Here is a 45,623-nt window from a genome sequence, read left to right as displayed (position 1 = left end):
AGGAACATTGTTTTGTCTTTGGGGCGGTGGCTTCAGCCTCCCTTGTAGATGCAGTTAATAAAACAAAGCACTTCGCTCTTTACCTTGTTGCATTTTACTTAGATGAAGTTTGTTTTGGTTTTTGATTTGATGCAAGCAGGGAGACTAAAGTCACCGCCCCGAAGCAAACGTCAGTACTACTAGTAAGGTGCAGTCAATAAAACAAAGCACTTCGTTCTTTACCTTGTTGCATTTTACTTAGATGACGTTTGTTTTGGTTTTTGGGATTGACGCAGGCAGGGAGACTAAAGTCACCGCCCCGAAGCGAACGTCAATACTACCAGTAAAGGGTCCGAAATATTTGGAGAGTGTTCTATAAACCTAGAATACTTAAAATCACTTCTGCCAGAAATGCTACTCTAGGGTGGTGGGCGAATTAAGCGTCAGCTCAGTATCATGAGCCGAGAAGCTCTGCGACTCCTTTTCAGGAACATTGTTTTGTCTTTGGGATTGACGCAGGCAGGAAGACTAAAGTCACCGCCCCGAAGCGAATGTCAATGCTACTCTAGGGTGGTGGGTGAATTAAGCGCCAGCTTAGTATCATGAGCCGAGAAGCTCTGCGACTCACTTTTAGAGACTGAGTAATTTGGGTTCGTGAATGCCATCTTGAAAATGTGTTAAAGCCAGTAAACGCATTTTCATTTGTAATGAAGTTTGCTTACGGGCAAGCAGTTTAAAATCTGTCTTTTTTATATGCTCCACTTTAAGTCGCTTTAATCGTAATAGATAAATCAATTGGATCATATTTTTACTTAGATTGGTATCAAATAAAGCCAATTAATATTTTGTAACGGATACAAAAAAGGGGCCTAAGGCCCCTTCTAAACATCATATTAATGGATTAACTTACCATTAACCAATATGTGTTAATCCACCCATGTAAGGCTGTAGAACCTCAGGAATTTCAATGCGGCCATCTGCACATTGATAGTTTTCTAAAATCGCCACCAAAGTACGACCAACAGCTAAGCCAGAACCATTTAATGTGTGTAATAGTTCAGGTTTTTTAGCACCATTACGACGGAAACGAGCTTGTAAACGACGCGCTTGGAAATCACCAACATTTGAACAAGATGAGATTTCACGGTACGTATTCTGTGCTGGTAACCATACTTCTAAGTCATATGTTTTAGTTGCGCTAAAGCCCATGTCACCAGTACATAAAACTACTTTACGGTAAGGTAGTTCTAAGTTTTTAAGTACTTGCTCTGCATGACCTGTTAATTCTTCTAATGCTTCGAAGCTTTTCTCAGGATCTACAAGCTGTACCATTTCTACTTTATCAAATTGATGTTGACGAATTAGACCACGTGTATCACGACCATATGAACCAGCTTCACTGCGGAAACAAGGTGTATGCGCAGTCATTTTGATCGGTAGATCTGTCTCATCATAAATAACATCACGACTCATATTTGTTAATGGTACTTCAGCTGTCGGGATTAAAGACATACCAATGCCTTCTTCCGTTGCTGGGTTTGTGTTGAAAAGATCATCACCAAATTTAGGCAGCTGACCCGTTCCATACAAACTATCTGCATTCACTAAATACGGTACATATAACTCAGTGTAACCATGCTCATTAGTATGCAAGTTCAGCATGTATTGTGCTAAAGAACGGTGCAGTTTTGCAATTTGACCTTGCATTACAATAAAACGAGATCCTGAAATTTTCACTGCAGATTTAAAGTCTAACCCACCTAATGCTTCACCTAATTCAACGTGATCTTTTACCTCGAAGTCGTATTGTTTAGGTGTACCCCAAGTTAATACTTCTACGTTTTCACTTTCATCTTTACCAATAGGCGCAGATTCATGCGGTAGATTAGGCACAGCATCAGCAATTTTTTTGATTTGTTCACTAACAACAGCAAATTCTTCTTTTGCTTTTTCTAACTCTTCACCTAATACATTCATTGCTTCACGTAACGGCTTAATATCTTCGCCACGTTTCGCTGCTAGCCCAATATCTTTAGAACGTGTGTTACGCTCTGATTGAAGATTTTCTGTCGTAATTTGTAGTGATTTCCTTTTTTCTTCTAGTGAAGTTAACAAATTAACATCTAAATCAAAACCACGTTTTTTTAATAATTCCGCTGTATTTTCAATATCATTACGTAAAAACTTTGCGTCTAACATCTTATTCCCTAACCTTTCAAAACTAATAAAGTACCTAGATACGTTGCAATCAAACATACCACTACATTCAATGTTACATTAAGCATTGCTTTAAATATCTCACCTTGCTGCAGTAATAATAAACTGTCCATTGAGAACGATGAAAATGTGGTTAATGCACCTAAAAACCCGACACCAATTAATGGCCACCAAGGTGTTGAAGAGATTGATTCTTGTTGAACCAACTGAAAGATATAACCCATAATTAACGAACCAATTACGTTGACGGTAAGTGTAGCAAAAGGAAAACCTTTTCCAAAGAGATTGACTATCCCAATACCAATTAAATAACGGAAAGTTGCCCCGAACGCACCTCCACAGGCAACAAAGGCAATATTCATAACTAAATTGTTCATATTTTTCTCTATTTCAACATAATAGCTGTTGGTTTGTTGGTAGCTAACTAGAAGCTAATAACGCTTTATATCGCTTTCTTGATCTTTGGATTTCAAATAACGTAGCTTCTCGGCTATTTTAGTTTCTAATCCACGCTCAACAGGATGATAAAATTCGACACCTTGTAATGCTTCAGGTAAATAAACTTCACCTGCCGCATAAGCGCCAATTTCATCGTGAGCATAACGATACTCTTGGCCATAGTTTAAGGATTTCATTAACTCTGTAGGTGCATTACGTAAATGAGGTGGCACTTCTAAATCAGGGTAAGCTTCTACAGCTTGTTTAGCTTTTGCGAAGGCAGTATAGACTGCATTACTTTTGGCTGCACAGGCACAATAGACAGCAGCTTGTGCAATCGCTCTTTCACCTTCTTTAGGGCCAATTCGCGTAAAGCAGTCCCAGGCAGACATCGCCACTTGCATTGCACGAGGGTCTGCATTGCCAATATCTTCAGAAGCAATCGCTAACAAACGACGAGCCACATACAGTGGATCGCAACCACCTGCTAGCATTCGTGCAAACCAATATAAGGCCGCATCAGGATCAGATCCTCTCACTGATTTATGGAAAGCAGAAATTAAATCATAGAAAAGATCACCTTGTTTATCAAAGCTAACGCCTTCTCTACCTGCTATTTCCATTAATAATGAAGTATCAATGCGTAATGTGCCCTGCTGTGGCTCTGCCATATCGGTCAGCAGCTCTAAATAATTCAGTGCTTTTCTTGCATCACCTTGTACTAATTGAGCCAGTTTATCCAATACACCTTGATCAAATTCGACCTTAAAATCAGCAAAGCCCTTGCTTGACTGACATGCTTGATCAATGACCTGTATAATTTCATCTTCTGTTAATTTTTTTAATAAATAAACACGTGCTCGCGATAACAATGCGTTATTTAATTCAAATGAAGGGTTTTCTGTTGTCGCACCAATGAATAAAAAGGTGCCATCTTCAATATAAGGTAAAAAAGCATCTTGCTGGCTTTTGTTAAAGCGATGTACTTCGTCTACAAATAATAAAGTACGTCGGCCACCGGCTTGATTTTGTTTAGCAATATCAATGGCAGAACGAATCTCTTTAATACCAGAGGTCACTGCGGATAAACGTTCGACATGCGCATCACAATATTCTGCGATTAACTCGGCTAATGTGGTTTTGCCTGTTCCAGGAGGTCCCCATAGAATCATTGAATGAGCAAAACCAGCTTCTAGGGCTTTTCGTAACGGCTTATCTTTAGAGATTAAGTGTGATTGGCCAATATATTGGTCAAAATTACGCGGCCGCATACGCGCGGCCAACGGTTGGAATTGATTATCGACTGAGAATAGATCTTGCATTAGCGTTGATCGTCTATCTCAACACCTGACGGAATTTTAAAATTATAAAAATCGTCATTTAATGGTTTTGCGTTAATGTTATTGGTTAACGTAAACACACTTTTTTGACCTAACTCTTCAATCACTGAAAAGCCGGCGATCTTATCGTCTTTATCAAAACGGAAAACAAATTTATTTCGACTATTACTGTCATTGCTACTGATAACAAACTCTTCACCTGTTTTTTTCACCGTAAAATTAGCCCAGTCAGCAGCATCTGCTCCTGATAATAGTGCGAACGGTGTACCTGCAATCGCATCAGCGAAGTTCATAATCGTCACTTGTTCAATGAAAGGACTATACAGCCAAACATCAATGCCATTAGAAACAATTAATTCTTGCTCAGGAGAAGTTACTTCCCAGTAAAAGTTACCAGGTCGAGAAATAACCAGTTTACCTAAGCTTTCTTGAATAAGGTTACCTTCAGGACTAATAACCTGCTGCGAAAAATCTGCATCTAATGCATTAAACTTCGCCAGTTTTTGTTGTAATAACTCACTGTCTGTTTGTGCTGAAACAAAAGTTACCATTGTAAAAAATAGGCATATAACAGCGATAATATTCTTTTTCATTTTTAATCCTTAATAGGCGGTGGTGCTAGTACATCTCGGTTACTGTTTGCACCAGAAGGTGCACTAATCACACCTTGAGCTTGTAATTGATCAACTAAACGCGCTGAGCGATTATAACCAATACGGAATTTACGTTGAATACTTGAAATAGAGACTTTTCTTGTTTCAGTAATAAACGCGACCACTTCATCAAATAAAGCGTCAATTTCTTCTTCTCCTTCGCTTTGTTCACCTGGTAACAGCATGTCTAAATCTGCATCACCAGCAAGGATCTCTTGCACATAATTAGGCTGACCGCGTTTTTTCCAGTCTGCAACAACTTTATGTACTTCATGGTCATCAACAAAAGCACCGTGTACACGCGTTGGCATACCTGAACCAGGTGGCATATACAACATATCACCATGGCCTAATAATGTTTCTGCGCCTTGTTGACCTAGAATAGTACGTGAGTCAATTTTACTCGATACTTGGAAAGCAATACGTGTTGGAATATTCGCTTTAATCAAACCGGTAATAACATCAACAGATGGACGCTGTGTCGCTAAAATGAGGTGAATACCAGCAGCACGTGCTTTTTGAGCAATACGCGTGATTAACTCTTCACATTTTTTACCTACGATCATCATCATATCGGCAAACTCATCGACTACCACTACAATTACAGGTAGTTTTTCTAGCTCTGGTGCGCTCTCTGCCATGCTATCGCCTGGTTTCCATAGTGGATCTAATAATGGTTCACCTGCTGCTTGCGCTTTTTTAACTGCGGCATTATAGCCTGCTAAGTTTCTGACACCAATTTCAGCTAATAGTTTGTAACGACGTTCCATTTCACCAACACACCAGCGTAGTGCGTTTGCAGCATCTTTCATATCTGTAACCACTTCTGTTAAGAGATGTGGGATGCCTTCATAAACATTTAACTCTAGCATTTTAGGATCGATCAAGATCATGCGTAAATCTTCAGGAGATGATTTGTATAATAGACTCACTAACATACAGTTCACACCAACAGATTTACCTGAGCCCGTCGTACCAGCCACTAATAAGTGCGGCATTTTCGCTAAATCAACAACCACAGGTAAGCCAGAAATATCTGCACCTAAGACCATGGTTAAAGAAGATTTACTTTCTTCAAACTTTTTACAATCTAATACTTCAGAAATATAAACAATCTCTCGATGACGATTTGGCAGCTCTAGTGCAATCACAGATTTACCTGGTATTTGATCGACTACACGAACACTCATTGCAGATAATGCGCGCGCTAAATCTTTCTCTAAACTACTTACAGTGCTCACTTTCATACCTGGTGCTAATGCTAATTCAAACCGTGTGATCACCGGTCCCGGTAGCACATTCACTACTTCTGCTTTAATTTTAAACTCAAGTAATTTAGTCTCAACTAATCGTGCTGCACTATTAAGTTCATCCTGTGACACTGGATTGGTCTTTTTATCAGGTCTGTCCAATAGCTCAATGCTAGGCAATGGCGCGATTGTTGTATCTGCAACAAAACGTTCTACCGGTCTTGCGTGTTCTGGTAAATGAGAAAAGTCTGTTTTAGGTTTTACTTTCGCAACTTCAGGTTCCTCTTCTTGATCAATCACGATCTCTTCAGTCTTATCGTCATCTCCCCAATCGATACGGTCTAAATGAAGTGCAGGTGTCTGCTCATCTTCTGCCTCATCGATTTCAAAGCGAGGTTCATGATCAGGTTCATTATCATCAGAAAAGTCGATTGCTTCTTCTACTTCCTCTACCTCTTCAACCGCTTGCTTACTTTTCTTTTGTGCTTTCTTGGTTTGCTTTTCCAGTCTTTTTTCTAGCTTATCTTGTAACTTTTGCTGTTTTTCTTGGTAACGTGATTCGCTATTTTCAGAACGGTTTTCAAGCATCTCTTTTATTAAAGTCGGTAGATTTCTTATCCAGGCTAAGCCTTTTAAAGTGTGCTCCCCTAGCCCGTCAATTAAACGGATCCATGAAAAACCAAATAACAAGGTTGTACCACAGACTAAAAAAGTTAATAGGATTAGGTTGACCGCCAGTAAGCTAAAAAAGCCTAACATACTTTGTGATAACACTTCGCCTACTAAGCCACCGGAAGTATATTCCATGTAATCATTGATATTTAATGCGGCTAATGCGCTTAAACTAAAGAAGGTAAAAATAAAGCCCACAATACGTAAACTTAGGTTTAAAAAATCTACTTCAAGTTTCAGTTTTGGCTTCCACAAAAGCATCCAGGCCAATGACACAATCATCACTGGAATAAGGTAAGCTAAAAAACCAAAGGTAAAAAATAATATATCGGCTATCCAGGCCCCCACTTTTCCGCCCGAGTTCTCTATTTCAGCAACCCAGTGTAATTGTGACCAACTTGGATCATTAGGAGAAAAGGTAAATAATGACAAAGTAATGAAGATAGCGATAAACGCACTGATAATGATCCCTACTTCGAATAACTTTTGCACCGCGGAAAGGTGGTTTAATAATTTGCTATTTGACAAGAAAATAACCCTAACAATAAAAAATGCTCAATGGCATATAAATAAAAAAATACAATAACTTAATCTAAAAAATCATCAGGTAGTTGATCGCGTAGGCGTAGCCAAATTTTACCACTGGTAAACGCTGAATCCCTTACTATCTGCATAATTTGTTGTCCATCGCCGAGCTCAAATACCCTTTTTATATCGGCATAGAATGACAATGCAATTAATTTTGCTTCGTTGTTTGAAAAATAAAAAGTACCTACTTTACGATATAAATCCTGTAGGCCATTTAAAATTAATACATAAATCATATTATTTGATGACACAGCAACATGATGGTAGAAACGATAATCAAATTCAGTGAATACTTCACTGCTCGCATCAACTGTTGGAATATCTTCTAAGAATTCAATGATACTTTTACTATTATGCTTTGCGGCCATGCGAAGAATAATAGTACTAATGTTTGTTCTAACTGACATTAGTTGGTCAATAAAATCGCCACGATGTTCCTTATCTAAACGAGTTATTGTACTTAAAATGTTTAATCCTGACGTTTCCCAGAAATCATTTACTTTTGTTGCTTTACCATGACGAATAGTGATCCACCCTTCCTTCGAAAGACGCTGTAAAACTTCCCTCAAAGTAGTTCGTGTTACACCTATTTTATCGGCTAAAAGCCTTTCCGCTGGTAATTCAGAATGGATTGGTATTGTGCCATTCCAAATTGACTCTATCAGGTATTGTTCTGCTACATCAGCAGGTCCTTTAACTTTCATTATCATGTTTTTCATCATCCGATATCAGTTACTTACATCTTAACATAATCATTCACGCTAAAGGTGACTGTTTAGAAAAACAGTACCAAAAAATAAAGTGAAAATAAAATTTCTTATATTGTTCGCTTAAGATTTAATAAATCTCTGTTTATATTGCAGTTTTAATGGGTACAATAGCCGCAAGTTAATCTAAATACTTTATTAGGAGCTCCCATTGACTGCAAATGTTTTTTGTTCTGATTTTAAAAATCTATCGCGACAGCGTTGGCCTTGGCTATTATTAGCATTAAGCGCTTTCGTATTAGAGCTGAGCGCCCTCTTTTTTCAACACGTTATGCTATTAGAACCTTGTGTAATGTGTATCTACGAGCGTTTAACTTTATTAGCAATACTTGCTGCGGGTTTAATCGGTGCAACTGCTCCAAATAATCTGTTTATCCGCTTAACGGCTTTTGCGGTATGGGCAACAGGTTCAATTTGGGGGCTATTGCTTGCAATGGAGCACACTGACTACCAAATGAATCCTTCACCTTTTGCAACTTGCGACTTTTTCCCAAACTTTCCAGAATGGTTACCATTACATGAAATAGCACCTTGGTTATTTAACCCTACTGGAACTTGCTCTGATATTGTGTGGACATTCTTAGGATATTCAATGCCACAATGGTTAATTGTTAGTTATGCTATTTATACCGCTCTATTTGTTGTTGTTTTCATTGCAGCAATCTTGCCTTCAAAAGCAAAATAAGGCTGTTAACCGCAAAATACGAGCTGAATAATAGCTATTCAGCTCGCTCTTTACACTACTTCAATAATGAGTGATCTGCTGGTAACTTTTTAATAATCCATGTCACCAGTTTATGACGAATATTAGCCGTATTCTCATCTGCCTCAGCTAATGGGTTAATTAGCTTATCTTGCACTAATAAACGATAAATACATTCCTGTTTATCTTTTGCTGATGTAGTGCTATCAATACCAACATAACCTCGTTGCACTGCATAAGCTGCACCTAATTTAATGGCATGTTGTAATAGCTGAGATTCGTTCTTAATTTTCTTCATTTTTAGTCCCTTTACTTTTTAGCATTTTATAGCTGCATGACACTTATTCCTATCCAGTACCACACATCACATTCATCAATATCGGTTATTGTTAAGTCTGACTTAAGCTATTAGCTCACATTAACTTTTACCTAATAATTTTAAAACTGCTTGCTCATCTAAAATTTCAATCCCTAATTCAGTGGCTTTTGCTAATTTAGAGCCCGCGGCTTCACCTGCGACTAATGTATTAGTTTTTTTAGATACACTACCCGCTACCTTTGCCCCTAGTGCTTGCAAAGCAGCCTTAATATCATTACGAGAAATCGCATTAAAACTGCCGGTAATAACAAACGTCTTATCTAACAATAACAATTCACTTTCATCCACTTCTTGAATTTCAGGCCAGTGTATACCTGCACCAATAAGTTGATCAATCACTTCTAAATTATGCTCTTGACGCAGGAAGTAGTAGAGATGCTTTGCCACTATCTCACCCACATCACTAACACTTTTTAACGATTCAATACTTGCTTTTTTCAAAGCAGGTAGGGTTTTGTAGTGATTAGCTAAATTAGCTGCCGTTGCTTCCCCTACTTCACGTATACCAAGTGAATATAAAAAACGCGCTAAGGTGGTTTTTTTGCTAAGTTGTAAGTTATTAACTAATTTTTTAGCTGATGTTTCACCCATTCTTGGCAAGCTTGATAATTGCGCAACAGTTAATGAGAATAACTGCGAAGGATCTTTGATCATTTTATGATCCACCAGTAAGTCAACAAGCTTATCGCCTAAACCATCTACATCGAGTGCTTTACGTGACGCAAAGTGCTTAATCGCTTGCTTACGTTGCGCTTCACAAAATAACCCACCAGTACATCGCGTCACCGCTTCGCCTTCAATACGCTCCACATCACTATCACAGACAGGACACGTTTCAGGAAATACAATTTCTCGAGTTTGTTGCGATTCTCTTTGCTCAATAACCACTCTAGCGACTTGCGGGATAACATCACCCGCTCGACGCACCACTACAACATCACCGATTAAAATACCTAGTCTTTCTATCTCGTCTTTATTATGCAAGGTCGCATTAGACACGGTCACGCCACCAACAAAGACCGGTTTTAGTTTTGCAACAGGGGTTATCGCACCAGTTCTGCCCACTTGAAACTCAACATTTTCAACAACGGTTACGGCTTCTTCAGCTGGAAACTTATAAGCTGTAGCCCAGCGTGGAGCACGTGCAACAAAGCCCATTTCTTGCTGTAATTTAATATCATCAACCTTATAAACTACTCCATCAATTTCATAGGCTAGCGAAGGTCTCTTTTCAGAAATATTCTGATAAAAATCATGGCATGCATCTTCACCAACAACTCGTTTAACTTCACTTGAAACAGGTAGCCCCCACGATTTTAATTGCTCAATTCGTTGATATTGGCTATTTGCTAGCTCACCTTCAAAAACACCAACAGAATAACAATAAAACGCTAAAGGTCTTGATGCTGCAATTTTAGAATCTAGTTGACGTAAACTACCTGCAGCCGCATTTCTAGGGTTTACAAATGGTTTCTCACCTGCGGCGACTAAGCCTTCATTTAATTTATTAAAGCCGGCTTTAAGCATAAATACTTCACCGCGTACTTCTAATAGTGATGGGATATTATCACCACGTAATCGAAGCGGTAAGTTGGCAATTGTTTTAACGTTTTCCGTTACATTCTCACCAGTTAAGCCATCACCTCGCGTTGCAGCTTGGACCAGTAAGCCATTTTCATAAATAATACTTGCAGCTAACCCATCGAGCTTAGGTTCAATACAAAAGGCCGTCTCATCTAAGGTTGATTTATCCATTACACGCTTCATAAAATCATTGAGCGATGTTTCATCAAAAACATTATCTAAACTCAACATCGGTATTTTATGCGTCACCTGTTCAAATTTAGATAAAGGTGTGCCACCTACTTTTTGAGTTGGTGAATTAGCAGAAAGTAATTCAGGGTAATCCGTCTCAAGTTGTTTTAAAGTGTGAAAGAGACGATCGTATTCTGCGTCAGGAACGGTAGGAGCATCTTGAACATAGTATTGATAATTATACTCTTCTAGTAAGGAGCTTATTTCTTGGATTTGTTGTTTTGCACTACTAACTTTATCATTCATTGTTCTTGGCTCTTATTTATTTTACTAACAAAAAAACCTCGAAAACGAGGTTTTTAATAAATCATGTTAACCCAGCTCGGGACAAACTATTACGTTGTGATTTTTCAATATAATATCACTATCATCAATCACAATTGAAGTTAGTTATATTTTTTTAAACGATCCTGGTATTCATGAAATTGCTCAGAGGTAAACATTTCACGTTTTTCATTCAATACATCACAATCAAACTCTTCAGCGACCTGCTCTACTGCTCTTAACATCAACTCAAATGCTTCATTAACACTAATTTTAGGGTTAGGGGCAGTAAAGAAGAAAGAGATACCCGGCGAGTTAAATTGCTCAATCGTATCTAAATCAAATGTACCTGGTGCCATCATATTAGCAATACTAAACAGTACTTCACCGGTACCATCAGAGTTTTCATGGCGATGGAAGATATTCATATCGCCGTAGCGAAAGCCTGAGGTTAAGAAAAACTGTAATAACTCATGCCCACCTAATCGGTTATCCCCTTTAGCAGCGACGTTAAAAATAAATAATTCAACTTGATCCGTCTCTTCTGGCTCAGCAGCGGGCTCTTCAGTTATTTCTGGTTGATTTGATTTTTCTATCGCTTCCGCCATATGAAAATCTTTAACTGGAATTTCAGTGATCACGTCAGCGTCAACAGGCTTTAACGATTCACCTTCTTTAACTTCAGAAACTGATGTTGTATTTTCTACACCATTCTCTACATCGTGCTCTACCGGTTCATACTCATCAAAAGTAAAGTTAAAGTTATCGTAGTCATCTTTTTCACGCGACTCAGAAAAAGCAATATCATTTAAATCAGTTTCTAGCTGAGAATCGTCACTTTCCTGTTCAAGATCATCATCAATGTGCTGTTCATCATATTGTTCTTGTTCAAGTTCTTTTTGTGCTAATTGTTCTTTACGATTAGTTAAAAAACCATGAATTAATACACCGGCAATAGCTAAAATGCCAATGGCGATCAGAATAGATTGGAAGTGCTGCATGATTGTATCTCTTAATCCATTATAAATAAGGTTATGACCTACTAAATTACCTTGTATCAAGCTCTCCGTCTATCATTTGCAATGATTTTTTTATAAAACGGGTACTTAAGTTATTTTTACTATCAATTATGGGGCTCTTTGTATATTTTTAAAGCTAAATAGTAAGTAAAAATTATAACTTAAAAAACTGAAAAAAAAGATATTCGTCGCAATGCCAACGTTGCCAAATAATTGGCTGGCTTATCATAATACCAAGGTAAAATTTAAGTGAAGATTTTTGGGAAACCTAAGTTGGATGGCAGTCATCGAATACAAGCGGCAGTGACACCATAAAACTCGTGGTTTATCCACCTTGATACCTTCTGCTTTAGTTTAAATTTTTCTTGATGAGTTTTAGCCTTTGAGTATCATGCACCTATATATTATTAATAAGGCTCTATCATGAACAGTAACAATGTTGTCAATCAACCGCTTTCGGGAATAAATTATTTAATAAAAGGCGCAAAATTATTACGTCACCCTAAATTACGCACCTTTGTATTGGTGCCATTGATCATTAATATTCTTATTTTTGCTTCTGCATTCTGGTTTTTATTTTCTAGTATTACAGACTGGATTGAGAGCTACATGCAAATGCTCCCTGAGCTACTGAGTTGGTTATCTTATATATTGTGGCCAATTATTGTTTTTTCTATTCTTTTTGTTTTTTCATTCTTATTTTCCACGGTTGCTAACTTAATTGCTGCACCTTTTAATGGCTTATTAGCAGAGAAAACTGAAATCCTACTTACTAAACAGACGGTTAATGATGATGGTTGGCAAGACTTATTCAAAGATTTACCGCGTATTTTAAAACGTGAGTGTCAAAAATGGTTGTATTTCCTACCGCGAATCCTAGGTTGCCTTATTTTATTTTGGGTACCTGTGATAGGCCAAACTATCGCCCCTATTGTCTGGTTTATTTTTGCAGGATGGATGATGGCGATTCAATATGCAGATTACCCTTTTGATAATCACAAAGTATCATTTGCCATGATGCGTAAAACGCTGGGTAAAAAAATGACTAAGAATATCACCTTTGGGATGATTGTTAGCTTCTGTACGACGATTCCAGTGCTTAACTTTATTATTATGCCTATTGCTGTATGTGGTGCGACTGCTGCTTGGGTCGATTTATATAAAGAGCAAGCATTAAGCGAATCAGTCACTGTTTCGCCTCAACGTTAAGCTTCTATTTCATCTTAAGCTCGTTTTAGCAAGCAGCTTAATTAGTCCAGTTGCTTACTAATACCAATCACACTAATTAACTGATCTATTTTACTTGTTAAAATAACTTATTTCTTCGTTGTAATTTTCGCAAATAGAACAACTATTTAACTCAAATTACGCCTTGAACTCAGTCATTTTTTCTGCGCAAAATTTAGATCACTTATTTAATATAATTGGTATAAACACAACCAACCGCTTGATTCTTTTTCATACTTTACAAGCAATAAAAAAAGCCTACCTCATAAAATGAGATAGGCTTTTGTAATTTCAAATTGCAATAGTGTTAAACCACTACCACTCAATCAAATTTATGCAGCGAAGTTTTTCGCAACAAATTCCCAGTTAACTAGTGCCCAGAAACCGTTTAGGTAGTTAGGACGAACGTTACGGTAATCGATGTAGTAAGCATGTTCCCATAGGTCAACTGTTAGAAGTGGAGTAGTACCTTCTTCAGTAAGTGGTGTTCCTGCATTTGAAGTGTTAACGATTTCTAGAGAACCGTCAGCTTTTTTAACTAACCAAGTCCATGAAGAACCGAAGTTGTTAACAGCTTTGTCGTTTAATTGTGCTTGGAATTCAGCAAAAGAACCGAATGCAGCATCAATTGCAGCAGCTAGTTCACCAGTAGGCTCGCCACCAGCATTTGGTGCTAGACAGTTCCAGTAAAAAGTGTGGTTCCAGATTTGAGCTGCATTGTTAAAAACACCACCTTCAGAAGTTTTAACGATCTCTTCTAAAGATTTTTCAGCAAGATCAGTACCTTCAACTAAGCCGTTTAACTTAGCTACGTAAGTAGCGTGGTGTTTACCGTGGTGGAATTCTAACGTTTCAGCTGAGATATGTGGTTCTAATGCGTCTTTTGCGTAAGGTAATGCTGGTAATTCAAAAGCCATTGTTAATTCTCCTAATAAAGGCTGGGGGGTTTATTTATTTTACAAGTATCTATTTATACTTACTTTGAGCATAAAAATCCACTACAAAAATTGAGCTAGATCAATTTATATCTGTGATAGAATGCTTGTAAACACATAGATAGATTGCACAACAACAAGTGTTATAATGTGCAATTATTTAACAATATTGTAACGCCAGAGGAAACGTAATGGAAACATTAGATAAAATTAAAGAACAACTAAGCGAAAATACTATTCTATTATACATGAAGGGTTCGCCTAAATTGCCTAGCTGTGGATTTTCTTCGCAAGCATCTCAAGCATTAATGCAATGTGGACAGCCTTTTGCTTACGTAGATATTCTACAAAACCCAGACATTCGTGCTGAACTGCCTAAATATGCAAACTGGCCTACTTTCCCACAATTATGGGTAGAGGGTGAATTAGTTGGTGGTTGTGACATCATTTTGGAAATGTTCCAACAAGGTGAATTACAACCATTGATTACAGCTGCTGCAGAAAAAGCTAACGCTGCTGCTGAATAATGACCTAACAGTATTTAAAAAAGGCTATTTCGATAGCCTTTTTTTATTCTCGCCAATAACCTCTACTTCCAGCCACCTAGCGCTTTGTAACGATTAACCATGTAATAAAACAGTTCTGCCGTCACTTCCGTATCATATAAGGCTGAATGTGCTTCTTTATTATCATAATCAACGCCTGCTTCTGCACAAGCTTTAGCTAAAACCGTTTGGCCTAAGATTAATCCCGCCATACTGGCCGTATCAAATGAAGCAAATGGATGAAATGGCACACGCTTTAGATTACAACGCTCTGTTGCTTTATTGATAAACCCTTGATCAAAAGTTGCATTATGAGCAACTATAATCGCACGATTACACTCATTTTGTTTTTGATACTTGCGTACTTTTTTAAATATTTCAGTTAATGCTTCACGCTCATCAACCGCGCCTCTTAATGGATTAAAAGGATCAATTCCTGTAAAACTCAATGCTTTCGGGTCAAATTCAGCCCCTTCAAAAGGTTCAACGTGAAAATGAATTTTATCAACGCTGGTTAAGTATCCTTGCTCATCCATTTTCGGAAAAATAGCTGCTATCTCTAAAATCGCATGGACCTGTGAATCTAAACCAGATGTTTCAATATCTATGATGACCGGGTAATAACCTCTGAAACGATCTACTAATTTATTATCCATTACATCTCTCTACTTTGAAAATTCGCGATATTATGCCAGAAAGCGAAAACTGCGCATAATTTTACAGGGGATATTTGTGGAAATTAATATAAAAAGCCAGTGAATCGTATCATTTAGGAAGCATTTAATATGAGTTCGGGCGATAGACCAAACTCATTACTGAAAAAGTCACACACAAACATACCAAATCATCTATGCGCCAACTGACTAAGCACTTAGGTCATCACTTAATAGCATTACTAAATGATGACGTAATGGTATTGATTACTCAAAGCGAATCGTAGTGAGATGTGGATTAGTAACAGTCACCGTTAAAGTAGTGATCTCAGTCAAGACTACCTTAAGATGCTGATCTTTAACTTTGATCAATATACACTCATCTCCTGCAATACCTTCAAGTGGTTGACCAGAAGTAAGGGTTAAGAGAAGCGGATAATGGTACATACACACGAGCTCAATGTAGTCGTACTGCTGACAGCTTATCAAATGATTTCTCCCGTATTATTTTTTAAAAAATTGACACTAATTAACGTATCAGTAAATGACTTGTTATACTTTGCTCAAATCACACCCTTTACAATACTTCTTTGTCCTACTTTATAGGTGACCTTATACTCAGCAGTAGATGCATAAGTTACCTATGTGCTCATTCTATGTCAGTACTCTATACATCGAAAAATTAATCAGACTAATATCATTACGAATTATTGTGTTTTGCTTTGTCACGGTAAAATAGCATTGCTCAAAAAGTGATTTTGCAACGATAGATGCTTCAACATAAAGTGCGGTTAAGCCTCTGTTTTTTGCTTGCGCTATGACATAGGTTACTAATTGCGTTGCAACCCCCAGCCCTTGATATTGAGGATGAACATACAGGCAATCAATATGGCCGTCTTCTTCTAGTTCAATAAAACCAATAACCAGCTGATTATCGAATATCACGAAGGGCTTTTTAATAGCAAGGCGTTCTCGCCATTGTTTATAATTGATAGGTTTTGGTGCCCATGCATTTTTTTGTGGTACGGAATAGATAGAAGAGTCAACTGCATGCACTGCTTGATAAAACAGCTCAGTTATCTGTGTTGCCATAAGGGTACTTAATATGGCCAAAACGAATACCTAAAATAGCCACGACAATCAATAATATGGCACCTGCAACACCTAGTAGCTTGACCACTTCCATATTTTTCATATCTAAGATTAAATAACGCGCTAATGCAACAACGGCAATATAAAGTGGCATCCTTACCGGTAAACGCCCTGATTTTAAGTATAAGCTCACCATGGCAATCACTTCTAAATAAATAAATAACAACAGTAAGTCAGCTAATGTAACTTCTCTATTTTCAAAAACGATCCAAATTTCACTGCCCATCGCAATCACAGTTAAAATTGCAATCGTAAATAATCCCATATGCTCTACAAACGAGAGTGCTTTATAACCTGCTTCTTTTACATCTTTCATGTCACTATTCCTTGTCAAAATAAAAGCTAATTTAACGCTTAAACTGCTTCCCGCACAATATCAAATTTAACTTTATAATCAATAAATTATATTATCTCTTTATAACGATAAAGACATTTCATGCCACTTTAATCCACCATGAGACGAATCGGACTCACCTAACAATACAAAATCGTGTTTTGCATATAGAGGAATAAATTCAGATTGGCAAATTAAGTAAATCTCAGATTTATGAAGCGCTTTCATTCGCTTAATAAACTCTGTTAATAGACGACTAGCCATCCCCTTTCTTTGGTATTTAGGATCAACAACAACTGACATCACAACAACATATTTACCGGCTGGGTCGTGCCCCACTAACGCTTTAAATTCTTCATCGGACAGTACCACATTATCAGTGGTGCCACAGTTAATAAAACCAATAATTTCATCTTGGTTTTCTAATACAATAAACCCCGTTGGGTAAGTTTGTATTCTTAACAGGATCTTTTCCTTGGTTGCTGCTTCTTCACCTGCATAAGCCATGCTTTCAATTTCAAAACAACGGTCTACATCAGACGTAATGGCTTCACGAAAACTTAACTCACTCATAAAAACTAACCTCTACAATAACCATTATATAAACAACCCAATTTAACCTGTAATATGAAAGGCTTCAGTCACCCCTTCAATTAACATTTGTACACCGATCACAGTCAAAATTAATCCCATTAATCGTGTCGTAATACTTAATGCCCCATCACCTATAACAGTCAGGATTTTTGAACTAAAAACAAAACATAAGAAAGTCACCAAGCAAAGAAAAGCAAAAACTGAAACAGTGATAAGTAGCCCAGTTGTGCTACCTGATGCAGAATAGTTCATCGCCGTGGCAATCGTACCAGGCCCTGCTAATAACGGTACAGCTAAAGGTGAAACAGCAATATCGGAATCATCATTGTTTTCTGGTGAGTGTAATTTAGAGCCAGAGCCATTCAACATATGATAACCAATTAGAAACACCAATATGCCACCAGCAATTCTTAGCGCAGGTAAGGTAATACCAAACAGATGAAAAATTAATTTACCGAGCATAGAAAATAGAACAATGATAATAAAGGTGAGGATAATCGATCTCGCTGCTATCTTACGCTTTTCGCCGTCATTTTTATGACCTACCAAACCCACAAAAGCAGCAGTATTCGCAATCGGATTCATGATTGCAAAAAAGCCCATAAAAACGGTTAATATTTGTGTATATAACTCATTCATATCAATCCTTTATAGCATGAAGTTTACAGTAAATATCACTTTACCATTTCTTAATGGATAGCTCGAGTGAAACCGTTTAGGCATCTACAATACAATAAAACTAAATGCCGCTTTGCTTGTTTTTAACAAAAAAGCCCCCATGTCTATTTATTCAATTCAACTATTTTTCTCAGCACAGGCACAGCCCAGAGGTTTCATTTGCTTTCTAACATTCCATTTTCATTACTAGAACTGGCTCCTATGATCGAAGGAGAAAGTACGTCTAGTAGACTACAAAAGACCACTGAATATGCACAACAAGCAGACCAACTTGGTTATCAACGAGTTTGGTTAGCTGAACATCATAATATGCCTGGTATTATTTGTTCTGCGACTTCTCTACTAGTTGGACATATTGCAGGCCAAACCAAGAATATTAGAGTTGGCTCTGGCGGTATCATGTTGCCGAATCATTCCACTTTAGTCGTTGCTGAACAATTTGGTACATTAGAAAGCTTATATCCAGGACGAATAGACCTCGGTTTAGGACGCGCTCCAGGTAGTGACTCCGCAACCAGTCAAGCTTTAAATAGCGATCCCAATAGAGCTCAACATTTTCCAGAAGAAGTCTCAGAACTACAAAAACTATTAGGTCCTTATGACGGAAAATCAAGAATACGTGCCATCCCAGGAGAGAATACCAACATTCCAATCTGGTTATTAGGCTCAAGTTTGTTTAGTGCCCAATTAGCTGCTAAAAAAGGATTACCCTATGTATTTGCAGGGCATTTTGCACCACAATTTTTACAAGAAGCAGTTGCATTATACCGCCGTGAATTTCAACCTTCAGCGGCCTTAGATAAACCCTATTTTATGCTGGCACTGCCGGTTGTGGCTGCTGAAACAGATCAACAAGCTCAATATTTATCAACGACTTCAAAGCAACGTGTTTTAGCATTAATGCGCGGTCAAGGTTTATGGTTACAACCTCCCGTTGATAGTATGGATGGTTTATGGAGTGCACAAGAAAAAGCACAGGTAGATAACTTTTTAAGCCTGAGTGTGATTGGTAGCGCCAATACTATTAAGCATAAATTAGAGGTGATCGCAGCACAATTGAATGTTGACGAATTCATTTTCACAAATGATTTATATGATTCAAATTTAAGAAATAAAGCATTAGAAATACTGATGCAGACAAAAGGGTAAACCTTTAATAACCTTTAATCATTAACAGACCAAGTGCTTAGCTTGGTCTGTTAGGGGTTATTTATCTATGCTTTTGCGCAAATTTAACCATAAATTCAGCCAATGTTGTCACTTGCTTTAGGGTAATACCATTGTAGATACTCGCTCTTAGGTAATCGCCCACCCCAAAAGGTGTTAAGGTACGAAGGCCGATCAGGCCTTGCTCCCAGCTCTCTATTAGAAACTGCTCAGTTAACGCGAGATCGCCACCAGCAATGTTAAAAGGAACATTCATACGGCTTCTCAGGCTTTTATCGTTAATAGGCGTCGCATAAAATCCATTAGCATTATCAATAACGTCATACAGCATTTTGGCTTTCGCTATTGAACGTTGTTCGTTAGCTTCTACTCCCCCTTCTCGCTCAATCCAATCCATCACTAACCCAACAACTTCTATATTAAATGTCGCCGGTGTATTCCATAAATTACCCGCTTCACTATTGGTTGTGTAATTGAATACACCGGGACATAAAGGCGATGCTTTTCCTAAAAGATCTTTACGGACGATGGTTATTGTTAATCCAGGGTGTCCAATGTTTTTTGACGCACAAGCGAATAACACACCGACACCACAACCATGCCAATCAATAGGCTTGGTAGAAAAGTCTGAGCTTGCATCAACGACTAACGGAATATGTTTACGTGATTCAGGCAGTTTAGGTAATCGATGTAATTCAATGCCATTAACAGTTTCATTGGAGCATAAATAAACATACTTACTTTCTTTATCAATTATTTCTTCTGTTAATTCCGGAAAACTTAAGTAATTCCCTGTTTTAGTATCTTGAGCATCAATCGTTTGTACATTGCAATATCTTTTAGCTTCATCACAGCCGCGAGCAGACCAAGTGCCATTAACCACATAGGTTGCCGTGTCAGTGGGTTCGTGACAAAGATTTAATGGTAAAGCGGCGAATTGTCCATGACCACCTCCATGGGTAAATAGCACCTCATAATCATCGGGAATAGCCATTACTTTTCGTGCTGTATTAACCGCATGCTCAAGAATAGCAATAAATTCAGGAGAGCGATGCGAAAGTGCTAATGATGTTAAACCTGGCTTTTGAAAATTAGCAGCAATCTGTTTCTCAACCGCTTCAGGTAATGATGTTGGACCTGGGCTAAAGTTAATCACTTTTTCTGGCGATGCTGTTGAAGATAAAGAGCCTATCAGAGCTGGGTGGATACTATTCATTGTTCTTTTATCCTTTCAAATTCACAATATCTGGTTACTAATAAACCAGAATCAAAACGTTAAAAGTGGAATGCTCACTGCCCTACAATAAGTTGCAATAATCTAATTCCTGCTTGGGGGATTTATGTTTTATTTAATAACTGTCTGTCATCAAAGTACTTCAATTATCAATGTAAATATTATGCGACTTGCTGTGTGGTTCGATTAGCACCAAAGTTAGCTTTTATTAGTACCAACAAATCAATAACCAAAGATTAGAAGTGGAAAATTTAGGCGCTTTACGCTTTGAGCTTATATGCAAAGTAATCGTAAACGTCTCGTTCGCTGTTGTTAGAGACCTACTTTGAATACATTTAACGCTATTTTTTAATCTTATTTTGCTTTTTAATCACCCTTTTCAAGTAACTTGGATAATTATTAAACGTCGACATCTGTGATATAACAAAAAAGAATAATCGATTCATGATGTTCGTTTGAAACTAGCCTGCTAAGAGAGTAGATTAGCGCCCACTTCAACTTACGCGTCATCATATTTATTTAAGGAAAATCATATGTCGTATGCAATTATTGCGAATCTTGCGGTGTTTGCTTGTATTCTTTACTTTTTATTTAAACAGCAAAGAAATGCAAGTACGTTATCGCGCCAAGTTTTATTCGGCTTAATTTTAGGTAGCGCATTTGGCTTACTGATCCACCTATTTTATGGTGAAGGTAGCCCAATTATCAAAGGTACGCTTGCTTGGGTAAATGTGGTCGGTAGTGGCTATGTTGGCCTACTGAAAATGGTTATTATGCCACTAGTTCTAGTCTCGATGGTCGCTGCTGTTGTGCGATTAGAAAACTCAGGAGCACTGGGTAAAATTAGTGGATTAACAATCGGTATCCTACTTTTCACTACTATGATTGCCGCACTAATTGGTATTGCTGTCACTCAAATCTTTGGCCTTTCTGCTGCAGGATTATCGGAAGGTGTACGAGAAACGGCACGTATTAGTGTCCTTGAAACACGCTTGGGTAGTGTTGCAGACCTTACTCTGCCACAAATGATCGTTAGCTTTATCCCAACCAATCCATTTGCTGATTTAACCGGTTCTCGTTCAACGTCTATTATTGCCGTGGTTATCTTTGGTATTTTAGTCGGTATTGCAGCTCGACGTGTGATGATTGAAAAAACTGAATTAGAAACACCGATCCGTACTTTCATCGAAGCTGCACAATCGATTGTGATGCGCTTAGTGAAAATGATTATTGCTTTAACACCTTACGGTATCGCAGCATTGATGGCTAAGGTTGTTGCTTCTTCAAGTTTAGCTGACATCTTAAGCTTAATTGGTTTTATCGTTGCTTCGTATCTGGCTATTTTCTTAATGTTTATTGTACATGGTCTATTAGTATCACTGGTGGGTGTTAGCCCGAAAGAGTTCTTTAAACGAATTTGGCCTGTACTGACTTTTGCATTTACTTCGCGTAGCTCTGCTGCAACGATTCCATTAAATGTTGAAGCACAAATTACTAAATTAAATGTACCACCTGCTATTGCTAATTTATCAGCTACATTTGGTGCGACAATAGGTCAAAATGGCTGTGCTGGTATATACCCTGCTATGTTAGCAGTGATGGTTGCGCCAACCATGGGCATTAACCCAATGGAAATTAACTTCATTCTTTCATTAGTAGCTATTATCGCAATCAGTTCATTTGGTATTGCTGGTGTAGGTGGCGGTGCTACCTTTGCAGCTTTAATTGTATTGCCTGCAATGGGTTTACCAGTAACGATTGCTGCTCTATTAATTTCTATTGAACCGTTAATTGATATGGCTCGTACTGCGCTTAATGTAAGTGGTGCAATGACCGCAGGAACCATTACCTCACGCCTATTAGGTAATAAAAAAGAAATCAATAAAAACTTTAAACTAGGTGTTAGTCAAAGCACTAAATAACCTATCCTCAAGTAAGTCTCACAATCAGCTTGTGAGACTTACTGATTAACTGCGTTATACACCTTATAACGCTATTTTAATTGTTTTATTTAGCAATAATTCCTTCTGTCATCCCCTATCAAGTTAATTTATAAACATTTTTACCTGATCATTAAGTAACCTTCTTGGTTTATTTATAGTAAAATAAAATCACTTTCTCGTTTACTCCACCACAAAATTTTGAGTGTCTTTATGTTTTTTGAATCATTACAGTTTTCTTTTTCTATTGTTGGGCCAATCTGTTTATTATTATTTTTAGGCTGGTTTTTAAGAAGACAAAACACCATCAATGATCAATTTATCGAAATAGGCTCAAAGCTTGTTTTTAAAGTTACGCTACCTACCCTACTTTTCTTAAGCATCATAAAAATGGATAGAGATGCCGATATAGACTTTCATTTAGTCACTTACGGATTAGCGGCAAACTTCCTTTTCTTTATTGCCAGTATTATCGCGACTAAACTGTGGGTATCTGAAGAAAAGCACCATGGCGTAGTCATACAAGGGGCATTTAGAAGTAATACTGCTATTATTGGTCTCGCTTACATGGCTAATGTATATGGAGAAGAAAGTTTAGGTTTAGCCGCTGTTTATGTGGCTTCGCATACTATTTTATACAATATTTTATCGGTTATTATCTTATCGCCAAAGGAAGCGGGTGTTAACCCTAAAATGATCTTTGGCTTAGTTAAGTCAATTATCAAAAACCCTCTGATTATCAGCATTATGCTAGGTCTTGTATTTTTCCTTTTAGAGATACCAGTACCCAATATCGTCAAAGATACCGGGCAATACTTCTCTAACATGACCCTACCACTTGCCTTATTATGTACAGGCGGCAGCTTAAGTATTAGAGCCTTACAAGATAACAGCTTCAACTGTCGTTTCTCTACCGTTCTTAAAAATGTAATTGGACCGGTTTTAATTACAGGCGGGGCTTATTTATTTGGCTACACAGGGCAAATGCTTGGCTTAGTCTTTTTCATGTCCGCAGCCCCGACTGCTGCGGCAAGTTATGTGATGGCACGCGCGATGGGACACAGTGCTGAGCTTGCTGCTAACATCATTGCTATGACGACCATTGGTTCATTATTGACCTGTAGCTTGGGGGTTTCTTTACTTTATTGGTTACAACTCATGTAATTAGATGGAGCCTATAATGTGTTTTTAAGGCCGAGAATAAGGTTGAGGGAAGCACAGGTAATGGATTTTTGAAAGGTTAATCTGCTTAAGCACGGTAACCTAGATAGGTTTCCACTGTGAGATAGCAAAGACAATAATTATAAATAAGCATTAATCTACTTATTCAATAAGCTTTTATGTAATAAATAAAAAACCCTCAATGTTAGTTATGCTAACGATTGAGGGTTTTATTATTAAGTCTTAAACGTCTAACTTAAGATTTATTCTGTTTTAGCATCTGCCAATATTTTTCGTAAATCGCATTCGCTTCACCTAAATCAGTGTGGTAAGTCCCTTTTTCAATCACACTTGCAGGTGGCACTACCATTGGATCATTGCGCATCTCTTCACTTAATAGTGGAATCGTCGCTCTATTAGGTGTTGAGTTACCCACTCCTTCAACAACTAACTTGCCCATTTCAGGACGAAGAATAAAGTCGATAAAGCGATGTGCATTTTCAACATTCTCTGCCCCTTTAGGGATAACAAAGCTATCTACCCAGAAAGTAACGCCATCACTTGGGTAAACATATTCAACAGTGCCTAGCTCAACTTGTGCCATATAAGCTTCACCATTCCACATCACACCCATTGGTACATTACCTTGAATTAAAGGTAACTTAGGAGAGTCAGATAAAAACAGTTTAACGTTAGGTAATAACTCAACTAATGCTTCATAAGCCTGACGAATTTCATCTTCATTAGTGGTGTTATTTTCAAAGCCTTTTACTTTTAGACCCATTAAGAAAATATCACGTACATCATCAAGTAATAGCAATTGATCTTTAAATTCAGGTTTCCATAAATCTTTCCAAGAAGTCACTGAAGACGGATCCATTTCATCGGTATTTACCGCAATAGCCGTACTTCCCCAAAGATAAGGAATACTGTACTCATTGCCTGGATCGTAAGCTTGGTCTAATAGACTTGGCTCTAAATTATCTAGATTTTTAAGTTTTGATTTATCAATTGGCTGTAATAAATCAGCACGTTTCATTCGCTCGATAAAATACGTTGTTGGTACTGCTAGATCGTAACCTTTACCATTAACTAATTGTAATTTAGCAAACATTGTTTCATTACTATCAAAGGTTGCTACTTCGACTTTAATGCCTGTTTCTTTGGTAAATGCAGTTAATACTGAGTCAGGAATATAGTCAGCCCAGTTATATAAAACTACTTTTTCTTGCGCAATCGCAGACACACTGAATAGCGCTGCCGCTGTAAGAGTTAACCATTTTTTCATTATAAATTTCCTTTTTTACGTAACAGGAGTTGTGATATTACAATTAAGACTACCGACCCAACAAAAAGTAAGGTAGAAATAGCATTTACTTCTGGCGAAACACCAACACGCACCATGGAATATATTTTAAGTGGTAATATTTCATAGCCTGGTCCCGTCACAAAAGAACTGACAATTACATCGTCAATAGACAAGGTAAAACTTAACAACCAGCCGGATGCCACCGCTGGTAAAATCATAGGTAAAATAATTTTTCTAAATACTTGCCACTCATTTGCCCCTAAGTCTCGTGCAGCCTCTGTCACTGACATATCCATGTCTCTCAAACGAGAAAAAACACTAATAATCACAAAAGGCAAACAAAAGGTAATATGTGCGATAAGTAATGAGATATAACCTAGCTCAATCCCTAACGTCACAAACAAAATAAGTAAAGCAATCGCCATGACAATATCCGGCGTTAACATACTAACAAACACCAAACTTGAAACAGCACCTTTACCATAAAAACGATAACGTTGTAGTGCTACAGCAGCCAACGTACCAATAACGGTCGCTGCAGTAGCACTGGTTAAGCCAACCTGCAATGTATGCCAACCGGCTTCCATCAACGTATCATTTAAAAATAATTTATCGTACCATTTAAAGGTGAAACCACCCCATTTACTACCGTATCGAGAGGCATTAAATGAATTCACCACCAAAATTAAAATGGGTGCATAAACATAAAATAATACCAACCCGATAAAGCTTAACTTAAAAATTCGAGTCATTAAGACCCCCTGAGCGGTTAGACATTTTAGTCGCACGGTAATAAAGCCATAACATAAAAGATAATAGTAAAATCATTAATACACTCAATGCCGCCCCAAAAGGCCAATCGCGTGTTTGAATAAATTGATTTTTAATCACATTACCCAGTAATGAATGCTTAGAGCCACCCAATAAATCTGCCACAAAAAACATCCCCATCGCCGGTAATACCACCATTAAACACCCGGCCAGAATACCCGGTAAAGTTAACGGTAATGTAATACGCAATAAACGACTGGTTGCATTAGCGCCTAAGTCTTTTGCTGCCTCTAATAATTTAAAATCCAGTTTTTCCATGGATGAATAAATCGGTAAAATCATAAAAGGCAATAAAATATAACTAAGGCCAAATATCACCGCAAACTGGCTGTATAACATATCCAGTGGCTTATCTATTAAACCAACAAATTGTAATACTTGATTGATCATGCCTTTTTTACCCAATAGAAATTGGATCGCATAAATTCGTACTAATGAATTGGTCCAAAAAGGCACAATTAATAGAAACAAAATAACACCGCGCCAACGTTTCGGTAAGCCCATTAAGCACATTGAAAATGGATAAGCGATCAACAAACAAACTGCAGCCGTAACCACTGACATAAACAGTGAATCCCATAACAATGAAACAAAGCTAGGATCTAAAACACTTTTCCAACCAGCTAAACTAAACTCATACTGAATTAAAAAATCAGCATCTCGAGTCAGAAAGCTCGTTACTAGTACCATTAAGCTTGGTACTAAAACAAACAGTGCTAGCCAGCTTGTTGCTAGGCCAATAGCCCAAAAACGAAACTGATTAAATTGATTGTTCATAAGGCAATACCACTTCCCAGCCAGTGAACCACTCTATTGCTACTTTTTGACCTAAGCGATAATCATAATCTGGATCATCTTCATCAAAAAACTCACTAGCAATCACGGTTGTTCCAGTTGATAAACGAATATACGAATCCATTGTTTTGCCTTTATAGTTACACTCGTGAATATGCCCATCCATGTGTATCTTCTCGTCATCTGACTCAGGTTTAGTGATTCGTATATCTTCAGGTCGCAGTAATATGTGTACTTTATCATCCGCAGCAAAAGGATAATCGGTTTGCACCACCCACTCTGCTCCCTCTGCGATCACTTCTACATGATTATCATCGATACGACGTGTTACTTGACCATCAAACTGGTTAATTTCACCGATAAAACGCGCAACAAACAAATTCACAGGCGTCTCATATATTTCACGCGGTGTACCAATTTGTTGTACTTTTCCTTTATGCATTACCACGATACGATCAGACATTGATAATGCCTCTTCTTGATCATGCGTTACATAAACAAACGTAATATTCAATTGACGCTGTAAACGTTTTAACTCAACTTGCATTTCTTGACGTAATTTATAATCAAGTGCACTTAATGATTCATCCAATAACAACAAGCGTGGACGGTTCACTACCGCACGCGCAATCGCGACACGTTGTTGTTGACCGCCAGATAGTTGATGTGGTTTACGCTTTGCAAAGTCTTCTAAACGCACCATACGTAATGCTTCCATTACGCGTCCATCAATCTCAGCCTTAGGCACTTTATGCATTATCAAACCAAATGCGATATTGTCGTAAACTGTCATATGCGGGAACAAAGCATAACTTTGAAAAACCGTATTAACAGGACGATGTTCAGCTTTGAGAATAGCTATGTTTTGTTGATCCAGTAATACTTGCCCTTGGTCTTCTTGCTCAAAACCAGCAATAATACGTAAGACCGTGGTTTTACCACAACCAGAAGGACCTAATAAAGTCAGGAATTCACCATCATAAATGGTCAGGTCTAAATCGTCTAAAACCGTGTTGTCAGCAAATGTTTTACTCACACCATTCAGTTGCAATAGCGGTTTGCACTCAGTCACATTCAATATTCCAATATTTGAGCCAGTTAAGGCATTTAAAAGTGTTAAACGTTATCGTTTAAGCGTTTTGTACAATAGGCAGGTTTACTGTAAACATAATATTTACGGTAAGTATAATAGGAAGAATTTAATCAGCTTTTTAAATCTTAATAATGATACCTCTCCTACTCTGCTATTTTTCGCGATTGTACATTTAACTCAACGAAATTCAATTAAATAATGAGCGATTTTTTAAAAAAATAAATCTCGTCAGAAGAGACAAAATAACGATGACTATTGACATTTTTATCCTCCTTTCAAAGTACAATAAAAAGCCCGTAGATAAAGGAAGATAATGATCTGTTTTTCAGCATTAAAGCAAAGCTTTACCTTCCTGTTTATTGGCAATCCAAGAAGGTAAAAAAGTTTCTTTAACTTAGTACTGAGAATCTAAAACGATGCGTTCGCCATAAATGCCATTTTTAGGGATCGGCGTATAACTAGAGTTTGAAGCACGCATAATACGTATACCCTCCGCACCAGCTTGTCGTGCTGAAATAATATCGCCATCTGCATCGCCATAATAAATTTTAATATTATTATCTTTAATCGGTTTTGTTTTTAAATATTCATCTCTACTTGCACCGGCAAAGATCACATCATGCATCTTTTCAATATTAAAAACGCCTTTTATATAGTTGGTTGTAAAGTCACAATCAGACCCTGTACGCCCGGTGATAAAATAAATACTATCTCCACGCTTCTGATGCATATTAATTAATTGCGTTGCAATCTGTTTAGGTCGACTAAATGCGTCCCAACCACAGTTAGCTTTATCCCAAAACTTCTGATTTTTCAGATAACCATATTCACCAGGCGAGAACTCCTGTTGACCTCTATAAAAGACGGGTGTACTGAATAACACGGTATCATCGATATCAAAACCGACTGCCATCGGTGGTTTATCAGCGAGTTCCTTTTCAAGTTCTTTTACAGAAACTGTATTTAATTCCGCAGGTACCCCTAAATTGAGTATATCAATAGTAGAGTAACCTTTTGATGTACCTGGTGTTTTAGGGTCTGCATTAACGCTGACTGATGCTAAACAAGACACAATAATTGAAAGTGCAATAATATTCTTTTTCATGTTTAATCCTTTTATTGATGAAATCATCTACATGACTGAAATGCAGAGTAAACAGAATAGCAATTCTTAAGTATTTGAAAATACAAAGAAATGTCAAATTTTCGTCCAGAATAAGAAAACTTTTAAACTTATAAGCTACCTTCCCTACGATTAAGCCCCAACATTTTTTCAAAAATGGTAGAAAATACAGAACTCAATCTAGGTTTTAATATAACTACTTGTATAACACCCTATTCTTAGAGTCTATTTACTGAACAAAACAAACAAATCCAATGATGTTAAAGGCTATAGCGACAATACTGAGAGATAACTAATAAGAAATAGATGACAAATTATGCGCTCTTCAACTCAATTATTTTTTATCGCCCTCTTAATGTTGCAGCGATAGAATATTTTCATAAAAAACAACCTTTAATCCTCTAGAATGAGTCATCAAAGTCATTTTTTAGTCATTTTTAATTTACAATTGCGAAATGACAAACAAACTCGTTAAAAAATCTTTTATACTCCGCTTGATTTTAAAGAACGTGAAGTAGATCAAATAAAAAATACTAATAATGTCTACCTCTTTTGCAAAATGTAGTTCACCTAGGAGAAATAATGAAAGCAATAAAACGTATCGACAGAAAACAAGTGCGACCTACCGATGCTTATATCGAAGACAATATGGAGCCTAAAAAAGTATCATTTAGTAATATTACCGTTGTTCAACAAATGATGGATGTTGATGCGAATATTGCTGGCAATGTTCACGGTGGTTCAATCATGAAATTGGTTGATAACACAGCTTGTATGGTTGGTATGCGTCATACTGGTGGTAATGCAGTAACAGCTTCACTTGATCGTCTTGATTTCCATTCTCCTGTTTATGTCGGTGATATCCTAAGAATAAAAACCAGTGTCAACTATGTTGGTTCAACTTCAATGGAAATTGGTGCTCGTATCGAAGCGGAAGCAGTATTAACCGGTGAAGTACGCCATACCGCTTCTGCTTATTTAACATTTGTATCTTTAGACGAGCATGGCAAACCACGTCAAATTCCTCAGATTATTTGTGAAACAGCTGATGAGCGTAAACGTTTTGCAGCAGCAAAAGAGCGTAAAATTAAACGTGCTGAAGAACGTAAGCGTGAAAGAGAAATGAAACAAGCAGATATCGCATAATAACCCCGCTAATAAATAAAAGGTTAACAAAGCTGTTAACCTTTTAAGCCCTATTCACTAATCGACTTAATAATTAAGTTTTGCAAAGGTGCTGGTAGCGTTATTTTCCCTGCTAACACAAACTCATGTGCAGCTTCAGACATTTTCTTCCATGTTTTCAGGATAATCGCCATCCATTTTTCCTCTGAATATTCAGGGTGCTTTTGTGCAAAAGCCAACATGTAATGTTCAATAAACACTAACCCAGCCACATCCTCTAGCAACTGACTGTCAGCATTACGTTTAATGGACTTTTTACTTACCGCCGTTTTTGCGCGATCAATGGCGTTTTGATCATAACCGACCTCTTCCATTATTTTTGCAACATGATTGGCATGAAAAGTATAAAGTTCAGTACGCCATTGATGATAGCCTTGCTTACCTAACGGGTAATCACTTCGAGCAGATTGCCAACGTAACATATGCTGACCTCGACAAGCGATTTGTAATACCTGATCTGCATTGGTTTTAAAGCGCGCGAGCATTTCCGACATACGAACGGAGTACAGATGTTCCTTTGCCCATTCGACATTATCCACTGTTTCTTTATTTGGATCCTGGTGATTAGCAAGATCAATCAGCTCAATGGCTTGTTTTAACTTTCCCTGTGTCATTATAAAGCTCCAATTGTGGTTGAATTAAACAAAGCACCCCGTTGTCTTAAGAGGCATCAATAAACAAAAATCGAAATAGGAAATAAATAGTGGAATATTATAATTAATAAATACCAGTAGATAGTATTTTTATAGAAGAGTTTCAAGCTAATAAAGCGCAACAATTTGCGATATTAAACAAAAAAGCCAAATAATCACTTATTTGGCTTTTTATCTTATCAGTTGCTCAATTTACGACGCGAATACCCATGCAGCAAGGGTATAACTAATACCAGTAATGAAGAAGATACCAACGATATTAAGCACAAATCCGGCTCTCATCATCTCTTTTATCCGTAACTGGCCAGAAGCAAATACAATACTATTAGGCGGTGTCGCCACTGGCATCATAAACGCACAACTTGCAGCTAATGCAGCTGGAATAGCAAGCATCGTTGGGCTTTCACCCATTGCAATCGCAATAGGACCAAGCAACGGTAAAAAGCCTGCCGCTGTTGCAGTGTTACTGGTCACTTCAGTTAAGAAGATAATCGCAGCAGTAATAATTAACATCACAACAATTATAGGTAAGGTGCCAGTAGAAGCCAAACTATCACCAATAAAGTCAGCTAACCCAGAACTTTTTATTTGAGCTGCAAGGCTTAAACCACCACCAAATAATAACAAAATTCCCCACGGTAAATTTTTCGTACTCTCCCAGTCCATGACGAACTCTTGTTTTTTTAAGTTAACTGGAATAACAAATAACAATAACGCAGCAAAAATAGCAATACCGGTATCGTTAATTGGTAGCCCAGTCACCTTCACTAAAAGAGGTCGAAAAATCCAACTAACAGCCGCACTTAAAAATATCACAGCAACCCATTTTTCACCTTTACTTAGCTTACCCAGTGATTTCAGTTGTTGCCCTAATAACGTATTTGCATCGCCTTCTTGTGTATTTGGTAACTTATAAGCAAACTTAGTTAACCATACCCAAGTAAATGTAAGCATGATAATTGACAGTGGTAAGCCAACAATCATCCATTCGCCAAAACCAAGTTCAATATCGTAACTTGTTGATAAGTAAGCTGCAAGTAACGCATTTGGTGGCGTTCCAATTAATGTCGCTAAACCACCAATACTCGCGGCATAGGCGATCCCTAATAATAACGCGCTGGCAAACTGTGGGTTTTTATCACGTTTTTCACCACACACAATACCAATAATTGACATGCCGATTGGTAGCATCATTACCGCAGTTGCAGTGTTACTCATCCACATTGATAAAAATGCAGTTACTAACATTAAGCCGCCGACTTGATGTGCAGGTTTATTTCCAACGGTTAACATAGACAGTAATGCAATACGTTTATGTAAATTCCATTTTTCCATTGCAATAGAGAGAAGAAAGCCCCCTAAAAACAAGAAAATCAGTGGATTAGCATAAGCAGCTGTCGCTTCTTTTATAGTAACTATCCCCAATAATGGCGAAAGTATAATCGGTAAAAAAGCAGTCACTGGAATTGGTGCCGCTTCAGAAACCCACCATACTGCCATAAAAGTCGCTAAACCAACCGTATGCCAAGCAGCCACACTTAAACCTTCTAACGGAGGTGGAAATACTAAGGTAATTAATAAAATAAGCGGTCCGATAATCAGCCCTAAATAACGCGAGTTAAGTGGAATAACTGATTCTTTTTCTAGCATTGACATCTCAATGTCCTTCTGATGAATGATGTAACAACGACGGTCTTGTAGACCTTTAATAGAATAATATTAAATAGCTAATATTAAAACTGTGAAGCAAACGAGAACAAATATAGCGAAATAATAATTGATGAGTTGTAAGTCTCAAAAACAAAAATAATAATTACATTTAAGTACCCATCAGTGGGTATTAATTAGATTTAAAATAACACATCAAGAATACTTTATAATTACTTTTATGATGATAACTGGCTATTCAGATAAAATAACCAGCATCTGTGCCATTGTTTTTACACAAAAAATAACCAAACACTACTATTACTAACTTAAATATAAACCGACTTTATAACCTCAAATCATCACTTTTAACAATTTATATTAAGTAGACTAATAAATAGTAATGATTGTTGAGACATATCGAAAAACACCTAACTTGTCAGAAAAGTATTGGCTTGCTAACAAACGGGGTAATGCAACGAACTTTCTAAAGTTAGATTTTGCATTTAATTTTAATACTTTCACAGTGGATCACTAATAACTACAAAGGACTCTTTATCTTGGTTTTATCTGCGCTAACAAATAACAATATTGCCCAAAACGCAAAATTAAAATGAGCATTAAGGTAGTTTAACACGCATTAAAAGGAGGCTCTGTGCTATAAAAGTAAGCCATTGCCACCCTTAATGCCATCCAACCTTCATAGGTAAACATCTCCTGTGGTGCATTGGCTGGTGCATTAATATATTGATACATAGGATTAGCTTCATCGATACTTTCTATGTCGAGAAACTCCCAACTCTCCTCAGCCATTTTCATTTGTGATTGAATACTGCTGATGTCTAAATCAGTTTCAGCGATAAAGAACAACTGTGGCTTACCACCACGCACAAGCTCTCTCGAAAAGGCCAAAGGAATTAAATTATAATCCGAACGTTTTAAGCCGATTTCACTTTCAATCTCTTTTTCCATACCTAAACTAAAAAATTCAAAAGACAGATCGGTATCCATAGGCTGCTCAGGATCCCATGCAAAAACACCGGATGCAGAACAATGAAATTTACCTATACCGTTATCCATTATGGCTTGTTCATTGCCTCTAATTGGAATTAATACTTCTTTTGTTGTTGGATTTACAACGACCACTGCAACGCCTAACGTATTAGCCAAAACAGATGACTTTAAGGGCGGTAAACAGCCACTATGATTTTTTTCATATTGATTTCTGATAGTAAAAGTATCGTCATCACCGAGTAAACCCGATGCCCAATCCAATGTTAAGTTAGTAGAGATTTGATCAAAATAACTAGCAGGCTGTATGTATACTTTTTTCTCTTGTGGATCAAAGTGTGTGATACGAATGGAATAATCATTTTGCCATTGCTCTGAACTTTCATCGAACCTTATCTTGTTTAATGCTTTAAATAATGCAACAGACTGTTGTGAATGTTCGTGTAAATAATCTGGCGGCGTAAATTGTGCATTGATAAAAACAATGGATAGCTGATTAACATCATGACCATATGAAAAACCTTCTGCTCCTTGTCTAAGCGGGATTGTTTCTGCATAAGGAGAACGACAAAATTTATATTCCTTTTCTAATTCATATTTATAATAAAATTCAATCAACTTATCCGTATCAGACTCTACAAAAGGTGATTGTTTATCTTGGTCATTAAGGCCCGATCGTGTTTTTTTTATTTTTCCTTTGGCCGATGAAATAGGGATATTTGCGGCGAACCCACCTACCACAGGAAGGCTTAATTGAATCGTGGGATTTTCTTCTTTATAACGATTCCAAAACCTTTTCAAATTACCAATAACAGCTGATTTCATCTACCCTCTCCACACTTACTATAACAATAAAGACACACTAAGATTACACCAGTAAACAAGATCTGAATACAAATGCATACTGTTTATAATCAGTTATTGATAAATAAGCTATTAATATTAATAGGATTTTATGTTTTGATTAAAATATTACGCACCTGTTAACGTCCAATAACCAAAAAAAGCCACTCAATTGAGCGGCTTTTTTACTAACCTATCTTAGTGTGGGCAGCTAAGGCAAGCGTTAAAATTCGATATTAAACGAACTTATTCTTTACAACCTTGCAATTGGGATTAAAGGTTAAGGTTGGCTATTCATCACTTGATCCATTATCGCCATACTTTCCTCAAAATAAGGATTGTAGGTAAGACGTGCTAGCGTTTTACCTGGCACTTGCCAACCATAAGAAGAATACCAAATCTCTTCTCCTTGCTCGCAAGCGGTTTGCTGTGCTTCATCTTGTCCATTATTACAGATAATAGTTGCAGCTTGTTGTCCATATTCAAGGTTATCAGACGAATATAACAATCCCATATGGGATCCATTAACAATATGTAAATCGGGAAGATCCATACTAAATCGAGTACTATTAGTAATTCCGAGGTCCTCTTCACCCTGCCATACTAAATGATTGTTTTGATTGGTAAATTGATTTTTAAATACATCGCTCGGTAATGCCCTATCAATGACCCGGTCACCTTCACTCATCATCATAAATACTGGCTTGTTATAAGTTACCTCTTGTAAATCGTCTTGCACTACTTCAGCGGTATCGTAATAAACAGCGGCACCATGCATCGGCAAAGAGTTGTAACGCATATAATTAGTTTCAGGATCTTGATCTGCCCAAGTGACAAAGTAACTAGCAAGACCAGCCCATTTTACTGCCGATGATTCAGGTTTAAAGGCTGGTGAAAAGAGTAATAAGCCTGCGATACTATCATCTTGTAAGGCTGCTGAGGTGACTAAGTTAGCACCAGTAGAGTAGCCCCCAAGCCACAGCTTATTGACAGTTGGTTTTAATAACGCAATATTATGTTTTAGCACCTGTTGCCAATCTTCTAATGTCGGTAACATTAGGTCACCAGACTTACTGCCGTGTCCCGGTAATAATAATCCTCTGACAAGGTAACCTTGAGCAACAAGGTGTTGTGCAATATCCGTAAATGAATAAGGGGAATCGCCCAAGCCATGCACCAAAATAACTGCCTCACCATTGGGTTGTTCGGGTATTAACTCAAAAGGCAGATTGGCTTGTAATTCTTTTTCGATATCATCAGTTTTAAACACTCGGTTTTCTAATAACCATTGTTTAGTTTGATCGATATATTGCTGGAAATCATCCTGCGAATAACTAGGCAAGGATGTTGCAACTTGATAGTTAGGATTAAGGTTTCCCTGACTACAGGCCGTTAATAAGAAAATTGAACTTAAAGCAGCATAACGAAAGAAAAATGACATCAATTTAGCAACCTATCAAATGAGTGAGTATAAAATAATAAACCAGTCTCTATGCTACTGATTATAGCGACAGCTTGATAATTAATAGCAAATTAACGTCCTCAATTATGGACGATGCTACCAATAAATCCTCTGCGAAAAGAATTAAGCTGGATAAAAAAACGACTTGCAACAAGCACATTTCATATTATTAGTTACGTACATAAAACGTAATTGGATCGAAAAATGTCTATAAATCATACTAAAAAGTCCATTTAACATCATTTATAAAGCATATCAGGGAATATTAGGTGAAATAAGGAATACACCGATCAATACTTATCAATATAGCGTTTTTCAAACAACTAGTTGGTACTTTTTATTTTTTATCTATTAACACCGTCACATTCTGTATCATTTACTGCTATTTAGAGTGACCTGACTAAGTTGTTTCATTTCCATATTTTATTCAATTTAATTAAGAGGTTAACCCGCTTTGACTAATCAAACGAGTATTCATGATGAACAATCATCTACGCCCTTACCGTCGCTAAAACCGAATAATTTATTAGTATATGTAATGGCCATAGCCTGTGGCATGGCAGTAGCCAACCTTTATTATGCGCAACCTTTATTACATACCTTAGCGGAAGTATTTGGTACCTCAATCGGCACCACGGGGTTAATTATTACCATGACCCAGTTGGGTTATGTGTTAGGGCTAGTGCTAATAGTGCCGCTTGGTGACCTTCTTGAACGACGTCGTTTAATTACCATTGTTACCGCAGGTACAGCAATTGGATTAGCAGGTGCAGCAATGTCTACTGGGATTGGCATATTTCTACTGTCTTGCTTAGCTATTGGTTTAACCGCAGTAGCCGCTCAAGTCTTAGTGCCCTTTGCCGCTGTTTTAGCAGAAGAGGGACAACGTGGCGCAGTCATTGGCCGTGTGATGTCGGGTTTATTATTAGGTATTTTATTAGCAAGAACGGTATCGGGGTTAATTGCTGATGTTTATGGTTGGCAAGCCGTATTTTGGTTCGCAACCTTCAGCATGTTAGTTCAAACGGTTGTGCTCTGGAAAATGCTACCTGTAAGTCGTGGACAAATGCGTCTATCTTATCCAGCGTTAATTGGTTCGATAGTCCACCTATTACGAGACGAGCCATTACTAAGACGTCGTATTGTGTATGGCACACTAGGCTTTGCGTCTTTTAGTGTATTTTGGACTTCCTTAGCTTTTTTACTGGCTCGCCCTCCTTATAGTTATAGTGATTCATTAATTGGATTATTTGGTTTGCTTGGCGCGGCTGGTGCTTTAAGTGCTAGTTTTGCAGGGAAATTGCATGATAAAGGCCATACCCGAATCGGCACCGGATTATTGTTATCATTAATTATGATTGCTTTTGCGATCATGGGCTTATTTAGCACTCACCTTATTGCCATTTTAATCGGTGTAGTGCTGTTAGATGTTGGTCAACAAGGTTCACATATCTTAAATCAAAGTGTTATCTACACATTAAATCCCGAAGCAAGAAGTCGTATAACAACGGCTTATATGACCAGTTTTTTCTTTGGTGGCGTAGTAGGTTCAGCCTCTGCTGGCTATGTATTTGAGCTAGCCGGTTGGACAGGTGTTTCGTGGTTAGGTGGTAGTTTTGGCATCATTGCTTTTTTATACTGGCTAACCGAGTTTAAAACCAAGCAAGCATAGCCCACTCAGGTTCAGTTATCTCGCATGAGGTTATCTAAGCTAACTTGATAACCTCATGGTAAGTAAAAAGAGGTAGAATGATAATTTAAGGCTCTCTTTGAAACCCCCGTAAAATTCAACATCTTTGTGATTTGAACGTTCACCGTCCATAATCCCCAGCTTCGTGGCGACAAAACTCGCTGAATTTTTAGAAGCGTTTCTCCTCAATTAGGTGAAATCCATCTCTTAATCAAATAGCAGTCTATCTTTAGGTTACCATTTAACAAAGAAAAGGTAACTAGCATCAATAGTATTAACAACAACTATTCTAAAGCGATTTAATCACCAAAATTTAATTTAAATTAATTATTTATAATCAGTCAGTTATACTATATAGATAAGTTAACGTTAAAAACAACAAAACTCAGTGCAACGTTTTAGGTATCACTCTGCACTATTAATTTATATTGCATTTAGTCTAAGTTCTCAGGCAAGATAATTTATCATTGGATACGGAATCTAGCCTAATAAAAAATAGAAGGTCATATTTTATGATACATGTTAATCGCTCTATATTAAGCGCCCTAGCCATCATTGGATTAGTCACGACGAGTGGCGTTAATGCGCAACCCCGTACCGACCTTATTTTAGGCATGAGTGTTGAACCTTCTGGTTTAGACCCAACTGCGGCTGCCCCTGTCGCAATCGCACAGGTGGTATGGCAAAACCTATTTGAAGGACTAGTTACGATTAATAAAGAGGGTGAAGTAGAGCCAAGCCTTGCCGAAAGCTGGTCAATTTCAGAAGATGGCTTAACCTATACTTTTGATTTACGTGATAATGTTACTTTTCAAAACAATAAAGCTTTCACTGCTGATACGGCAAAATATACTTTAGATAAAATACTAAAAAGCGATTCTATCAATCCGCAAAAGGCGTTGTACACACCAATCAAAAGTATTTCAGCACCCGATCCTGATACGCTTGTGATCACCCTATCGTCACCTTCTGCAGATTTACTGTATTGGTTAGGATTTCCAGCAGCTGTGATGATTGAACCTTCTAGTGAACAAAATAATGCCACTCATCCAATTGGAACGGGCCCATTTTTATTCAGTAATTGGAAAAAAGGTAATCAGGTTACCCTTTCAAAATACGATAATTATTGGGGTGAAAAGCCTAAACTTGATAAGGTTACTTTCCGTTTCATCTCAGATCCACAAGCACAAGCGGCAGCACTTAGCTCTGGTGGAGTGGATGCTATTCCACAATTCCAAGCACCTGAACTCACAAGCCAATTCCAAAGTGACAACAAGTTCGAAACTGTTATTGGCACAACCAGTATGGAAGTGATTGCAGGCATCAATAATAACCGAAAACCATTTAATGACCCACGAGTACGTCAAGCACTGATGATGGCAACGGATCGACAGGCAATCATTGATGCGACAAATGAAGGTTTCGGCACCCCAATTGGTAGCCACTTCTCACCTTCTGATGCAGGTTATGAGGATTTAACCAACGTCTGGCCATATGACCCAGTTAAAGCAAAAGCCTTATTAGCAGAGGCTGGATATCCTAATGGGTTTACTTTTACCATGAAAATGCCAACCTTAGCTTATGCGGAACGTGCAGCAGAAATAATGCAGGCGTATTACGCTATGATCGGCGTAACAATGAAACTAGAAAGCTCAGAGTTCCCGGCAAAATGGGTACAAGATGTATTTAAAGATACCAACTACGATATGTCGATAGTGGGTCACGCAGAACCTATGGATATTAGCATTTATGCTCGTCACCCTTATTACTTTAATTACCAAAGCACTGACTTTGATGCATCAATAGCAGCAACGGCCAATACCACAAATGAAGCAGATCGCTTGCTTGGTTACAAAAAAAGCCAAGCGATTCTTGCTCAAGATGTACCTGCCTTGTTCTTATACGCTTATCCTAAAATTGGTATTTGGAAAAAAGGATTACACGGAATGTGGGAAAATTTACCAGTGCCATCAAATGATATTACCGATGCTTTTTGGAGTGAGTGATCTCAATAAAATGGTTTCTTCGTTGCGCTGACTAGAAACCATTATTGTGTATACATTAAGGATGAATTCAATGCACTGTATTGCTAAACCAATTGCCAAATCATTGAGTGGGTTAATTATTACCTTACTCTTTGTTTCTTTTATTATTTTTCTGGTCATGGAAGCCGTCCCTGGTGACCCTGCGGAAATAATATTAGGCATGTCAGCGCAACCAGACACTTTAGCTGCATTAAGAAGTCAACTTGGTTTAGACCGCCCTTTTATTGAACGATACTTACACTGGCTAACGGGATTATTAAGCGGGGATTTAGGCAATTCATACACTTACTCCACCTCGGTCGCACAACTGATTGTTGAACGATTACATGTCACATTACCGCTTACTGGATTGGCAGTTATGCTCTCGGTATTAATCTCACTGCCACTAGGGGTAACAGCATCCGCTAAGCCAAATGGCATCGTTGATTCTTTTGCCTCTGCTTTCTCGCAAATAGGCATTGCCCTGCCTAACTTTTGGATTGGGCTGCTACTGATTATCGGTATTGCCTTAACAACCGGTTGGTTTCCAGCCGGTGGTTTCCCCGGTTGGGACAATGGTTTTTGGCCTTCATTAAAAGCCTTAATGCTACCTTCAATTGCCTTAGCCATTCCACAGGCTGCTGTGTTAACACGTGTCACACGTGCCGCAGTGATCGAGATAACCAATGAAGACTTTGTCAGAACAGCCCGCGCTAAAGGGGCAACACCAAACTATGTATTGTGGCATCACGTTCTACCCAATGCGCTGATTCCAGTCGTCACCATGTTAGGTATGCAAATTTCAGTGTTAATCGCTGGTGCAATACTGGTTGAAAATGTATTTAACCTACCCGGCATGGGCACACTCGCTTATCAAGCCCTTGCACAGCGTGATTTTATCGTTATTCAAAATGTTGTGTTATTTTTTGCCGTGGTGGTTATTTTCATTAACTTCTTAGTGGATGCGCTCTATAACATACTCGACCCTCGCTTGAGGATCCGCCGATGAAACGAATTCCAATATCACTGATGATAGGCGGTGTGATTACAGCAACGTTAGTTATCGCGGCTATCTTAAGCCAATTCTGGACACCGGTAGACCCTAGCCAAATCAATATTATGCATCGTCTTAAAGCGCCTGGAGTAGAGGGACTTTTAGGAACAGATCATTTTGGGCGAGATTCCTTTTCAATGATAATGGCAGGCGCTTGGGTGTCACTGGGTGTGGCATTTTCAGCGATTGCTCTAGGCGGATTAGCAGGGACAATAATCGGGGTAACGGCGGCATGTAAACGTGGCCGATTTGAAGCAATCACGATGCGTATCGTCGATGTTTTATTTGCCTTTCCACCTGTGTTATCTGCTATTTTGTTAGCCGCCATTCTTGGTGCTGGCGCGACCACCACCATTGTTGCCATTGCTCTATTTATGATTCCTGTATTCACTCGAATCACACGCAGTGCAGCATTACAAATATGGGCGAGAGATTATATCCAAGCCGCTTGCATGGCAGGCAAAACCAATATTCAAATTACACTTGAGCACGTCATTCCCAATATATCTTCTCAAATAATAGTACAAGTCGCGATTCAAACCGGCCTTGGAATATTAACTGAAGCAGGCCTGTCCTTTTTAGGCTTAGGTATTGCACCACCAACACCAAGTTGGGGACGTATGCTAGCAGATTCACAAACTTACTTTTCATTAGCGCCGCACCTCGTTTATGTGCCTGGTATTGCTATTTGTCTGGCAGTATTAGGGCTAAATTTATTAGGTGATGGGTTGCGTGACCTCACTGATCCTAAGAGGAAATAATAAAGATGATGCTGGATATAAAAAACCTTAAGGTCAGTTTTCAAAATAGCAAAGGCAGTGAAACGGAAGTGTTACACGGGATTAATTTATCAATCAATAGAGGTGAAACACTGGGTATTGTTGGCGAAAGCGGCTCAGGAAAATCTGTACTTTCCCTGGCGACTATCGGTTTACTACCAGCAAACGCTAAGATAACAGGTGAAATATTATTCCAAGGTAATAACTTATTAACCATGTCCGAAAAGCAGTTATGTAAACTCAGAGGTGCTAACATTGGCTTAATTTTTCAGGAGCCAATGACCGCACTTAACCCAGCAATGAAAGTTGGCAAACAAATAGCAGAAAGCTTACGCCTGCACACTAAAATAAGCCGCAAAGAAGCACAGCAAGCAGCGCTTCAACTACTTGAAATGGTTAAAATTCCTGATGCAAAACGGAAAATGGAATGTTACCCGCATGAAATGTCTGGCGGACAACGCCAACGCGTCGGTATCGCTATCGCCATTGCCTTAAAACCAGATTTATTAATTGCAGATGAACCAACAACAGCACTTGATGTAACGGTACAAGCTGAAATCCTAGATATTCTTGATGAGTTAGTCACTGAGCTTGGTATCGCATTGATCTTGATCTCTCATGATCTGGGTGTGATTGCACGTATCGCCGATAAAACCTTAGTGATGTATCACGGTAATGAAATGGAACATGGCGAAACAGCTGATATTTTACGTCGCCCAACTCATGACTACACCAAAAAATTACTTGCAGCCTTACCACGTCGTACTCGCCTTGATTTTGACAATGTGCCATTTGCCCAAGGAGAGCTCAAATGAGAAAAAAAATTCTAGAGGTGGTTGGTTTAACACGTGAATTCAAGCTCGGTGACACTACCATCAAAGCCGTTGACAATGTTTCTCTGTCACTTGAAGCCGGAAAAATATTAGGTATTGTCGGAGAAAGTGGCTCAGGAAAGTCAACGTTGGCGAAAATCGTCATGGCGCTAGACAAACCTACTGCAGGTAGTGTTATTTTTGAAAACAGTGAAATATTTGGTTTAACCGCTGATAGACTGAGAAAGTTACGTGCCGGTTTTCAAATGATATTTCAAGACCCTTATGGTTCGCTTAACCCGCGCCATAAAATATCACGAATAATCGCAGAGCCGCTTCACTTAAAAGATAACCCACCTAAAGGACAGGCACTGCGCGATTGTATAGCCTCTTTATTAACAGATGTTGGGCTTTGCGCTGCTGATATGGATAAATACCCCCATGAGTTTTCAGGTGGTCAGCGCCAACGCATTGCCATCGCACGGGCATTAATTACTAAGCCTAAGTTAATTGTTGCCGATGAAGCAACCTCCGCACTTGACCTAACAGTACAAAATCAAATATTAAGATTAATCTTAAAAATGCGTGATAAGTACGGCATATCAATTTTATTTATTACTCATAACATCGCGGTAGTTGATGAGATTTGCGATAACGTCGCCGTCATGCAATCCGGAAAGCTTGTGGAAACAGGAACAGTACGCGAAGTATTGGATAATCCAAAACAAGATTATACCAAGAAGTTACTTTCTGCAGAGCTATCCTTGAGTAATATAGGTCGGCAAGCCAACCAAAAAGTTACCTAGGTTATTTATATTAATCAAAGTAATGCCTGATAGCTTGATCTATTAATATAACGAGGATGCTATAAATGAATGATTTTTCAGACTTTAATACCCGTGATATTGTAAAGGCCTACGCAAGCGGCGAGACCAGTCCATCAGAGTATATGGATTGGTTGATTAATCGAGTTGAAAAAGTAGAGCCTAAAGTCTGTGCTCTTTATGTATTCAAACCAGACCAGGCAAAACAACAAGCTGCAGAGTCAACTAAACGCTGGTTTAAAAAGCAAACAATCGGCCCATTAGATGGCGTTCCTGTGACGGTCAAAGAATTAATCGCCACTAAAGGGGATGCAACGCCTTTAGGTACTGCAGCATCAGATAAAACACCAGCCACTGAAGATGCCCCGACAGCCGCGCGCTTAAAAGAAGATGGCGCAATTATATTTGCTAAAACAACGTGTCCAGATTATGGCATGTTATCTTCCGGCCTTTCTACATTTCACCATTTAAGCCGTAACCCTTGGGATTTATCTCAAAATCCAGGTGGCTCATCTGCAGGTGCAGCAGCTGCGGGAGCCGCAGGTTTTGGTACGTTACACATCGGTACCGATATCGGGGGATCTGTTCGTCTCCCCGCTGGTTGGACAGGCCTATTTGGCTTTAAGCCCACGCTTGGACGAATCCCAATTTATCCTTATTACACAGGCCGCAGCGCTGGGCCAATGACCAAAACCGTAGATGATGCGATTATGGTTATGCCTACTATAGCTAAACCTGATTGGCGTGATGCAACGGCACTTGAATATCAAGCCTTAGAATGGAATGTACCACCAGCCGATGTACGTGGCATGAAAATAGGTTTAATGTTAGACGCAGGTTGCGGTATTACAGCAGAACCTGAAGTCAAAACCGCAGTACTTAATGCAGCTAAGACATTTGCAGCACAAGGCGCAGAGATTATTGAGATTAACCCAGTCTTAAAAAGGCAATGGTTAGATGGATTAGACGTCTTTTGGCGCGCACGTTTTTGGGGGACTATGCTTGAGTTAAGCCCGGCAAAACGTCAGAGTATCTTACCTTATATTTATGAGTGGGCTAAAGATGCTGAGAATGCCAACCCACTTGACGTAGTAAAAGGATTTGATGCGACATTAGCCATGCGTGATGCCTGTGGCGCTGCTTTTCACAACCTTGATGCGATTATCTCGCCTGTTAATCCTAATGTATCCTACCCTGCTGATTGGGCATCGCCAACCAATGATCCACAAAAACCCTTTGAACATATCGCATTTACATTGCCATGGAATATGGGCGAACAACCAGCGGCTTCGATCAATTGCGGATTTTCTAGCAGCGGCATGCCGATTGGCTTACAAATTATCGCCCCACGCTTTGAGGATTTAAAAGTGATCGCCTTATCGAAAGCTTATGAACTATGGCGAGGCCCAATAACTAATTGGCCTGCTTTATAAAAAGCCCAAAAAGCGTTTTAACAGGTAATTAAACAATCTCTAAATTGCTCTTTATAGTTGATCACGATCGACCATAGAGACGAGCAAAGTTGATGCTAACCTTAATGTTTAAGTATATTGCTAGCGTCCTTCTATATCTTTAATTACCATAACTTAGTTGAAATAATGTAATGACTGCAGCTTAATGGAAATAACAAAGTGGCAAGGTAAAGTCACAGGTTTTACACACCTCGTATGATCTCAATTGCCTTTGCTTAACTCGCTAACCCTTTTAAGCCATAACAGCTTTCAGCGGCTCTAACCGCCCTTAGTACAGCGATCGCCATCACTTCCGCGGCAAGCGCGCCAATAACAGAAACATCCGCTTCATGTTGACCAGTTGAAAGGGTAAAAATAGTATCGCCATCACGAAGGGTATGAATTGGGTTAATGACTCTTGCAAAACCATCATGCGCCATCATTGACACCTTTGTCGCCTGAGACTTAGTTAATGCTGCATTAGTGGCAATCGCCCCAATCGTTGTATTAGACATTTTCGATTGAGGTGAAGTGCTCTCCAACAGCATTTTTTTATACAGATTCATTGTCCCTACAAAGTCACTTTTATCCTCTGTAAGTGCGCCTGCAATAATATTGCCGGTATTAGGATCGATGACATCCCCCAAACAGTTAACAGCGACGATTGCACCAATCACAATATTATTAAAAGTCAGGCTCGCGGTACCAAGCCCGCCTTTCATCGCTAAGTCCATTCCACCCACTTTACCAACGGATGCCCCTGTACCAGCGCCAATATTGCCAGACCTAGTTTCTTGGGCAGTTGCGTTTAAACATGCTTGATATCCCATCTCTCGGTCTGGTCTTGCATGAAAATCAGCAACCGGTAAATCAAACAACACAGCTCCCGGGACAATTGGTACGCACCCAATACCAACATCATAACCGCGGTTATTCTCCTCACACCAACGCATCACCCCATCGGCACCCGCCAGTCCATAAGCACTTCCACCACTCAAATAAAGCCCTTGGATTTTTTCAATCAAATTAACCGGATTAAGCGCATCCGTTTCACGTGTACCAGGTCCCCCACCAGCAACATCAACTCCACATACCGCATCTTCATCAGGCAATATCACGGTACACCCTGTGCCACCGACACGATCTTGAGCATGGCCAACCTTGATACCCGGTACATCACAAATTGAGTCTAATGAGTTTGAGTTCAGCTTATTTGATTTTGGCAATGAAACGCTCCTTGTTAGTGATACTAGGGTTTATGTTGTTACTGAGTCGATTTGTAGTGGTCAACTAATTCCGGACATTAAATTAAGGTTTTCTTCCGCTTTCGCAG

The 45,623-nt window shown here is 38.4% G+C and carries 41 protein-coding genes; 14 read left to right on the top strand and 27 right to left on the bottom strand.

The genetic code is table 11. From position 1 onward, the window contains the following. Positions 1-891: 891 nt before the first annotated feature. The 6 genes from serS to fadR are packed head-to-tail and all read right to left on the bottom strand — an operon-like array spanning position 892 to position 7,841. The gene (serS, locus tag V6256_RS08285; RefSeq protein ID WP_341597673.1) at positions 892-2,178 is read right to left on the bottom strand and encodes a serine--tRNA ligase; all 1,287 of its coding nucleotides are present in this window, start codon (positions 2,176-2,178) and stop codon (positions 892-894) included. Between the two features lie 8 nt (positions 2,179-2,186). Next, positions 2,187-2,573, bottom strand: a complete 387-nt coding sequence (gene crcB, locus V6256_RS08280) for a fluoride efflux transporter CrcB (RefSeq protein ID WP_341597672.1) — start codon at positions 2,571-2,573, stop codon at positions 2,187-2,189. A 54-nt stretch (positions 2,574-2,627) separates the two neighbouring features. Beyond that, complete coding sequence (locus V6256_RS08275) at positions 2,628-3,956, bottom strand: replication-associated recombination protein A (RefSeq protein WP_341597670.1); 1,329 nt, start codon at positions 3,954-3,956, stop codon at positions 2,628-2,630. Then, on the bottom strand, positions 3,956-4,567 hold the full coding sequence (gene lolA, locus V6256_RS08270; protein WP_341597669.1) for an outer membrane lipoprotein periplasmic chaperone LolA: 612 nt from the start codon (positions 4,565-4,567) through the stop codon (positions 3,956-3,958). Before lolA ends, V6256_RS08275 begins: the two co-directional genes overlap by 1 nt. Before the next feature lie 2 nt (positions 4,568-4,569). After that, complete coding sequence (locus V6256_RS08265; protein ID WP_341597668.1) at positions 4,570-7,077, bottom strand: DNA translocase FtsK; 2,508 nt, start codon at positions 7,075-7,077, stop codon at positions 4,570-4,572. A 59-nt stretch (positions 7,078-7,136) separates the two neighbouring features. Continuing rightward, the gene (fadR, locus tag V6256_RS08260) at positions 7,137-7,841 is read right to left on the bottom strand and encodes a fatty acid metabolism transcriptional regulator FadR (RefSeq protein ID WP_341597667.1); all 705 of its coding nucleotides are present in this window, start codon (positions 7,839-7,841) and stop codon (positions 7,137-7,139) included. 214 nt (positions 7,842-8,055) lie between these two features. Between fadR and dsbB the strand changes: the two genes are divergently transcribed. Further along, positions 8,056-8,589 carry a disulfide bond formation protein DsbB gene (gene dsbB / locus V6256_RS08255; RefSeq protein ID WP_341597666.1) on the top strand — a complete coding sequence of 178 codons (534 nt, stop codon included), beginning with the start codon at positions 8,056-8,058 and terminating at the stop codon, positions 8,587-8,589. A gap of 55 nt (positions 8,590-8,644) precedes the next feature. Here dsbB and V6256_RS08250 read toward each other — a convergent pair whose 3' ends face one another. The 3 genes from V6256_RS08250 to zipA all read right to left on the bottom strand — a co-directional run bounded on the left by V6256_RS08250 (position 8,645) and on the right by zipA (position 12,126). Beyond that, positions 8,645-8,905 carry a DUF5062 family protein gene (locus tag V6256_RS08250; RefSeq protein WP_341597665.1) on the bottom strand — a complete coding sequence of 87 codons (261 nt, stop codon included), beginning with the start codon at positions 8,903-8,905 and terminating at the stop codon, positions 8,645-8,647. Positions 8,906-9,025: 120 nt separating this feature from the next. After that, a complete protein-coding gene (gene ligA / locus V6256_RS08245; RefSeq protein ID WP_341597663.1) occupies positions 9,026-11,047 on the bottom strand; it encodes an NAD-dependent DNA ligase LigA in 2,022 nt (673 codons plus the stop codon). Between the two features lie 140 nt (positions 11,048-11,187). Continuing rightward, positions 11,188-12,126, bottom strand: coding sequence for a cell division protein ZipA (gene zipA / locus V6256_RS08240; protein ID WP_341597662.1), 939 nt, complete (start codon positions 12,124-12,126; stop codon positions 11,188-11,190). A gap of 381 nt (positions 12,127-12,507) precedes the next feature. Here zipA and cysZ point away from each other — a divergent pair, with 381 nt between their 5' ends. Next, positions 12,508-13,293 (top strand): sulfate transporter CysZ, encoded by a 786-nt coding sequence (cysZ, locus tag V6256_RS08235; protein ID WP_341597660.1) that lies wholly within the window; start codon positions 12,508-12,510, stop codon positions 13,291-13,293. Positions 13,294-13,643: 350 nt separating this feature from the next. Here cysZ and sodB read toward each other — a convergent pair whose 3' ends face one another. After that, positions 13,644-14,228, bottom strand: a complete 585-nt coding sequence (sodB, locus tag V6256_RS08230; protein ID WP_341597659.1) for a superoxide dismutase [Fe] — start codon at positions 14,226-14,228, stop codon at positions 13,644-13,646. Between the two features lie 209 nt (positions 14,229-14,437). On the opposite strand from sodB, the gene grxD reads away from it, so the two are divergent. Continuing rightward, a complete protein-coding gene (gene grxD / locus V6256_RS08225; RefSeq protein WP_341597657.1) occupies positions 14,438-14,773 on the top strand; it encodes a Grx4 family monothiol glutaredoxin in 336 nt (111 codons plus the stop codon). A gap of 62 nt (positions 14,774-14,835) precedes the next feature. Here the strand turns inward: grxD and rnt are convergent, their stop codons facing one another. The 6 genes from rnt to V6256_RS08195 all read right to left on the bottom strand — a co-directional run bounded on the left by rnt (position 14,836) and on the right by V6256_RS08195 (position 18,163). Then, positions 14,836-15,447: a ribonuclease T gene (gene rnt, locus V6256_RS08220; RefSeq protein ID WP_341597655.1), complete on the bottom strand. Its 612-nt coding sequence runs from the start codon at positions 15,445-15,447 to the stop codon at positions 14,836-14,838. A gap of 264 nt (positions 15,448-15,711) precedes the next feature. Then, entirely contained in the window at positions 15,712-15,933 is a 222-nt protein-coding gene (locus V6256_RS08215; RefSeq protein WP_341597654.1) for a Rho-binding antiterminator, read from the bottom strand. A gap of 165 nt (positions 15,934-16,098) precedes the next feature. Next, positions 16,099-16,536, bottom strand: coding sequence for a GNAT family N-acetyltransferase (locus tag V6256_RS08210; protein ID WP_341597653.1), 438 nt, complete (start codon positions 16,534-16,536; stop codon positions 16,099-16,101). Further along, positions 16,517-16,912, bottom strand: a complete 396-nt coding sequence (locus V6256_RS08205) for a phosphate-starvation-inducible protein PsiE (protein ID WP_341597651.1) — start codon at positions 16,910-16,912, stop codon at positions 16,517-16,519. The genes V6256_RS08210 and V6256_RS08205 overlap by 20 nt, the downstream gene beginning before the upstream one ends. Positions 16,913-17,011: 99 nt before the next feature. Then, positions 17,012-17,503, bottom strand: coding sequence for a GNAT family N-acetyltransferase (locus V6256_RS08200; RefSeq protein ID WP_341597650.1), 492 nt, complete (start codon positions 17,501-17,503; stop codon positions 17,012-17,014). A 42-nt stretch (positions 17,504-17,545) separates the two neighbouring features. After that, on the bottom strand, positions 17,546-18,163 hold the full coding sequence (locus tag V6256_RS08195) for a MarC family protein (RefSeq protein ID WP_341597649.1): 618 nt from the start codon (positions 18,161-18,163) through the stop codon (positions 17,546-17,548). 198 nt (positions 18,164-18,361) lie between these two features. Here V6256_RS08195 and V6256_RS08190 point away from each other — a divergent pair, with 198 nt between their 5' ends. After that, complete coding sequence (locus V6256_RS08190; protein ID WP_341597648.1) at positions 18,362-19,351, top strand: LLM class flavin-dependent oxidoreductase; 990 nt, start codon at positions 18,362-18,364, stop codon at positions 19,349-19,351. Between the two features lie 61 nt (positions 19,352-19,412). Here the strand turns inward: V6256_RS08190 and serC are convergent, their stop codons facing one another. Next, a complete protein-coding gene (gene serC, locus V6256_RS08185) occupies positions 19,413-20,585 on the bottom strand; it encodes a 3-phosphoserine/phosphohydroxythreonine transaminase (protein ID WP_341597647.1) in 1,173 nt (390 codons plus the stop codon). A gap of 551 nt (positions 20,586-21,136) precedes the next feature. Here serC and V6256_RS08180 point away from each other — a divergent pair. Together V6256_RS08180 and V6256_RS08175 are read left to right on the top strand one after the other, a co-directional pair. After that, complete coding sequence (locus V6256_RS08180) at positions 21,137-22,525, top strand: L-cystine transporter (protein WP_341597645.1); 1,389 nt, start codon at positions 21,137-21,139, stop codon at positions 22,523-22,525. 231 nt (positions 22,526-22,756) lie between these two features. Continuing rightward, positions 22,757-23,707 (top strand): AEC family transporter, encoded by a 951-nt coding sequence (locus V6256_RS08175; protein WP_341597644.1) that lies wholly within the window; start codon positions 22,757-22,759, stop codon positions 23,705-23,707. A 253-nt stretch (positions 23,708-23,960) separates the two neighbouring features. Here V6256_RS08175 and V6256_RS08170 read toward each other — a convergent pair whose 3' ends face one another. From V6256_RS08170 to aphA, 5 genes are all read right to left on the bottom strand, one after another. Continuing rightward, positions 23,961-24,992, bottom strand: coding sequence for an extracellular solute-binding protein (locus V6256_RS08170; protein WP_341597643.1), 1,032 nt, complete (start codon positions 24,990-24,992; stop codon positions 23,961-23,963). Beyond that, on the bottom strand, positions 24,992-25,765 hold the full coding sequence (potC, locus tag V6256_RS08165; RefSeq protein ID WP_341597641.1) for a spermidine/putrescine ABC transporter permease PotC: 774 nt from the start codon (positions 25,763-25,765) through the stop codon (positions 24,992-24,994). Before potC ends, V6256_RS08170 begins: the two co-directional genes overlap by 1 nt. Then, complete coding sequence (gene potB / locus V6256_RS08160) at positions 25,749-26,621, bottom strand: spermidine/putrescine ABC transporter permease PotB (protein ID WP_341597640.1); 873 nt, start codon at positions 26,619-26,621, stop codon at positions 25,749-25,751. The genes potC and potB overlap by 17 nt, the downstream gene beginning before the upstream one ends. After that, positions 26,605-27,711 (bottom strand): spermidine/putrescine ABC transporter ATP-binding protein PotA, encoded by a 1,107-nt coding sequence (gene potA, locus V6256_RS08155; RefSeq protein WP_341597639.1) that lies wholly within the window; start codon positions 27,709-27,711, stop codon positions 26,605-26,607. The genes potB and potA overlap by 17 nt, the downstream gene beginning before the upstream one ends. 415 nt (positions 27,712-28,126) lie before the next feature. Further along, positions 28,127-28,837: an acid phosphatase AphA gene (aphA, locus tag V6256_RS08150; protein ID WP_341597637.1), complete on the bottom strand. Its 711-nt coding sequence runs from the start codon at positions 28,835-28,837 to the stop codon at positions 28,127-28,129. A 600-nt stretch (positions 28,838-29,437) separates the two neighbouring features. Between aphA and V6256_RS08145 the strand changes: the two genes are divergently transcribed. Beyond that, entirely contained in the window at positions 29,438-30,001 is a 564-nt protein-coding gene (locus tag V6256_RS08145) for an acyl-CoA thioesterase (RefSeq protein WP_341597635.1), read from the top strand. 50 nt (positions 30,002-30,051) lie between these two features. Here the strand turns inward: V6256_RS08145 and V6256_RS08140 are convergent, their stop codons facing one another. The 4 genes from V6256_RS08140 to V6256_RS08125 all read right to left on the bottom strand — a co-directional run bounded on the left by V6256_RS08140 (position 30,052) and on the right by V6256_RS08125 (position 35,635). Next, positions 30,052-30,654 carry a DUF4202 domain-containing protein gene (locus V6256_RS08140; protein WP_341597634.1) on the bottom strand — a complete coding sequence of 201 codons (603 nt, stop codon included), beginning with the start codon at positions 30,652-30,654 and terminating at the stop codon, positions 30,052-30,054. A 231-nt stretch (positions 30,655-30,885) separates the two neighbouring features. Then, the gene (locus V6256_RS08135) at positions 30,886-32,349 is read right to left on the bottom strand and encodes an SLC13 family permease (protein ID WP_341597632.1); all 1,464 of its coding nucleotides are present in this window, start codon (positions 32,347-32,349) and stop codon (positions 30,886-30,888) included. A 621-nt stretch (positions 32,350-32,970) separates the two neighbouring features. Next, on the bottom strand, positions 32,971-34,176 hold the full coding sequence (locus V6256_RS08130) for a hypothetical protein (protein ID WP_341597631.1): 1,206 nt from the start codon (positions 34,174-34,176) through the stop codon (positions 32,971-32,973). A 298-nt stretch (positions 34,177-34,474) separates the two neighbouring features. Then, entirely contained in the window at positions 34,475-35,635 is a 1,161-nt protein-coding gene (locus tag V6256_RS08125) for an alpha/beta hydrolase (protein WP_341597629.1), read from the bottom strand. A 475-nt stretch (positions 35,636-36,110) separates the two neighbouring features. Here V6256_RS08125 and V6256_RS08120 point away from each other — a divergent pair, with 475 nt between their 5' ends. The 7 genes from V6256_RS08120 to V6256_RS08090 all read left to right on the top strand — a co-directional run bounded on the left by V6256_RS08120 (position 36,111) and on the right by V6256_RS08090 (position 44,272). Next, entirely contained in the window at positions 36,111-37,328 is a 1,218-nt protein-coding gene (locus V6256_RS08120; protein WP_341597628.1) for an MFS transporter, read from the top strand. Positions 37,329-37,858: 530 nt separating this feature from the next. Then, a complete protein-coding gene (locus tag V6256_RS08115; protein WP_341597627.1) occupies positions 37,859-39,352 on the top strand; it encodes an ABC transporter substrate-binding protein in 1,494 nt (497 codons plus the stop codon). 70 nt (positions 39,353-39,422) lie between these two features. Next, positions 39,423-40,379, top strand: a complete 957-nt coding sequence (locus V6256_RS08110; RefSeq protein ID WP_341597626.1) for an ABC transporter permease — start codon at positions 39,423-39,425, stop codon at positions 40,377-40,379. After that, on the top strand, positions 40,376-41,185 hold the full coding sequence (locus V6256_RS08105) for an ABC transporter permease (protein WP_341597624.1): 810 nt from the start codon (positions 40,376-40,378) through the stop codon (positions 41,183-41,185). The genes V6256_RS08110 and V6256_RS08105 overlap by 4 nt, the downstream gene beginning before the upstream one ends. A 5-nt stretch (positions 41,186-41,190) precedes the next feature. After that, positions 41,191-42,018: an ATP-binding cassette domain-containing protein gene (locus tag V6256_RS08100; RefSeq protein ID WP_341597623.1), complete on the top strand. Its 828-nt coding sequence runs from the start codon at positions 41,191-41,193 to the stop codon at positions 42,016-42,018. Continuing rightward, positions 42,015-42,821: an ABC transporter ATP-binding protein gene (locus tag V6256_RS08095; protein WP_341597621.1), complete on the top strand. Its 807-nt coding sequence runs from the start codon at positions 42,015-42,017 to the stop codon at positions 42,819-42,821. Before V6256_RS08100 ends, V6256_RS08095 begins: the two co-directional genes overlap by 4 nt. 65 nt (positions 42,822-42,886) lie before the next feature. Continuing rightward, positions 42,887-44,272 (top strand): amidase, encoded by a 1,386-nt coding sequence (locus V6256_RS08090; protein WP_341597620.1) that lies wholly within the window; start codon positions 42,887-42,889, stop codon positions 44,270-44,272. A gap of 254 nt (positions 44,273-44,526) precedes the next feature. Here the strand turns inward: V6256_RS08090 and V6256_RS08085 are convergent, their stop codons facing one another. Then, positions 44,527-45,516, bottom strand: a complete 990-nt coding sequence (locus V6256_RS08085; protein ID WP_341597618.1) for a P1 family peptidase — start codon at positions 45,514-45,516, stop codon at positions 44,527-44,529. Positions 45,517-45,623 lie beyond the last annotated feature (107 nt).

The sequence above is a fragment of the Psychromonas aquatilis genome (assembly GCF_038155185.1).
In the GTDB taxonomy this organism is placed as follows: domain Bacteria; phylum Pseudomonadota; class Gammaproteobacteria; order Enterobacterales; family Psychromonadaceae; genus Psychromonas; species Psychromonas aquatilis.
This window is presented reverse-complemented; position numbering and strand designations above follow the sequence as displayed.

Excerpts from the sequence above, each read along its gene's own strand:
- V6256_RS08180 (WP_341597645.1), top strand. The coding sequence starts at position 21,137 with ATGTCGTATGCAATTATTGCGAATCTTGCGGTGTTTGCTTGTATTCTT.
- V6256_RS08100 (WP_341597623.1), top strand. The coding sequence starts at position 41,191 with ATGATGCTGGATATAAAAAACCTTAAGGTCAGTTTTCAAAATAGCAAA.
- aphA (WP_341597637.1), bottom strand. The coding sequence starts at position 28,837 with ATGAAAAAGAATATTATTGCACTTTCAATTATTGTGTCTTGTTTAGCA.
- rnt (WP_341597655.1), bottom strand. The coding sequence starts at position 15,447 with ATGGATAATAAATTAGTAGATCGTTTCAGAGGTTATTACCCGGTCATC.
- V6256_RS08200 (WP_341597650.1), bottom strand. The coding sequence starts at position 17,503 with ATGAGTGAGTTAAGTTTTCGTGAAGCCATTACGTCTGATGTAGACCGT.
- fadR (WP_341597667.1), bottom strand. The coding sequence starts at position 7,841 with ATGAAAGTTAAAGGACCTGCTGATGTAGCAGAACAATACCTGATAGAG.
- V6256_RS08110 (WP_341597626.1), top strand. The coding sequence starts at position 39,423 with ATGCACTGTATTGCTAAACCAATTGCCAAATCATTGAGTGGGTTAATT.
- V6256_RS08125 (WP_341597629.1), bottom strand. The coding sequence starts at position 35,635 with ATGTCATTTTTCTTTCGTTATGCTGCTTTAAGTTCAATTTTCTTATTA.
- serS (WP_341597673.1), bottom strand. The coding sequence starts at position 2,178 with ATGTTAGACGCAAAGTTTTTACGTAATGATATTGAAAATACAGCGGAA.
- lolA (WP_341597669.1), bottom strand. The coding sequence starts at position 4,567 with ATGAAAAAGAATATTATCGCTGTTATATGCCTATTTTTTACAATGGTA.
- V6256_RS08195 (WP_341597649.1), bottom strand. The coding sequence starts at position 18,163 with ATGAATGAGTTATATACACAAATATTAACCGTTTTTATGGGCTTTTTT.
- V6256_RS08135 (WP_341597632.1), bottom strand. The coding sequence starts at position 32,349 with ATGTCAATGCTAGAAAAAGAATCAGTTATTCCACTTAACTCGCGTTAT.
- V6256_RS08175 (WP_341597644.1), top strand. The coding sequence starts at position 22,757 with ATGTTTTTTGAATCATTACAGTTTTCTTTTTCTATTGTTGGGCCAATC.
- crcB (WP_341597672.1), bottom strand. The coding sequence starts at position 2,573 with ATGAACAATTTAGTTATGAATATTGCCTTTGTTGCCTGTGGAGGTGCG.
- V6256_RS08170 (WP_341597643.1), bottom strand. The coding sequence starts at position 24,992 with ATGAAAAAATGGTTAACTCTTACAGCGGCAGCGCTATTCAGTGTGTCT.
- V6256_RS08250 (WP_341597665.1), bottom strand. The coding sequence starts at position 8,905 with ATGAAGAAAATTAAGAACGAATCTCAGCTATTACAACATGCCATTAAA.
- V6256_RS08140 (WP_341597634.1), bottom strand. The coding sequence starts at position 30,654 with ATGACACAGGGAAAGTTAAAACAAGCCATTGAGCTGATTGATCTTGCT.
- V6256_RS08205 (WP_341597651.1), bottom strand. The coding sequence starts at position 16,912 with ATGAAAGATGTAAAAGAAGCAGGTTATAAAGCACTCTCGTTTGTAGAG.
- potC (WP_341597641.1), bottom strand. The coding sequence starts at position 25,765 with ATGACTCGAATTTTTAAGTTAAGCTTTATCGGGTTGGTATTATTTTAT.
- V6256_RS08210 (WP_341597653.1), bottom strand. The coding sequence starts at position 16,536 with ATGGCAACACAGATAACTGAGCTGTTTTATCAAGCAGTGCATGCAGTT.
- sodB (WP_341597659.1), bottom strand. The coding sequence starts at position 14,228 with ATGGCTTTTGAATTACCAGCATTACCTTACGCAAAAGACGCATTAGAA.
- V6256_RS08105 (WP_341597624.1), top strand. The coding sequence starts at position 40,376 with ATGAAACGAATTCCAATATCACTGATGATAGGCGGTGTGATTACAGCA.
- ligA (WP_341597663.1), bottom strand. The coding sequence starts at position 11,047 with ATGAATGATAAAGTTAGTAGTGCAAAACAACAAATCCAAGAAATAAGC.
- serC (WP_341597647.1), bottom strand. The coding sequence starts at position 20,585 with ATGAATAGTATCCACCCAGCTCTGATAGGCTCTTTATCTTCAACAGCA.
- V6256_RS08130 (WP_341597631.1), bottom strand. The coding sequence starts at position 34,176 with ATGAAATCAGCTGTTATTGGTAATTTGAAAAGGTTTTGGAATCGTTAT.
- cysZ (WP_341597660.1), top strand. The coding sequence starts at position 12,508 with ATGAACAGTAACAATGTTGTCAATCAACCGCTTTCGGGAATAAATTAT.
- V6256_RS08275 (WP_341597670.1), bottom strand. The coding sequence starts at position 3,956 with ATGCAAGATCTATTCTCAGTCGATAATCAATTCCAACCGTTGGCCGCG.
- potB (WP_341597640.1), bottom strand. The coding sequence starts at position 26,621 with ATGAACAATCAATTTAATCAGTTTCGTTTTTGGGCTATTGGCCTAGCA.
- V6256_RS08115 (WP_341597627.1), top strand. The coding sequence starts at position 37,859 with ATGATACATGTTAATCGCTCTATATTAAGCGCCCTAGCCATCATTGGA.
- V6256_RS08090 (WP_341597620.1), top strand. The coding sequence starts at position 42,887 with ATGAATGATTTTTCAGACTTTAATACCCGTGATATTGTAAAGGCCTAC.
- V6256_RS08095 (WP_341597621.1), top strand. The coding sequence starts at position 42,015 with ATGAGAAAAAAAATTCTAGAGGTGGTTGGTTTAACACGTGAATTCAAG.
- V6256_RS08145 (WP_341597635.1), top strand. The coding sequence starts at position 29,438 with ATGAAAGCAATAAAACGTATCGACAGAAAACAAGTGCGACCTACCGAT.
- grxD (WP_341597657.1), top strand. The coding sequence starts at position 14,438 with ATGGAAACATTAGATAAAATTAAAGAACAACTAAGCGAAAATACTATT.